Here is a 57,671-nt window from a genome sequence, read left to right on the forward strand (position 1 = left end):
GGAGACAAGGGAGACAAGGGGGACAAGGGGGAAGGTATTAAATCTTTTAGGGAAGCTTCAGAACTGAGTTGCCATTGTTTGGGTTGAGAACGTAACTCTTCCAACTGCGTTACTATGTCCCGGCGGAGTCGGTTTAATTCACTCACGGGAACCATAACTTTACCACTTAAGTAATTTGTCAAGCTTCCCAAACAAAAGGGCGTATTGCCAAGACGACCAAATTGTTCTTGTAACCTTTCTGTCGTTAAAGGTTTGGTGTGTGCTTCTTCTAGAACCATTGCAGATTCTACTTGAACAATATGTCCTTTTTGGTCGCGTGCTATCGCAATCAGTGGCTGACCGACTTCTCCATAAACTTCTAGGTTGATTGGGCGCTGGAATTGTGGGTTTTCACCAGCAAAACTTTGCCGCAGTTGTTTGTCAAGTTCGGGATCGCTGGTTTTCCAAACTTTATCTCCTACGTGTATCCGTCGCCAATTTAAATCTCGCCGTCCAAATGTCAGTAAGGTGTCTTGTCCTTTATGTTCTACTGCGTAAACTCGACCACCTTCTTCTTGTGCTTCGGGATGACCGCAATCAAAAACAACTCCATCCCCTGGTTTGACTGGGGCTTGCAATCGTATTATTACCTTCTCGTTGCTAATACGGGTGACTTCCCCTAAGTAAACTCCACGCTTTTTGCCAAAGTTCGCATGAACCAGTTCCTGATTGTTAATTCCGCGAAACCAACCTGTGTAAAGCCCGCGAGAAAATGCCATTTCTAGGTTGTAATGTTCTCGATTTATTGCATCTAAAGACGAGGAGTGGCGTGTCTCTACTTCTGCCATCACTTTATCCAGTGCTTGGCGATAAACACTGGTAACATTAGCAACATACTCAGGGGTTTTCAAGCGACCTTCTATTTTTAAACAAGATACCCCTGCTTTGACTAAATCTGGTAACACCTCCAAGCCTGCCAAATCTTGAGGGCTGAGCAAATATTTCCGATTTCCTAAATTGACAGCTTTACCATCAGAAATTAAATCGTAAGGCATTCGGCAAGCTTGAGCACATTCACCACGGTTAGCAGAACGCCCTCCCAATGATTCGCTTGTCAAACACTGACCTGAATATGCTACGCATAGGGCACCATGAACAAAGACTTCTAATGGTAGGTGTGTTTGTGACGGTTCTGCCTGCAGTTGCTGCTGAATTTTCTCAATTTCTTTGAGAGAGCATTCACGAGCAAGAACCACTAACTGACAGCCAAGGGATTTTGCAAATTCTACTCCAGCCGCACTGGTAATGGTCATTTGCGTGGATGCATGGATGGGGAAGTCAGGTGAAAGGTGACGGATGAGACGGCAAATACCTACATCTTGGACAATAACTGCGTCTACACCCGCAGTGATAATTGAGCGGAGGTATTGTTCTGCTTCCTTAAGTTCTTGTGGAAAAATGAGTGTATTTAGGGTGACATAGCCCTTAACACCTCGAAGGTGCAGAAATGCCATTAATTTGGGCAAGTCAGCTTCTGTAAAGTTTTGCGCCCTCATTCGCGCATTAAACCGATCCAACCCAAAATATATAGCATCCGCCCCATTTTCAACAGCAGCTTTGGCGCACTCCCAGTTACCTGCAGGAGCGAGTAGTTCGGGAAGTTGAAATTTGGGTGAGGTGTGTTCGGGAGTTGGTTTGCGATCGGCTTTCATTGAGGTTGAGATGGATAAGAGAGCACCATTGCGATTCTATCGTTTGTACTTCAATCTTGTGATTGAATCAACACTTTTTGTTGTAGGCTTGAGAACAAGACTCGCCATAGCTGCGCCAATGGCACAGAGCGCTGTTCTTGAACAAAAACTAAGGGGAACAGCGCAAAAAGTCGCAGGATGCCTGAAAGCACAAACAGCAATAATAAACCACCAACACTCCATCTCGTGGCTATCAAGCTACCTGTCGTGATTCCCATTGCTCCAGTCACACCTGCAATTGCTCCCGCGATCGCAAAATATTTAGACTGAGAAGCAAGTGGTGCTACTCCCATCATCAGATTGTTAGTACATAAGTCAATTGCCGCCCAAGTCGCACCAGCTAACACGTGTAACAAAGGCAACCAGATCCAAAGAGAAATTTCATTGGCTCGAACTCCCAGCCACAACAAAGGTGTTATTCCTACCAAGAATCCCACTAATATGAGGATTGGGCGATTCCCTATCCGGTCAGCTAGTTTGCCCCATAAAAGCAGCATTAGCATATTCGCACCAGTTCCTAAACCGTGATAAATTGTTATCGCACTAATATCTATATGTAAGTTATCCAGCATATACAGGTTAAAGAAAGGAGCGCTAACATTAACGGCAAAGCACCAAATAGCAAGGTAAAACAGAAACTTTAAAAAATTAGCGTCCTTGAGAAAGCCAAAATCTATTCCCTTGGGTTGCACTTGGGATGTCTCTGAACCTGTAACTTTTAAAAGTTGCGGGTTCACGTCAGTTATAAACAACTGACACACCTGACTGATAAGACCAAGTACAATTCCCAGAGCCAACACTGCACCATAGCCTTGAACTGTGCCTCCAGGCCAAGCCGAAACTGTAAAACCCAAGAGCGGCACACCAATAAGATTTATCAAACTGAGAATACTGTTACGAAAACCAAAATACCGTCCCCGCAACCGTTGTGGTACTAACACAGCCGTCCAACCAAGCCAAGGGGCGCGACCGAGCGATTCAATGATATTTGCTACTGCAATAATTGCCAATGTCAAGTACACTACTTGATGCCCAGCGATCCGAGATGAAGTGACCAACCAAATCGCTGGCAGCAGAATCACCCACAAAAGCCGCGACGGAGTAAAAACGCATATGGCGTACCAACGGAAGCTAGTCGTTCGGTCAATTAAATATGCTCCTAATGGTTGAAGCAAATTCACTACTTGAGGAATAGAAGCAAGCAAACCTATTTTGACTGCACCTGCACCTAGCTTTAGTAAGAAATTACTGAGCAATGCGCCACTAATAATACTGTAGAAAATCGTAGCGAAAACACTTTCCAGAGTTAATGCTTTGAGGCTTTTCCGAATTTCCGGTTTAGAAATTTTAAAAAGCGGCCTTAGAGTTAAAGGAAGTACTGGAAGTACTGTTTCTGTTATTGCCCTATCTTCTGGGATTTCTTGAATGGGAATAGGACTGCTTTCCATTAAAAAATTTTCTTCTTGTTGCCCGGACATCTTGTGTAATTTATATTTAAATTTCTACTTCTAGTATTGGGATTAACTAGTCACTGGTTATTAGTCCCTGTTAACAAATAACTATTCCTATTTCCTTGGACTTCTTCCAAAGGGATGAATTTGCTATACACTTGATGTGCTATCAAATAAAGATTTTGAGCAAGACTAATTTAGATATTTTTGCTCTATCTTGTGGCTAAAAAACCACATTTCTTAGCTAAATTGATAAAAGACTAGATAGCTGGCTAAATCGTCAAAAATCATTGTTACTCGTTCGTAGTTGCGCTTTAGCGCGAGCGAGCACAACTACGAATAGAATTTAATAATTTACATTTCTTTACATAGTTAAGTTTTTCTTGCATATTACCCAATCAAATAATTTTTTTGCTGTTTGATTTATTACAAATTTTATCTTTTCTGTTTGTTATTGTATTCAGTGATACCAATAAAGTTAATAAAAAAAAGACATTGAGATAGATATAAATATATCGCTTGATAGAATATTGTATAAACAGTTAAGAGGTAGATTTTAAAGCATTGGGAGAAATTAATATTAAGGCAAACAACCTTAAAAATTTCTAAGCCTTCAAAAAAAAGCACTCAAAGCTTTTTTATTAAAAGAATAATTGCTTTGATACTCGAACAAATTGTTTTAAGAGTGTTTGAGCAATTTCTGATAATATTTAATAAAAAAGCATTTGTCAACTCCATTTTCTATTAACCAAAATTGAGAAAAGCTATGTCTGGCGAAAAAGGTTACACAAAACATAACGTGCTTAATAATGGTAACTCCAGAAAGACAGTTGAAGCTAAGCGCTCAGTACTAAATGAATCACAACCATCAGGTGCATTATTAGATAAGATATCTATACCAAATAAAAGTTTTCCAGAAATCTCTACAGATACGCCCGATTTAGTTTGTTTGTCTCATTTGCGTTGGAAATTTGTCTATCAAAGACCGCAACATCTTATGACACGTTGCGCTATTGGACGACGAGTGTTCTTTATTGAGGAACCGATTTTTGACGATGAACCGTTGGGGCGGTTGGAGATCGATCGAGACAAGCACGGGATAGTGGTTGTTGTTCCGCACTTACCACAAGGTTTAAGTGAGGAGGCGGTAAGCGCAAATCTTAAAGTGTTGATAGATGCTTTGTTTGCAGAGCATAACATCCGCAAGTATATATTTTGGTACTATACACCAATGGCGATCGCATTTACCCGCCACTTGCAACCAGAAGCAGTTATCTACGATTGCATGGATGAGTTATCTGCCTTTAAAGGAGCCTCACCTGCTTTAAAGAATTACGAAGCCGAACTTTTTCGTCGTGCAGATGTAGTATTTACAGGTGGACAAAGCCTTTACGAAAGTAAAGTGAACCAGCACTCCAACGTATATGCATTTCCCAGTAGTGTAGATGTGCAGCACTTTGCACAAGCAAGAACTCTTACAAAAGAACCAGCAGATCAAGCAAATATTCCCCATCCGCGTCTTGGGTTCTGTGGAGTGATTGACGAACGGATGGATATTGAATTGCTAGCTGGTATTGCCGATGCACGTCCTGAGTGGCATTTGGTAATAGTTGGTCCCGTGGTGAAAATAGATCCAGCAATTCTGCCGCAACGGGAAAATATTCATTATCTTGGTGGTAAAGATTATCAAGATTTACCTGCATATATGGCTGGATGGGACTTAGCAATGCTACCGTTTGCGCGTAACGAATCGACTCGCTTTATCAGCCCAACGAAAACTCCAGAGTATCTTGCTGTAGGTAAACCTGTAGTGTCTACCTCAATTCGAGATGTTGTACGTCCTTACGGAGATTTGAAACTGGTGCGGATTGCTGACAGTGTTGCAGAATTTGTTGCATCTGTCGAAAAAGCCATGCAAGAGGATACAAAAACATCGGGATGGTTGAGTCGAGTAGATGCCTTTTTAGAACAAATTTCTTGGGATAGGACTTGGGTATCAATGATGAAATTGATTGATTCTGCTATTTCTGCTCAAAAAGATGACAACAAAGTCAACTCAGATGGCGCTATTGTTGGTAAACAAACACCTAGCATTATTAACACAGATAAAGAGCCTGTATTTGATTACTTAATTGTTGGCGCGGGGTTCTCAGGAAGTGTCATTGCCGAACGCTTGGCAAGCCAGTCTGGTAAGAAAGTGCTGATTGTGGATAAGCGATCGCACATTGGTGGTAATGCTTACGACCATTACGACGACAGCGGTATCCTCGTACACAAATACGGACCTCACATCTTTCACACCAACTCTCGCGAAGTCTTTGAATACCTCTCTCAGTTCACCCAGTGGCGGGCTTACGAACATCGCGTCCTTGCTAGCGTCGATGGACAACTTGTTCCAATTCCCATCAATCTTGATACCATCAACAAAATCTATGGAATGAATCTGACTTCATTCCAGGTAGAAGAATTCTTCAAGTCCGTTGCGGAACCCAAAGAATACATCCGCACTTCAGAGGATGTGGTGGTGAGCAAAGTCGGTCGGGAATTGTATGAAAAGTTCTTCCGCAACTACACTCGCAAACAATGGGGACTCGATCCATCGGAACTCGATAAATCAGTCATCGCCCGTATTCCCACCCGTACCAACCGCGACAATCGATATTTCACCGATACTTACCAGGCGATGCCTCTAAACGGCTTTACTCGGATGTTTGAGACAATGTTAGCGCATCCTAATATTAAAGTGATGCTCAACACGGATTACCGGGAAATTGAGAAGGCAATACCTTGCCGTGAGATTGTTTACACCGGACCTGTGGATGAGTTCTTTGATTATCGTTACGGCAAACTACCTTACCGTTCGCTTGATTTCAAGCATGAGACGCATAACACATCAGTGTTTCAGCAAGCGCCAGTGATTAATTATCCAAACGAACACCTTTATACCCGTGTTACAGAGTTTAAGTACTTAACGGGACAGGAACATCACAAAACGAGTATTGTTTACGAGTATCCTAAGGCTGAGGGAGATCCCTATTACCCCGTACCACGTCCTGAAAATCAGGAAATTTACAAGCAATATAAGGAATTAGCGGATGCTACACCAGGAGTCTATTTTGTAGGACGGTTGGCAACTTATAAGTATTACAACATGGATCAATGTGTTGCTCAGGCTCTTTCTGTTTACAAACAAATTGCAGTTAAAGCTTGAGGTGCTCCTGGCTTTAAGTTGGCAAGTTGTTAAATCCTTTGCTTTGTTTTAGTAAGGTGGGCACAAAAGCGCCTTGTCAAGGTGGCTCACAAAATTTTGATTCAGGTGGCAATTCCTCATCTTCACTCTCTGCGTACTCTGCGTACTTTGCGGTTCAAAAATCATTTATTTAACTGCCGAGACGCAGAGTACGCAGAGGAAGGAAAGAGGTGAGAGAATTTTTAATTTCCTGAAGTTTTTACCCGCCTTGATAGGGCTAGTAGGGCTAATGAACCGCAAAGACGCAAAGAGCGCGAAGAGAAGAAAAAAGAATAATAGGATTGAGTTTTAAATTATGTCTTCGTTCAACTCAACACTCAACACTCATAATTTAGAACTTCCTCCTCTGGAAGTCTGGGCTGGTGTGGAGTGTACGGTTAATCGTGTGGGTGATGAGTATTTTGACCAGTTGGAATGCAACGGTCATGCAACGCGGTTGGATGATTTGGATTTGTTTGCTGGGTTGGGGATACGCGCTATCCGCTATCCGGTAATCTGGGAGCGAACTGCACCCAACGGTTTGGAGAATGCCAATTGGTCGTGGGCGGATGAGCGACTCTTGCGGTTGCGCGAACTGGGTGTCTGTCCGATTGTGGGATTGGTGCATCATGGTAGCGGACCCCATCATACCAGCTTAGTAGATCCGGAATTTCCAGAAAAACTAGCTTTGTATGCCCGTGCGGTTGCGGAACGTTACCCTTGGGTGACACATTACACACCTGTTAACGAGCCACTGACCACGGCTCGCTTCAGTGGAATGTACGGTCACTGGTATCCTCATGGAAGAAATGATTTCACTTTCGCCCGTGCTTTGTTAGGGGAGTGCCGTGGGGTTGTCCTTTCAATGAAGGCGATTCGGGAAGTGAATCCCAATGCCCAACTTGTGCAAACGGATGATTTGGGTAAGATTTACAGTACGCCACAACTGGCTTATCAAGCAGAATTTGAGAATGAGCGTCGGTGGTTGACCTTTGATTTATTGTGCGGTCGAATAACACAGTCTCATCCAATATGGAGCTATTTGATTGGCTTTGGTGTCACTAAAGATGAACTGGAGTGGTTTCTGGAAAATCCTTGTCCGCCAGATATCATTGGGATTAATCACTACCTGACGAGCGATCGCTTTTTGGATGAGCGCTTGGAACGTTATCCAGTGTCTTCTCATGGGGGTAACGGGCGGGATAAGTACGCAGATGTAGAGGCTGTGCGGGTTTGTGCTGAGAGTACGGGGGGTCTCAGCACTTTACTTAAAGAAGCCTGGGAACGCTACGGGCTGCCCCTTGCTGTGACTGAAGCTCATCTGAGTTGTACCCGTGAGGAGCAGCTGCGCTGGTTTTATGAGATTTGGCAAGGGGCGCTACAATTGCGGCATGAGGGTGTAGATGTCCGTGCGGTCACTGCTTGGGCGCTCCTGGGTAGCTACGATTGGAATAGCTTGGTGACGAGATCTGCGGGTTATTACGAGTCAGGCGTGTTTGATTTGCGATCGCCAAGTCCGCGCCCCACAGCAATTGCCAAGCTGGTGCAGGATCTAGCTGCAGGACGCAAACCAGCTCACCCACTACTAGAATCGCCCGGATGGTGGCATCGCGAAAAGCGTTTGTTGTACCCCCCTGTCAGTTGCCTTCCTCACTCCCTCACTCCCTCACTCCCTCACTCCTCCTCTCCCCTAGCCATTGTAGGTGGAACAGGAACCTTGGGAAAAGCTTTTGCTCGTTTGTGTGAATTGCGGGGTATCCCGTATCGCTTACTGACACGCAAAGAAATAGACATTACCGATGTTGTCTCTGTTAATGCAGTTCTAGCCCAGTTGAAGCCTTGGGCAGTTGTAAATGCTGCGGGATACGTGCGGGTGGACGATGCAGAACGAGAACCTCATGTTTGCCTACAGGTGAACGCCAATGGACCAGCGATTTTAGCGACTGCTTGTGCCGAGCATAATGTCGCGCTACTGACTTTCTCCTCAGATTTGGTATTTGACGGTTCTGTGTTTAACCCTTATGTAGAAAGCGATACCGTTGCCCCCCTGAATGTCTATGGGTGCAGCAAAGCTTTATCAGAAAAGTTGGTATTGAAGGTGAATCCTGCATCGTTGGTTATTCGTACCAGTGCATTTTTTGGTCCATGGGATGATTATAATTTTGTCACGATTGCACTGCAGCAGCTGAGTGCTGGCAATACCTTTGTCGCTGCGGAGGATGCGACTGTTTCACCTACCTACGTACCAGATCTTGTCCATACCAGTCTCGATTTGTTAATTGACGGTGAGAACGGCTTGTGGCATTTGGCTAACAAAGGTGCGATCGCATGGGCGGACTTAGCACGGCTAGCAGCGAAAAAAGCTGGCATAAGTGTCAGCAATTTGATACCCCGTCCTACAAAAGAACTGGGTTTAATCGCTAAGCGTCCAAACTACAGCGTTCTTGGTAGCAGCCGAGGTGAATTGATGCCATGCCTTGACAGTGCAATTGAGCGCTATTTTCACGAGCGCCAATAATTTTGGATTTTAGATTTTGGATTTTGGATTGAGGAAGCTCTACCTAGGCTTACTCTCACCTCACTATTTGTGGCATTATTTTTTCAACTTGGGATTAGTTGTTCGTTATTCTACTATCCACTAACTACTGTACAGGCGCAAGGTCTTGCGCCCTAACTAACAACTAACCACTAACAACCAACAACTAACCACTAACTAGTTATGTCAACCATTTTAGTTACAGGCGGAGCTGGATATATTGGCTCCCATGCTGTATTAGCCCTAAAAAATGCAGGTTATGAGGTTATTGTTCTTGATAATTTGTCAAATGGACATCGAGAACTTGTAGAAGAGCTTTTACAGGTAAAGCTGATTGTGGGTGATACGAGCGATCGCGCACTTTTAGATAACATATTTACAACCCACAATATAGCTGCTATCATGCATTTTGCTGCCTATATTGCTGTTGGTGAATCTGTCACTGACCCAGCCAAATATTACCAGAATAATGTTGCAGGTACTCTCACACTTTTAGAAGCAATGGTTGCTGCTTCGATCGACAAATTCATCTTTTCTTCTACTTGCGCTCTTTACGGCGTACCCAAGTTTGTTCCATTGACTGAAGACCATCCACATGACCCAATTAGCCCCTATGCAACTAGCAAATGGATGGTAGAGCGAATTTTGTCTGATTTCGATACAGCTTACAATCTCAAATCTGTCCGTTTCCGCTACTTTAACGCTGCGGGAGCCGATCCAGGAGGGCTATTGGGTGAAGATCATGAACCCGAAACCCACCTCATACCACTGGTACTTATGTCTGCTTTGGGTAAGCGGGAATCTATTACGATATTCGGTACTGATTACCCTACGAGTGATGGTACTTGTATTCGCGATTACATCCATGTAACTGACTTAGCACAAGCACATATTCTGGGTTTGGAGTACCTTGTTAAAGGAGGAGACAGTGAAGTTTTTAATCTAGGCAATGGCAGTGGATTTTCAGTGAGAGAAGTCATCGAAACTGCAAAGGAAGTCACAGGAAAAAACATCAAAATAGAGGAGCGCGACAGGAGAGCCGGCGATCCACCTATTTTAGTTGGAAGTAGCGACAAAGCAATTAAAGTTTTGGGTTGGCATCCCCAATACCCAAATATTAAAGAAATTATCGCCCATGCATGGCAGTGGCATCAAAAACGCCATGCTATGGCAACTCATATGGAAGCAAGGCCTTGCGCCCCGACTAACAACCAACAACTAACAACTAACAACTAACCACTTATGTCAACCTATGTTTCCTCCATGAGTACGCCTAATTCTTTTCATTGCCATTTCTAAACTTAATTTCATTCGTTTGAAAGCTTTGACAAGATTCCCAATTTCATCATTAGAAACCTGCTCGAAGTCAACTTCTAAATGTCCTGTACTCACTTCTTCGGCAATACGAGTTATGCGTTTGAGAGGAAGAATAACTTGTCGATTCAAAAAGATATTGACCAAAAGGATAACCACTATAAAAACAGCAGAGACAAGTCCTACTATTAATAAAGAGGATTGATAAGCTTTTTCGATGACTTTACTTGCTGGTAGAGACACAAATTGAGCCGCTACAATTTCATTTAAGTGCCAACCAAATCCATTCACCGAGCCAAAACGGTCAATCATAGTTTTCGGAGCAGCCTCTGGAGTACTATGACACTGAAGACAAGCTTGTTGGCTAATTGATAGCGGACGGGAAATATAAAATATGTCGCCACCAGGAAGTGAGCGAAATCCACTCACCTGTTTTAAATCTTTTTCTTTTCTAAAACGCTCTAAAATCTTGGCTTCAAAACTATCAGCTTTATCCCGAAGATTTGTAGGATTTGTTGCTGCTTCTTTATAAAAGAAGTCCCGATATTCTGGTTTTATTCGTAGAATTTCAAAAACTTCTCGTGCTGAGTATGCGGATACAACTTGGGGCAGAAACTTCTCTTCCAGTTTCAAAGAGAGTTCTGGATAGATTTGGATAAGTGTGTACTCACGTATAGAAGTCATTGTATCAATGAGTGTTAAAGCTCTTGAAGCTATTTCATTTGTCGCATTCTGCCTCAGCAATGCAGAAAGAGCTAACCCACTTAAACTTAAACCTACTACAAGAATTACAAGTAGCAAAATTGTCAATTTTTGTCTCAATTTTAAGTTTTTTAACACGAGCATAGAGTAGGTGCAAATAAAAGTACAAAGTTATGTCTTATCTATAAGGACAGGTTGAGGTTGATTTTCATTGAGGAATGTAAATAACTACAAAATAACTTTGTAGGTTTCCAGATACAGGTTCACATTTTTTTTCAAGTAGATGCCTTGCTGGGAGACAAAATACAGTGAAATTACAGGATAGAGATTGTAGCAATTTTGTTATTTTCTATTTTCGTTAAATAAACAACGAATAGGGTGCCTGCCGAGATATCTACAAAAACAGATACTTTGTAAAGTATTGTTGCATTATGTGCTTTTTGGATTTACTAATTAGTCAAAAAATGATATGCGATGAATCAAAATTTTGCACCTTCAAATCGAGCTTTCACCTTGTATTAAGCAGGAACTAAAATTCGTCCGTTGTTACCTGTTTGATTGTATTGTGCGAGCACCTGAATAGCAATACCTCTTGCCTTTCCTGTAACAACCAAAGCAACACAAGCTCCTCCAAAACCAGCACCTGTCAACCTTGCGCCAAAGACTCCTTCTGTTTTCTGCAATATCCCTACTAACGTATCCAAGGCTGGTACAGACACTTCGTAATCGTCCCGCAAACTAGCATGGGACGCGTTCATCAATTCACCAAAGCGATGGGATGAGACTCCTTGCAAAGCCTCTAATACCCGATTATTTTCCGTAATTACATGACGGGCACGGCGTTGCAACAGTTCGGGTAAGTCTTTGGTTAGATCGGGATCGGTAATATCTCGCAGTGCCTTCACTCCTAGCAACCGCGCCGCTTCCTCGCATTCAGCACGTCGCTGGTTATATCCACTACTTGCTAGAGATCGAGGTACACCGCTATCAATCGCGACTATCTTTGCTCCACTGGGAAAAGGAATCACGCGGCGTTCCAGGGTACGGGTATCTAAAAACAGCATATGCTCGGTGTCAGCGAGACTGGAAGCCATTTGATCCATAATCCCACATTGAACACCAGCATAGTGAATTTCTGCTTGTTGTGCTATTTTAGCAATTTCAACATCGTTAATGGGAAGATTAAGGAGTTGGCGTATTGCTCTAAGACTGCTGACTTCTAAAGCGGCGCTGCTAGATAAACCCGAACCCATAGGAACTGTCGATTTGACATAGACATTTAGCTTTGGAATTGCGTATCCTTCTTTTTCCAAAAGTTGAATACAGCCATAGATATAACTTGCAAATCCAGACGGCGTATGATTGATGTTTAAAATGTTGACTTGCTCGTCTAAATCTTCTGAATAAAAGTGGTGCTGTGTATCAATACTAAAACCTAGTTGTACCTTTGTACATTGAGAAATTGCTGTTGGGAGAACAAAGCCATCATTATAATCAGTGTGTTCGCCAAGTAAGTTAACTCTTCCCGGTGCAGTGGCTTCTGTTTCAGGTGGTTGACCAAATATTTTTTGAAAGTTCATAATGCTTTTGCGATGGTTTTACCTGAAGACGCAAAAGTGCTAAGAAAAATATAAGACTTTTGCGTCCGTTTTGTTCATAGTGTAAATTTTTTATCATATCTCCAAGGGTACAGGGCGCAATCTTCCCTGTATCTCAACGTTAGGAAAATTTGCATCAAAAGTGAGATTTTCTAACTTACCATCTTGGAGGAGCGCAAAAGTATCTTCAACTTTTGCCCCTGGTAAACTTGGATTCCACGCAACAGCTATACCTTCTGCTAAAGTGTCAGTAGTAGTGGGATTTGCTACAATTTCTCGCGCTAAATATCCCGTAGTTCCACCCTGATGATGTTCCTGGATTGCGCGATCGCATCCGTGCTGTTGATAGGCTTTAGCTAAAGCGTTATAAATCGAATTTAGAGGTGTTCCTGGTAGACACAGATTCAATGCTTGGGCTTCTATTTCGCGGACTTGATGGTGTAGTTTATTATACTCGTCTGTAAGCGCATCAAAGCAGACAAATCGCGTTAGATTCGCATACAACCCATATCCCCTAGCACAGAATATCAGCATTGCTTGCCGTCCAATTTGTTCCCCAGTGGGTGTAGCATGACGGTACAGGGGTAAACGCCTTTCACCGGCTACCAGTGTCAGCGCCGGATGCAGCCCCCTTGCCCACAATGCCTCTGCACCTGCACCTGCTAACTGATATTCTGTCCATGTAGGCTTGGCAGCTTTTAGAACTTCTGTCATTGCTTCAGTTGCTTTACGCCCTACTTGACGGTATCGCTCTAGTTCGCTTGACATCATGATTCTTTTCCGACGTTGCAAAGAGGCGGGTAATCCCTTCTCTACATCGATGGTAGGGCGATCGCTTAAAACTTTCCCAGCACCTGTGACATCCCGGACAAAAGATTCACGTGCAGCAGCATCAGCCCAAGGATTGGCGTAAACTTTAAAATTCGCAGGTAATTCTTCATCTTGCAAGCGCTGCGCTTCAATTTCATCTGTCAAAACCCAAGTATCTTGTGCTGTTATCAGCACCTCTGCGACTCCGGTTTCAGCTGTAAGCAGCACCGTGTTAGAAGCGCCAGCCGTCGCCCAAGCAAACCAGTCTGTTCCCCGCAAACGTAAGCCTTGGAACTCAGTCTCTGTTAGGATTTGACGTATAAACTCCACTTTGGAGGACACTTCTTGATTTAAATCACTCATATGCACCTGTGTTGAAATGTTTTAGCTCCATTGCCCGATTTAGATGGGTAAGTTAAGACAGTACCCCGAAGCTCTCGTCTCTCGTTCCCAGGCGGAGCCTGGGAACGAGGTGGCAGCCCCTCATAATTAATGCGGCGGACTACTAGCTTCTTTGTCTAAAATCCTTTTGTAAAGTGTTTACGCTAACAAGCAAAACTTCAAATTTCATCTATCTATTGGTGGTGAAAACCTATAGAAATTTTTACTAAAACTGGAAAGTTAGAACAATACGCCAATTGCCCTGCTCTCTAATTACCTTGTTAGTGAGAGGCTTTTTTCTTTAGGTAGAATGCACATGACAAACACTCAAAAAAAAGGTGAGAGCGGCAACCAAGAAGAAATTCTGACAAACCGCCAGGGTCATCTAATAACAGATAACCAGAATACAAAAACTGTGGGTGACAGGGGTCCTACAGTACTAGAAAACTACAACTTTCTGGAAAAAATCACCCACTTCGATCGCGAACGCATTCCAGAAAGAGTCGTTCATGCACGAGGAGCAGGTGGTCATGGCTTTTTTGAAGCCTATGGTAAAGTGGGTGATGAACCTATAAGCAAATATACGCGTGCCAAGCTTTTTCAAGAACAAGGCAAAATTACGCCAATGTTTGTTCGTTTTTCTACCGTTACTCACGGTGGGCATTCACCTGAAACACTCCGAGATCCGCGTGGATTTGCAACAAAGTTTTATACAGAAGATGGTAATTGGGATTTAGTAGGAAATAACTTAAAAATCTTCTTTATCAGAGATCCGATCAAATTCCCCGATCTTATTCATGCTTTCAAGCCAGATCCAGTCACTAACCGTCAAGACCCCAACCGGATATTTGATTTTATCAGCCATACACCGGAAGCAATGCACATGATTACATGGCTGTTCAGTCCTTGGGGAATTCCTGCAAGCTACCGATTCATGGAAGGTTCAGGTGTAAATACTTACAAATGGGTGAATTCAGACGGTGTAGGGCATTTAGTGAAGTACTTTTGGAGACCCAAGCAGGGAGTAAAATGCCTGACTCAAGCTCAAGCTGAAGAAATTCAAGCTAAGAATTTTAACCATGCGACAGAGGATTTGTACGACGCAATTGAAAGAGGTGATTATCCGGAATGGGAGTTTTGCGTCCAAATCATGTCTGATGGCGAACATCCCGAACTCGATTTCGATCCATTAGATCCCACAAAAATTTGGCCGCCAGACCAATTCCCATTGCTACCAGTCGGACGAATGGTGCTTGATAAAAATCCGGTCAACTATTTTGCAGAAGTTGAGCAAGCCGCCTTTGGTACAGGTGTGTTAGTGGATGGGTTAGACTTCTCAGACGACAAATTGCTTCAGGGTAGAACTTTTTCTTACTCAGATACCCAGCGTTACCGCGTGGGACCAAATTACCTACAGTTACCTATCAATCAACCAAAAACACCTGTTGCTACAAATCAGCGTGATGCTCAGATGACTTACCGTGTTGATGGAGTTGAAGCTGGAGAGAACCCCCACGTGAATTACGAGCCAAGCAGTCTTGGCGGACTCAAAGAAGCGCCGAAATATGGCAAACCTCACACTCCTTACGTTCAAGGTCCCGTTATAGGTCAAAAAATCAGCCGAACTAACGATTACAAGCAGGCAGGCGAGCGGTATCGTACTTTTGAAGATTGGGAGCGTGATGACCTGATTTTAAACCTTGTGACACAACTCAAACAATGCAGTCCCCATATTCAACAGCGCATGGTGGAGCACTTGATGCAATGCGATCCAGAATATGGTAAACGCGTAAAAGAAGGACTTGAGCAAAAATAGCTTGTCTTTCTCGTCTTTCTCGTCTTTCTCGTCTTTCTCGTTCCTAGGCTCCGCCTGGGAATGAATACTTGAGGCTCTGCCTCAAATTTTACAACCTCCTCTTTGCCCTAGCGATTAGAAATCGCGGCTATACAAACAAAGTCCGCCTTCGCGGACTGAATAATCAGGTCAGGGTAAACGCACTTTATTTTGTATAAATTGTACTTGATAAAAAGACATAAAAAAGCGGAAAAAGTGTTTCTGCCAACACAAGAGCGGTATTGACCTGGAAAGAGATCTTCTAAATACTAGTCAAGGTTGCAGATATTCCCCGGAGCTAGTATGGCTAAAGGATTTGGCGAGCTTCTTGTTGGATAGAGTCGGACATGGTAGCAGGAGGTCGAATTTGCCCGATTTTACCTTAAGCGATCGCTCCGTTGTGTATCAATTCCATTGTGCATCAATAATTATTAATTTAATTACCTCCAAATCCAACCCTCCACAACCACCAAACTTACGGTAAAATCAAAAATTAAGCATCCAACCAAGCATCAACCAGCGTGAAAGCAGAAACGATATTCTACCGCCTATTCCAAACTTTCCCCAGCATTGTCTACGGATATTGTCCTTGATTCATCAAAACTTGCCGTTGAAGTATGCGATTAGGAACATTAAACTGAAGCAACCTTGCAGTCCCTTGACCAATCTGAGTTTTCCCTTCTATTCTCGCACCTTCAAGATAGAAATGTTCATCCCAAACCTGATGACGGGGATTAAACAATGGGACAATTTCTTTAGTAACTTGGTCTATCGTAGCGAAATCTGAACCTTTATGACGATTGCAGGATAAACATGAAAGTGCTAGATTATCAGCAGTCGTTTCACCCCCATGCTTTACGGCAATAATATGGTCTACTTCATGGGTATAGATTGAAAAATCTTGATGGATTAAGCAATATTCACAGCGTCCAGATGCTCTCTCTATGACTAACTTACGTAGTTCGGCAGAAATTGAATTAGAAGTCATTTGTTAAATTCTAGTGGAGGCTCGTGCTTTTAGTAAAATCATAATATGTTCTAATTGCTCGTAAACATCTAATTCTGCTAATTCCATTGGACTGAGTATTGCAGAGCGATTTTTTTCTAATAATGCTTGCAGGCGTGTTTGAGCTTGGGATGAAACTTTAAAATTCATAATTTCTTCTGGTGTTGGGCGCTTAATTAAAAAGTCAAGAACTTCTTGATAAACTTCGGGAATATCTGTAGTCTCAGCTAGAACTGTCTGCTGAACCTGTGGCGAATTAGCAACGTCTAACAATCGCCAAAGCAATTCGGGTAAGCGATTTTGCAAAGGTTTTAAACGTTGAGCTAGTTCATCTGAAATTTGAATCGTTAATTCTGCCATGCGATCGCTCCAGTGTTACCCGGCTTGTCTTTTATGCCAATTATAGCTCTTACAGCAAATCTAAAGCTCCCGATTTTTCAGACGTTGAGCAAGTAGACAGTCCTCAAAGCTCAACGCTTCTTCATATAGTAACCCTGGTTTTTGCCACTGGTTTATCGTGACGAAGGCAATCCTTTTATCGCAGTCGCAATCCCTGCAATAAGGGGTTGATACTGATGACTTGAGAAGGGGCGAAAATCATTTCTGCAATCCACACTCATTTTACACAGCAGGCGAAACTGGAGCGGTGTTGGAGATTTATTGACACGCTCTACCCGCACATATTCGTTGGAATTTTGTTGAAGCAACTCAAAAACTTCTGCTTGCAAATATTGCGGACAGTAACCGACAATGTAGTGGTCTTCGGTGTTGAAAATGAAAGCTTGAGAATCGTAGGGATTTTGAAATTCGCGAGCTAACCATAACTTTTCCCCTGGCTCAAGTCGATCGATTCGCTCAATCGCATTGCTTGACAAATGTCGCAACCTATGCACGAAAAAATAAAGATGGTACTGTCCTTGTTCATCAACTTCCGGATAAGGAAAAACGGCGAGTGTATCTGTTTCTCGTTCACCACCACTGCGGGCTAAAATTGCGATTGGGTCATTTTCATCGTTGAGAATATTCAGCCATTCAATAAAACTTGAATAATCAGGACGCTTACGCGACATCACCCGATTAGCAAACACTGGAAATAACTGAGTTGATGTATAAATTTCATCTAAGCGCGGAAATGAAGACAAAGGTTTAAAAGCACATTTCTCTTCAGCTTCTTTTACACCTTGCGTGTAGACAAATTGATACATACCCCCATCAAATGTTAACCGACCAATGGGGAACCAAAAGTGACTAATGGGGTCAAGACACGCTAAAAATAGTGTTGTTGGTGTTTTCAAGGTAATGTTTCCCTCAAGGTAAGTAACCTGTGACAGTTTATTTTCTGTACTCTCTGTTTAGTCGCCGTACCCCCGACTCAGAAGCAATTATATATCCGTCGATGTTTACTGAAGATGGTCAACCTATAGAAGAGAATCATCGGATAATTGTTGATGCGATACGGCTTAAGCCGTTACCGTAGGTATCGCCCAAAGAGTCGAACAAGAGAAGAATAATCAGAGTTAATAGTGCAGTCATCTCTGTAGCCGATCGTGCTGCGACTTCTGTTTATGGCTGAATTAAACGAAACTCTACAAAAGGTGTAGATACCCTGTGGACTTTCTAAAAATAACCTGCGTAGGCAGGTTTCGTTTGTATAGTTGCGATTTCCAATCGCGGGCGTGTTTTTTCCAAATTGCGATGCTCCCTACAAACACTTCTTCCTTGTCTCCCTTGTCTCCCTTGTCTCCCTTGTTTGGATCTCAAATAGAATTGCTATATTACGCTCAAAGGATGAGGACTCTCTTGAAGTCTAGAGGAAATACTGGCGATTGGATAATTAACTGGCTACAATTGTTACACTGTTTGGGCAACGGTTAGCATCTCAATACTACTCGGTTAAGGGAAATAGTGCGAAACCCAACAAATGCTGGTAAATGTTGGGTTTCGTTCCTCAACCCAACCTACATAATTTCGTATTTTTATGGTTAACCGAGTAGTATTGGGTTAGCATCCAGTCAGTTAACTCTCATCAGCCGCGATCGCTATTGTCCTATGCAACTTTCTATTATTCCCATAACTCTGCTTCTGGCTTTAGGTTCTCCATCACAACAACTTCTCGCACAAGCACCAACCCCAACCCCTGAAGAACAGATTGCGGAAGGGGTGAGACTGAATAATAATGCTGCATCTGTGGTTTACAAGGACTTGATTGGAATAGATGAATTACAAACAGCGTTCGCACAGTCTCAGCAGGCGTTAACCATTTTCAAAAAATACGGTGCTAAAGCTGGGGAAGCCAACAGCCTTGTTAATATTGGATATGTGTATTTTCGTAAAGGTGAGTATGCCAAAGCACTGGAACATTTTCAGTCATCTTTAGATATATATAGAAAAATCCGCGATCGCGAAAATGAATGGATACCCCTTTCCTATATGGGTGAGGTGTATGTTAATCTGGGTCAATATTCTAAAGCTTTGGAAGCGTATCAACCAGCTTTAGCGATTCTTCGAGAACTGAAAGCGGCTAACCCCAAAGCCTCTAGCTATTCTACTAGCGAAAAAATTATGCTGGCTGACGTGGGGGCGATTTATTTTCGTATGGGACAGTATCCAAAATCGTTAGATTTCTATCAACAAAGTTTGGCGATTTACAAAGCAGGCGATGATAAAATTGGTGCCATTCAAACTCTAAATAATATTGGTGTCGTTTACGTTAATCTAGGTGATTATACCCAAGCATTAGACTCCTACGAACAAGCTTTAAAAAATCTCCAAGATTGCTGCTCAAATTATCTAGGTACAAAAGCAGCAATTATCAATAATCTTTCCGGTACTTACTTTAGCTTGGGTCAATATCAAAAATCTTTAAAATTTGCCGAAGAATCGTCTACAATTTATAGTAAACTCAGCAGCACTAATTCTGAAGAAATCAATCAAAAAGATATTAAACTAATTTACGATTATCTCGGTCAAAACTCCCAACACTTGCAGCAAGTAACCAGCCGTGCTACCGTTGGCGAATCCTTTGGTAAAGACTCTTTTCAGTTTCAAGGTAGAGCCATTAACTTCAATAACATTGGGCAAATCTACTTAAATCTAAGTCAATATGACCAAGCTTTAAAACTCTACGAACAAGCTTTAAAACTCTACAAAGAAAATAATTTTAAACCAGGGATTGCTGCTAGTCTTAATAATATTGGGCGTGTTAACACTCATCTAGGCAAGTATCCCCAAGCTATCGAGTTCAATAACCAAGCGTTAACTCTTTATAAAGAAATTGGCGATCGCACTGGGGAAGGTGTAACCTTAAGCAACTTAGGACAAATCCACCAAAAGCAAAATCAATACCTTAAAGCTGCGGAATTTTATCAGCAAGCTTTAGCCCTGCATCGCGAAGTGACTGATAAAGTCAGTGAAGCCACAACCCTGAAATTTTTAGGAGATAGTTTATCCGCACAAAAGCAACCACAGCTAGCTATTGCTTTTTACAAACAATCAGTCAACTTAACTGAGTCAATCCGGCAAAATTTGCGTGTCATGCCTACTGCCATTCAACAATCTTACACAGAAACAGTAGCAGAAAGATATCGCCGTCTTGCGGATTTATTACTCCAGCAAAACCGCCCAGCAGAAGCACAACAAGTTCTGGATTTACTCAAAATCCAAGAAATGAATGATTTTATAGGACATCGAGGAGGAATACCTCAGAAAACAGCAGTGGCGAATACCAGACAAAGAGGCTCAACTCCTACAGCCGAAGGAACATCACAATCCCCCCAAAACTTACCCTTAAAACCTCAAGAACAAGATATTACTCAAAAATACAACGCCATTCAAGACAAAGCGATCGCGCTGGGACAAGAACTGACAAATCTACGCAAAATCCCCAAATCCTCACGGACATCTGCTCAAGAAAAACGCATTGCGGAACTGGTAACACTCGAACAAACAATGACTGATGAGTTTAATAAATTTACCAAAAATCCTGCTGTGGTGGCGTTGGTGCAGCAATTATCAGCTACCTCCGGACAAGAAAATCTGAGTTTGCGTCAACTCAACTCTATTCGAGATAACTTACGCCAGTTAAATAAAAAAGCAGTCTTGCTCTATCCCTTAGTTTTAGAAGACAGATTAGAGTTAGTTGTGGTGACGGCAGATGCACCTCCCATTCATCGTCCAGTTCCAGTCAAACAAGCGGAATTAGAGCGGGCGATCGCTGAATTTCGGGAAACGCTTGTTGTTCCTTACAAAGATAGTAAAGTTCCAGGAAATCAATTATATAAATGGCTCATTCAACCAATAGAAAATGACCTAAAACAGGCTAATGCTCAAGCTATTATTTATGCTCCAGATGGCAAACTAAGGTATATACCTTTAGCAGCATTATACGATGGTAAAAATTGGTTGGTCGAGCGTTTTATTGTCAATAATATTACTGCTGCCAGTTTAACAAAATTAAACAACCAACCCCTAACATCTCTGCCAACATTAGCCGCAGCTTTTACCAAAGGTGAGTATCAAGTTGCAGTGGGTGAGAGGCAAGAAATCTTCAGCGGTTTGAAGTTTGCGAAAGTTGAGGTGGAAAACTTAGCTAAAACGATCGCCAGCACAAAAATACTATTAGATAAAGATTTCACTTCCCAAACTACCATTCCGCAAATGAATGATTACAAAATTGTACATTTGGCAACACATGGTATGCTAGTGAGTGGCAATCCAGAAGATTCATTTATTCTGTTTGGGGATGGAGAACGTGTCACCCTCAAAGATATAGAAAATTGGTCTTTGCCCAATGTGGATTTAGTCGTGTTGAGTGCTTGCCAAACTGGTTTAGGGAAAAAATTGGGTAACGGGCAAGAAATTCTCGGTTTGGGATACCAAATTCAACTCACAGGTGCTAAAGCGTCTATTGCTTCTCTGTGGACTGTTTCTGATGGCGGTACCCAAGCCCTCATGAATGAATTTTATACAACACTAAAATCAGGAAAATTAACGAAGGCTGAAGCTTTGCGGACAGCACAACTTAATTTAATAACGGCAGGTAATAATCAATTTAACCATCCCTACTATTGGGCAGCTTTTATTTTAATTGGTAATGGATTGTAATAGTGAGACAGCAAGCATGACACCAACTTTAGCAGAAATAACCCAAATAGTAGCTGAGGCAAGTTATTTAAGCGAACGCCTCACTAAGAGCTTGTTTGCGGTAGATACAACCCAAATTGATGACAAACAAGTCAGTGAGAGATTAGAACGGTGGTGTCAGGCGATCGCTCAAGGAAATTGGGAAAAATTTCAGCAGCGATTGCAGTGGGATGGATGGGATATTGAGTCAGTACGTCCTTTCCTGGGAAAAGTACAACTTGTCAATCATTCTGTCTTACCTAGTTGGGGAGAAACTCTCAAAGAAATTATTCAAACTACTGCAAAATTCCCTTTTCAGAATGCAACTCAATATCGCACTCAAATCCAAAGTATCAAAAAATTTCCCATCCCTATAAATCCTGAAAATCCGTTGCCGTTTGAGGATGTATTATTACCAGTTCTTTTAGTAGCTTCGCAAAAATTACTCATTCATCTCAGATGTTTCCCCTTAGAACTGCTTTCTGAAGAAACCTACCTCGAACTAGAATGCAGCCTACTACATAGACTCATAAATTGCTGTGAAAAAACCCTGGAATTAGAATTTTCCCGTTATCGCCCTTCTGGCTACAGCTTGCTAAGTTCTCTAGTAGGAGAGATTTCAGGAACGCATGGCAAAGTTCATTACCATGCCTTTGTGCAAAAACTTCTGTCCGATGGTTTACTGAGGTTTTTCCAAAAATATCCTGTATTGGGTAGGTTTATAGCAACAGTTGTTGATTTTTGGGTGGAAGCAACAGCAGACTTTTTGCAACGTCTCAAAACTGATTTATCTACAATTGAGCAAGTTTTTCCTCATCCAGAAATTCCCCAGACTTCGATAGGAAAAGTTACAGAAATTAAACCATCTCTATCTGACTTTCATAATCGAGGTCGTTCTGTTATTGCCCTCACTTTTGAATCGGGTTTAAAACTGATTTACAAACCCAAAAATCTCGGTTTAGAAGTCGCCTACGGTCAGATTTTAGAATGGTGCAATCAGCATGGCATTCCTTTAGCCTTCAAAGTTGTGCGGGTTCTGAATCGTGAAACCTACGGCTGGGTTGAGTTTATAGAACAGCAGCCGTGTGTTGATGAAGCCGCAGCGCAGCGATTCTATCAACGAGCAGGTATGCTGCTATGCTTGTTGTACGTGTTAGGAGCAACTGATTGTCACCTAGAAAATTTAATTGCTAGTGGCGAACATCTGGTATTAATTGATATGGAAACCCTGATGCAGCCTCAGGTGAACCCCATGTATGACTCTGGGGAAGTCTCAGAAGCAGCAACCTTGGCAAATCAACTCCTTTGGGATTCAGTTTTACGTACAGGATTGTTACCCCGTTGGGAATTTAGTCACGACAGACGCACTGCCTATGATATCAGCGGTTTGGGCAGTGTCGATCCGCTGCGAATAGCCAAGAGAGTGCGACAATGGAAGTGTGTGAATACGGATGATATGCACCTGGGTTATGAGATGGTAGCAAGACCACTCCAGGGAAATGTAGCCTTTTTGAATGGAGTGGCGCTATCGCCTAATGACTACCTAGAGGACTTAATTTCAGGTTTTGAGCAAATGTATCGCTTCCTGATAGCTCGTCAGGATGTACTCTTAAGTAGTGATAGCCCTTTGAAAGCCCTGCAAGCACAGTGGGTTAGGTTTGTTTTCCGCATTACTCATGTTTATGCTGTGATTTTGCAAAAAACGCTGTCACCTGAATTTCTTCGCAGTGGGGTTGACTGTAGTTTAGAACTCGATGCGATCGCTCAAGCATTTCTAGTCACTCAAGTTAAGCCCAAAGCTTGGCCGATTTTCTCAGCAGAATTAGCAGCATTGCAGCAGTTAGACGTTCCCTACTTTGGGGTTTTCTCTGATAGCTGTACCATCGATGTTGGTTTAGAACAACCTATCGAACAATACTTTCAGCAATCTTGTTACAGTCAGGTAATTTCTCGATTCCAGCAGCTCGATGAGATGGATTTATCTCGACAAATAGCAATCATCCAAGGAAGTTTTTATGCGAGAGTAGCGCGAACTCCCAGCACTGAAAAAAAAGCAGAATTAGACTCAGAATCTGATTTACAATCGATCTCACCCTTAAGTGTCGAACAGTTACTGGAGGAAGCCGTTGCGATCGCAAGCGAAATTCAGGAACAATCCCTTCAGGGAGTATCGGGTAGCCTGAATTGGATGGGCATAGGCTACGTACCAAATGCCGAACGCTTCCAACTCCAGCTTTTAGATGATAGTCTTTATCACGGTAATTGTGGCATTGCCCTGTTTTTATCAGCATTGTATCAAATCACAGGTAACACTCAATTCAAAGACTTAGCTTTCAGTGCTTTACACTCCATACGTCACTGTTTGCAAACATCCTCTCCTGACTTCATGCAAACATTTGCCAAGCAAATAGGAATAGGAGGAGCGACAGGAATCGGTTCCATCATCTATTCTCTAGTCAGAACCAGCCAATTCCTGGAAACAGCAGCACTGTTAGAAGATGCTCAACGAGTTGCCCATTTGATGACTCCCGCACTCATCGCTTGCGATCGACAATTAGATATAGTTGGGGGAGCATCTGGGGCAATTCTGGGGTTATTGGCACTTTATCACCAAACCAAGGAGCCCGCAGTTTTACAGCAAGCATTGGCTTGCGGTCAGCATTTGCTCCAACATCGAACCAGGGTTGATAATTCCCCCAGAGCTTGGAAAACCGTCGCCAAAATACCACTTACAGGTTTTTCTCATGGAGCCGCTAGCATTGCCTATGCATTACTGCGACTGTATGCCCTAACCAATGATAAAGCCTACCTTGAAGCAGCCTGTGAAGGTATTGCCTACGAACGCAGTGTTTTCTCCCCCAGCGAAACTAACTGGCCCGATCTCCGTTTTGCCGAACAACAACAAAAGTTTATGGTGAGTTGGTGCCATGGGGCTTCTGGGATTGGTTTAGCTAGATTGGGCAGTTTATCGATTTTAGAGACAGATGAGATTTATCAAGAAATAGAAATGGCTTTGCAAGCTACCCAAAAGTACAGTTGGCAAGATGTAGACCATCTGTGCTGCGGTAACTTTGGCAGAATTGAGGTGCTGCTGGTAGCATCACAGAAACTATCACGTCCTTGCTTGCAAAGCCAAGCTCACAAACAAGCATCTTGGGTTGTCAACAGAGCAAAACAAGCGGGAGGCTATAAATTGTTTGCTAACTTGCCTAACCACGTATTTAATCCTAGCTTTTTTCAAGGAATAGCGGGCATTGGCTACGAGCTGCTGCGGTTAGCCTACCCTGAAATATTGCCTTCAGTTCTTTTGTGGGATTGATTACAAATATCTCACTAATGCTTCTACACATACAGCCGTCGTCAAATCTTGCGACCCCCACCAAACTGAATGGGGAATTGGTGGTTCCGGACCAGCCCAAATGGCTATCCTTGACCAAGAGCCATTATCTTGTTGACGACGCAGAAGATAATGAACAGCTTTACTGAGAACTGTTTTGTTGCCATACCCAAAATTTAATAATGTACAAATTGCATAAGCCGTGTACAAATCATCTCCCCAAGAGCCATTTTCTTTTTGTGTAGAGACTACTCGATTGATAATAGTGTCCCCAGCTATTTGCAAGCTATGAACACCATTAAAATAAGCTCTAGAAAGAGCATAGTACAGCGATAAATCATTAATATAATACCAATAAGATTGTTTTTCTTGAGCCTCTAAAATTAGATGATTTAAATAATGACATACATTTTTGATTTCTTCACATTCACCTAAGTAAAGCAATACATTAGCATTGACAACGCTATCTATGTCATTCTTTGCTCGCTCATTTCTTATCCAAGTGTAGAATAAACCTAGGTCATTTCTATTTTTTAATATGAGTTTTAAATTATGTTCAACTAAATTAGAATAACCGTATTTTTGGCAAATATAAGAAACACAAGATGTATCATCTAAATCTGGCTCGATTAAATTTTGATGAACTAAAGTCGTACTTTTAGAAGTCCAATATTTCCATAAACCCGGTTCTTGTCTTTCTTTTATCAAAAAATCTATGCCTCGCTGAATAATTGTATTCACCTTAGAATTGTCTGCAAAACCTAAAGAATACAACACGGCTGCTGTGACAAAGGGTGAGCTATCAAAACGGCATTCAGATTTCATATTTGGTGTTTCAGCAAAATAAGTTCTAAATTCTCCATCAGGCAGTTGATTTTCATAGAGAAAATGAATTCCTTTTGCTATAGCTAGGTCAGGTTCTAGCAATAACCACCTATCTAAAATTGTTTTCATGACTGGAATTTAAAAAATTCACACTTGCGAATTAATATAAGTATCTGCATTCACCCAAGAATGAACAAAACCTAGATAAGCTTTAGCCTCTAAAGGATAACCCGGTTGATAAACGATTTTTATATGGTTGACGACTCTGCCAAAAATGCTGGTGGCTCGCGAACTGAGGAAAATATCGCTCCAGCTGAGGTTTTGAGGCCAAAGTTCTGGCTGAGAAGCTTTTTGACTCCATCCCGGCCAAATGAGCAGAGCATTTTTTTTCTCTGGAGTACAGAGTCCCATATCAACCAAATGATTGAGAAATAATTGCCAACGAGGTTCTTGTTGAGGTTGCTTTTCTAAATAACATTCCCAGCCTACTTTTGGATAGATAATCTCACCTACATCCAGGTTTAGAATTCTAATAGAATCTACAAATTCAGATACAGTAGAAACTAGAGATTGAAAGATATTCCTTTGCTCGCTTTGAGCACTCCAACCAATTTTCTCCAAATAATCTGAAAAATGTTGGGGTGACAGCCCGCCTACTACGACTCTCATCCCATCCACTGAACGAGATAACATGAACCCAAGTTGTCTGATGGATGCCCCAGTAGGTAAAGAATCTATACAAAGTTGTAGATTTGAATTCAATTGTGCATTGAAGGACGGTAGGTTAAATATCTTTAAAACTGTTTCAATGAGTCGAGGAATATCACTGTTATTTTCTTCATTTAGAGCTAAAAAAATAGATGGAATTGGCACTTCGGGAATTTGTCCAACTACATCAAATTCTAACCAAATATTATTCACTTGTTGATGTAAAAAAGATGTTGGCTCAATCCACTCTTGACAAAATGCTTGAATAGCTTGCCACACAGGATGCTGGAGAAATTTATCGGGCAGGTTGGCTGGTAAACAGGGAAGTTTGACGCAGAAATCTACTTGCGATCGCTCACAGCCCAAACGACATTCAAACCCAGCTGTCATAGACAAGGGTGGTAAGATTTGAGCTAAGGCTTGTAACTGGGACAAAGCCTCAGGAGAAACTAAATCAGAGTGAAGGTGAGGCGCAACCACTTTCAGGCAATTTGCCATAGAAAAGTTCATCTAAACCTCCAGGAATTGATATTGAGCCAACACTACGCAATTTTATTTGCATGGATTAACGGTAAAATTTTTTCCTAGCACCAAGTTCCGCTACAAGTTTGAGGAACAGTTGTTTCTGGTTTGGCACCACCTGCAACACTAGCTAACTGCTCCGTACTCAGTTCATCTTCCTCATCTCCAATTTCAGCTAAAGCCTCTGCTGCCTCTTCAGGGGTAAAACTATAGCCGTTTTCTTCGCCCAACTGAACGACTTGCTCAATAAAGGTATCTGGATTGGCGATCGCTCTGAGCTTTTCTTGCAATGCTACATCATTTGAAATGACTTGTTTGAACTGTTCAAGACTCTCTTTAGCCATTGGAAACGTCCTGTAATGGATTTAATAAATACCAAGCCCCTAAATTTTTGCAGCACTAACACATCACTCAAATCCTTTCATTATAGGAGTTGAATTTATATGAATATTGTACATACGCTTAGGAAGGTTGTTTTGATTATTACCATAGTCATCGAATAAATATGCGTCAAGAGAAAAGTCAATTTGCGAAATAAAGCTTAAAATTAGCTTAATCCAAAATTCATCCCACGCTGCACTTCGTGTCAGGCGTGGGGCTTCTTTTGAATTAAGCTAAACCCCTACGAGGTATGGAGACTTAAACGATCGCCAAATTCGCCAAATTACCAGTATACCCGGTAATCTCAATGACAGCATCGCGGTCAGATTGGAAACCTCCTGTGCCATTATTCAGTGCCAGGAATGTACGAGTGCCAAAGCTAAATGTGGCTGCACGGTTGGCAGCAAAACTACTGCCAGTCAGCACAGCACCGATTTCATTTTGTGTTAAGCCATTGACCACTCCCAGTTGAGCGAGTTTTGAGGTACTAACTGCATTCGGCCCATCAATGATATCCTTTCCAATTCGTAGATCGGTGATGCGATCGAAGCTGCTTAGCAGTGACTCAGCCAAGCTGGAGATAACAAACCTGTCATCTCCATTGCCACCAGTGAGAATATCACTCCCATTGCCACCGATAAGTTGGTCGTCATCGTTACCGCCAATCAAGGTATCATTGCCGTTACCACCATTGAGTTTGTCCTTGCCTTTACCGCCATCAAGGTAGTCAGGGCCATTATTGCCATTGACTACATCGTTGCCTTTACCAGTAAGTTGGCGGGTGCCAATTAACAAGTTGACAGTACCGGGAGTAGTGCCACCCTTGCCATCAGTAAGGGTGTAGTTGAAGCTGCCTGCACCGCTGCTAGTGGGATTCAAGGTGATGAAATCATCAGCAGGATTGGCAGGAGTACCATTGGTATTGAAGGCTACCGTGCCGCCTACCGCATTGCTTACCCCGGTAATCGACAACACATCACCGTTATCGACATCGCTGTCGTTGGCTAGTAGGGCGGTGGTAGAAATCGTCAGTGGGGTGCCTTGGGTAGCGAGGAAGGAGTCGGTGCCTGCAACTGGGGTATCATTCACCCCGGTAATCGTCGCGCCGATATTCTGGCTGGCAGTGCCATCAAAAGATTGCACGGTGAATGTGTCAGTCTTGGTAGCCCCTACACCTAAAGATTGCACTGCACTGTTGTTAGCAACGGTGTAGGTGAAAGCCCCTGCTTCAGTAATGGTGAGGCTGCCCAAGTTGTCGTTGGCGGAGGTGACGGTGGTGTTAAATTTGCTTTCTCCAGCATCGGGATCGGTGACAGTGAGATTGCCCGTAGCACTGAGGTTGCCGTTCACAACACCCAAGTCTTCAGTAACTGATGCTGTAGCTGTGCCGCTAATGGTGGCAGCTTCGTTGACGTTGGTGATGGAGAGAGTGAAGAGTTGGGAGGCATCGGGAGTGCCACCAACCGCAGTATCATCTACCGCTACCGTGGCTGCATAGCTGTTCTTAGCTTCAAAGTTGAGAGTGGTTCCGGCTTTGAGGTACAGAACTGACGCATCAATTTCAAAGAAGTTTGCATCGGTGCCACTGAGGCTGAGGACGTTTGTCCCTAAACCGTCATCAGTGATACTGATATCAGCAACTTTAATGCGGGTAGAAGTATCGAGATTCTCTGCCAGAGTATTGGTGATGTTGCTTAGGGTAACGGCTGTAGGTGCTTGGTTAAGAACTGGTATATTGAATCGTGCCAGCACTGGGTCGTGGTCACTTATCTGATCGGCAAACTCGGAGTTGATGTGAACGACATCAAAGCCATCCAGCTTGTTCAGCAGATTGCCGCTCACTAGGATGTGGTCGAGCACTTGCGCGTTACCTTCAAAGTTGTAGGTATAGCGTTCATTGGCTGGCAGGGTTTCTACCAAAGTAGTGAGTCCAGCGCTTTCCAAAATCGTGAGTGGGTTAGAGAACTCAAAGTCGTTCAGGTCGCCTGCTACAATTACGTTGGCGTTGGGTTGATATCCTGGATGCTTTGAACAAAGTTCTTGACAATGGTGGCTTGTTGGTTGCGCTGCACCTCGTGGTTAGGGTGGGGCTGGTTTGGGCCAAACAGGGGTTGGTCGCCGCCTTTGGATTTGAAGTGGTTGCAAGACATAAACGGTTTGTCCGTTAAAACAAACTCGCCAACAGAGGCTTACGGCTAGCGTTGAAAGCAGCATTGGTTGGGTCGATTAAACCGGGGCTGGCAGACAAATCTGGGATGCCATCACTTCCAGCATCGGTGACTGTTGTGCTGGAGGTCGAGGTTCCACCGGGGCGATCGACAAACGTAACCTTCTGGGGATTGAACAGGAACCCTACCCTGATGTTGCCCCCTGGTTCTCCACCATTAGTATCGTCTACAGGATTAATTTGACGGTACTGGTAGGTGGGGCCACCTGCGGCGGCAATCGCGTTAATCAGAGTCTGAAACGTCACGCTGGCATCCACAACACTGTCATTGGTGGGGCCATTGTTATCCTGAATTTCTTCTAGATTGATAATGTCGGGAGATCGCAGATTGCTGACAATGGCGTTTGCCAGAGCAGTAAATTTCGCTGCACCATCACCCGGATCGAGGTTTTCTACGTTAAAAGTGGCAACCGTCAATTGAGTGTTACTGCCCGTCAGGTTTGTAACTTCTCTTTGCAGCGTAGATGGCTGCACGACTGCGGGAGCACTGGAAACCAGAACTTCGTAGTTGTTGAAGTCGTAGTTAACAACTCCAGTAATCGTGTTGAGCCGAGCGCCCACATCGACTGTTGGCAGTACCAGGGCATTGTTCAAATCATCGATCTGAATCCGCTCTGGGTTAAAATCGCTTGATGTAATCAAGCTACCGCCACGGGCAGTGCGGCTAGTGGCGTTAACTCCATTATCTGCCAGTACCCAGATTTCTTGAGAAGTCCCAAAGACATTGGTGGGAGACGTTGTTACTGGGTTGTTAACTTGAACCAGCATCCCTTCCAGGCTTTCATAGAAGTCGATGCCATCCTGAGCCGGATCGAATAAAGTACCAGCATTTTCAACATTGCCATTTGCAGCATCGTTAGTGATGACCTGAGTCGGAATTGCCCTTCCGCCATTTCCCAAAATTGTCGGGGTGATGGTGGTGGGTGCAGTTGTCCAGGCAGTTACGCTCAGTGTTTGCACGCTGCTGGAGCTACCAATTTGCGTAATAGTTAGGTTGTTGGAGTTGTTGCCGGGACGAAACTCAGATACTGTACCTGTGACTAACACTGCTTCTCCTACAGTGCGGGCACTCAGAATAGGAGAGCTGCTACCTGTGAAAACGAAAATCCCCTCAGAGGTGGCGTCATTGTTGTCGGGGGAAGGGTCTTGTATGTAGAAGCCGTTGGAGGCGATCGCTGTCACAATCCCGGCTACATTTTGCACACCCTGACCATTCAGAGGTGAAATATGTGCCGTCCCTTGAATGTCGCGAATTCGGATATTTCCAGGACCAACATCGTTATCGGCGATCGTTACGGTGGCGGTGGAGGTTGCGCCTAAATCGTAATCGGCGGTGTCAACCAGCGTCAGGGTGACGGTTTCATTCCCTTCCACGAGAGCGTCATCAACGGGTGTAATCGTGATATCGACAGAGGATGCTCCAGCAAGGATTGTGGCTGTACCCGTCAGGGTTTGCGTGTAGTCTGTCCCAGTTGCTGTACCTGCAACTGCATAATTGACGTTTAGGGCATTGGTTGTATCGCCACTGCGGGTAATGCGGAAGGTACCGGGATCTGTTCCTGCTTCAGTAGCGTTGGCATCAGTAGCAGCGATGGTTACTGTGGGAACTGTAGGAGGTGGGGCAACAGTAGGGGAAAGGGAAAAGTCGTCGATCGCCAGACCATCATCTGCGCCAGTGGGATCAAAATCAAGCCAACGGAACCAAAAGGTTGCTCCATTTGGGATGTTTAGCTCCGTAATAGTTGCTGTGACGACTGTGCTGTTGCTATTGCCATTGAGTGCTCCTACAGTTCCAGTGGTTACAGGAGAACTGAAATCCAGAGAATCGACACTTAACCAAGTTCCCGTTGATAAGGATGTTGCATCCGTGCTGTATTGAAAATCTAGGCGATCGGCTCCTCTACCGGATGTACCTAAACGCCATTGCTCGCCCTTATAGGACACATTGAATGCTGTGATTGTGCTACCTGTTGTATTTGTAAAGCTTGCACCAATTGTGGGAACTAGATTACCTGACCGTAAAGTTCCTAATGCTCTGTCAGTAGAACCTGCTTCTCCAAAACTGTATGTATCACCTGTGTTACTAGAGCCAGTGCCCACTGTGTATGTTGAGTTTGCATTGGTTCCAGTCTCTGAAAACACCCAGTCTGGGGGAAGTACGTTGCTGGGGGTACCTGAAGATGCCAGAGTATCAAAGTTCTGGGAATATGGGCCATTCAATTGAATCGGCATTGCTGTTTGTCCTTAAAGAGGTAATCGTTTGTAGAAATATGAGATGCAGAGCAACACGACATCTGCGATGCGCTCGTCAACCTGGATTACTTATGAAGAAACGACATGGTTACCAATACACCCGTAATACTTTATACAAAAAAAATATGTAAAATTTGGGTAGCTTCTTGAGATATTTGACCTAAAGAACCCTACTACTCAAGCTCCCACAACAAGTTTAAGAAACGATTAATATTAGACTAACTTCTAATAAAGTTAGACCGATTTATAAGTAAATATACTAAAAGTTTACAAAAACCTATCTTTTGACTGGTTAAATACATAGATTTTTCAAAATTTGACTGTTACGGATTTAAAGACCTTAAGACTGAATTTGCCGCGCCATCAAATTAGCAAATAACCCCTCTTGATGCACCAATTCCTCAAACTTCCCTTGCTGAACAACTTGACCGGCTTCAATAACATAAATCCGGTCAGCGTTGCGGATGGTGCTGAGGCGATGGGCAATGACTATACGCGTGACTCCCAAACTGTCTAAGCTAGCGCTGACTATTGCTTGGGTGCGATTATCTAAGGCACTCGTGGCTTCATCAAAAATCAGGATTCTCGGCTTTAAAACTAAAGCACGGGCAATTAATAACCTTTGACGTTGTCCGCCAGAGAGATTAGTACCCCCCTCGGAAATGACTGTGTGCATCTCCATTGGCATTGACTTAATATCATCAGCAAACCCAGCCATTTGTGCAGCTTCCCAAGCTTCTGCCATTGTTACCAATGCACCGCTAGAAATATTTTCAAAAATTGAGGCGCTGTTAATGCGCCCATTTTGTAGCACAACACCAATCTGTCGGCGCACTGCTGATATATCTAGCCCTGATAAATCCTGACCATCGTAGTAAATAGTGCCGTCTTTTGGCGTCTCAAACCCCAACAACAGTCTGATAATCGTTGATTTGCCACTGCCAGACGGCCCTACCAAGGCAATAAACTCTCCTGGTTCTGCCTGAATTGTCACCTCATTTAAATTGAGGGGTCCGTCTTCCCGATAGCGGAATGTCACGCGATCGACTTTGATTTTACCCGTTAACCGCCCTGGATCGCTTTTGCTGAGGTCAATTTCTGGTTGAGCCTGAAAAATTGGCTTTGCCCGTTCCCAGAAAATACTGATATCCAAGATGCTGACTGTGGTGTTGCTTAATTGCGTGACTGCGGCGATAAATATAGCAAAGGCTGAGTTAAATGCTAAAAATATACCGGTAGATAAACCTGTACTGCCTTGAGATGGGGTTTGGGAAATTAACATGACTGCCAACCAAAAGATAATCATCGAACTGGCAGTTGGCATAACGGTATTAAATATAGCTAAGGTATCTTCTATCTGCTCTGTACTCAGCTTGAGTTTTAGCTGCTGACTGTACTTTTTTGCCCAATAAGCAAAGGCACGGTCTTCTGCACTGGTGACTCGGAGTTTAGACACGCCAGCAACCATCTGTACAGTAAAGCCAAAAATATCTCCCTCTATTTCTTCTAAAGGGCGCAACTTTTGACGGGTAAGTACGCTGGAAACCGTGGTGAATATAATTGTTACCAGTGCTACTGCCACTACCACTAAAGCCAAGCTAGAACTGTAGACGAACAACAATCCCAGATTGAGTAGGGAGAAGAAGCTGGTAAAAATTGTCCGTAATACGGCGTCGCTCAGTTTCTGGCGGATTTGAGTGATAGCAGAGACACGAGATTGTAAGTCCCCAATAGAGTACTCGCGGAAGAAAGAAACCCGCAGATTGAATAATCTATCCCAGAGGGCGGCTTGGGAATCGACACTGGCTTTGGTTTCTAACCTCAGGGTGGCAAAACCTTGAGCAATTTGAAAAATAATTGTGCCAAAGCTGGCTGCTAAAAGACTCAAGCCAATTTGTGCTAATAAACTTTTGTCTGCGTCGGGAATGGCGGAATCAATAACGATCGCAGTCGCTAAGGGGGTTAACATCCCTAGAAATGCAGCGACTGTACCTGTGAGGAGGACGATCGCCAGTTCTCTCATCTGCCCCTTGAAGGCAAACTGCAACAGATCGATAGCAGTTAAATCCCGATCGGGGAGGGGACGATAAAATACATAGGCAAAGGGAGCCAGTTGTTGGGCAGTATCGTTGTTGACAATTATGCGAGTAAGGCTTTCTGGGTCAAAGATTTCGTAATGCCTTGGTTTGACTGGTAGCACTGCCACAGGACGGTTATCTTGATGTGTGTATGCCAAGAGGGGGCTAGTATCTTTTTGCCACCACTTATCCTTAAGTAATACCCGACGGATGCGAATGCGGGATGCACGAGCGATCGCCTCTAGTGGTTCTTTAATCCGCGTCATGTCTTCCGAAGGTGCAGGGGGCAAAATCTGAATTCCCAAGGCTCTACCTACAGCACCTGCAGCAATCAAAAGGGGGGTACCTTCCTGCATCAATTCTGCTTGTTTTGGCTTAAGGACTGATGCCAAATGCCCTAGCGCAGAAACTTTTCGTTGATGGTTCAGTTGTTCCCGTGCTTGAAATTGCTGCCATTTTGCGACTGACTCCTCCTGTTCTATTTGAGTCAGAATCTGGCAGAAATGTCCGTGCAGTTCATTTAGGATAACTTGAATAGATTCCCAACGACTCAGCTGTTCGGGATGGGGGAACGCAGGTGGGTTGAACCCCTGATGGGCTACACAACTACAGATGTTTTTCGTCCAAGCCAGCACTAACTCCAGAAAATGTTCTGTCTCATCTTTCCCCTGACTGAGCCATTGCTCGCAGTCTTCGGGCGTGAGTTGCCACAGCACAGTCTCTTCCATAGATACAGCTACAATTTTATGCGTACTAGCTGATATCCCAAACAATGCTTCCCCTGTATTAACACTGAATAGATAACGACGAGTCCCCTCAATACCTTGGTGGATGGGAATAGCAAATAAGGCGATCGCACCCGATTCAATCTGCCAAACTGATTGGGGGTTTTCAAAGACTAGGGATTGATGACTTGTGAGATGTAACTTGGAATCATTCATCTGCAGTTATATTTTACCTTCGCGGTTGTGTAATGCCATTAAATGGGCTTCCACTTCTGGCGGAATGTTAGTAAACCGAATATAAAAACTATCTGCCTCTGCGGTTTTGTCTAAGACTTTAGCATAGGTGTCTTCACTGATTGTGGAATTGGGATTCATAAAAAAGTTTAACTTGAGATTCGTAAATGGCTGTAAAACTATAGGGTTGTTATTACATATTTGTGCCCCCTTGACTGACAACTTAACTAACTTTCCCTGAAAAACCTGGCGTTCCACATCTTTACCATCCAACACTGCATAATGGAGGGGAATAGCTTCTGGCAGTTCCAAGAAGACTTCTTCCTGTTCTTGAGGAAGATACAGATTGTACTTTCCTGTAATGCCCCCAATTTCATAAATTTTTATAGGTTGCTTTACACCTTTTGCTTGGACTTCTCTATGCCCAATAATTTTGACTATCGAACCAGCTTCATGAATAGTGGATTCTGAAGCAAAAATTTGTCCCCCAACTGTATAAGATTCAATACGATAAGTTAAATTGACTTGATTGCCGATAACTCCATACTTAGTCCGTTTTTCCGAACCAATATTACCTACTACGACTTCTGCTGTATTAATGCCAATACCCATTTCCAGCTTGGGTAAGCCCATTTGCCGTATTTTCTGATTCACAGATTCCATTGCCAACTGCATCCCTACAGCACAAGCTATAGCTCTAATAGCATCATCTTCTCTAGCGATGGGAGCGCCAAATAAAACTAAAATCCCATCACCCATAAACTCATCAATAGTTCCTTTGTACTGAGTAATCACATCTGCCATATACCCCAGATAAAGGTTAATAATTTTAATGACTTCTTCAGCAGATAATCTCTCAGATGTGGCGGTAAAACCTCTGAGATCGGAAGTGAGAATTGTAATTTTTTTCCGTTCCCCCCCCAGTTTTAATCCTTCAGGGTTTTCTAATAAATTAGCAACAACTTCATCGGTGAGGTAACGACCAAAAGTTTTGCGAATAGCACCGGCAGTTCGTGCAACGTAAGCTGTCACAGCGATCCCCGAACCTATTAATGCCATGAATGCTGGTACTATAGGAATCCACCAACCTGCAAGAAAAGCTACATAACTACTACCTATAAGACAGCATCCAGCCAAGAAAAAACTTATCAGAGGAAATAGCGATCGCCTTTTAGAATGGCCACTATACCTTTGTTGCCACAGCAATGTTGCACCAATCCACGCCCAAAGAAAAATCCACAACCATTCTTGTGGTTCCTTCCAAGTTTTAATTAACAGGCGATCGTCTAAAGTAGCACTTAAAATTTGACTGATAGCATGAGCGTGAATGACTACCCCAGGCATACGTTTGGGTGCTGTTAATACAGTGCTACTATAAGGTGTGTAGAATAGGTCTTTGAGACTTTCGGCTGTAGGTCCAATTAATACAATGCGTCCAGTGAATAAGTTCTTGGGAAGAGGGTTTTCTAACACATCCGTAATTGATATGCGCTGAAAACCTTGTCTGGCATGACGGTAATTTATGAGTACTTGATAACCTTGGTCTTCTGCTCGGATATAGCCGCCATCATTGCCTTGAAATAATGGGTAAATGACTTGACCTGTTTTGACTAAGAAATCTTCTGTTTGTCCTACATCAATCTGGCGATCGCTTAAATAAAGAGAAGATAATTTAAAGGCAAAACTAAAGACATTTTTACCATTTTTATCCGCTAAGTATAGCAAGCTGCGGCGAATTTTCCCATCTCCATCTAAAGGAAAATCATTTGCACCCACCTGCCCAATTTTTTTCAGTGCTGGTGGTGGCGCAACCGCCGAACTATCTTCGCTTTCAGCTACTTTTTGTACGCCGACTAAATTTGGGGTAGACTCAAATACTTTCACGAGCGAATCATGCCCAAAGCCTACTGGTAAATCTCGATATAAATCCAAACCGATAGCGCTTGGTTTTTGTTGTTTTAAATTTTTTAAAAGCTTTGCCAGCAAGCCATCAGGTAAAGGCCAATGCCCGCGCTTACCTAATTGTTGGACATCAGATTCATTAATTTCTATAATGACAATTCGCTCATCAACAGGTTCAGAAGGACGTAATAGGAACATTCGATCCAACGCTGCCAATTCCAACATTTGCAATAGCCCACTCAAGCGCAGGAGCAACACAAATATTCCTACACTGGGAGTAGCAATTAAAATACCACGCCATTGCCAAAGGTGTTTTTTAATGTTCACCGTTTCCTATTCCCTTCTTAAGTAATGAATTACTGACTTTGAGTCGTGGTGCTAGTTAAAAGTTGGGGAACTAAATTTTTTAAGCCGACTGACTCTAAAAATACTTGCCAGTTAGCCATGACTGTGCGATCGCTGGGATTAATCAGGCGTTGCTGCACTAAGGTATGTAACGCTTCATGCCAAATACCAGCCTTGGCGTAAACTTGGGAAAGTTGCTTGGGATTTGTGCTGGCTAGCTGCTTTGATAAAGCGCGGGTAGGTTGGATGCGTTCCACCCATCCATCGACAGACGCCTCTTTCTCTGTTTCCTCGGAACTGCAAGCGATCGCCATATACCAGCGGTACTGTTTACCAACTTTCAAACTCGGTGCTTTAGCCGGGAGAGTAAAACCAACAATTCCTGGTTGATTTGGCAGTCTAAAAGTCGTGCTGTAGACTATACCTTTTTCATCTAGTAGCGAAAAGTGAGCATTTTGCACGGGTATTTGCGGTACAAACCAATAAAATGTGGGACGTTCTGCAAAAGTTAAACCTAATTTATTAGGAGGTATTAAGGGCGTTAACGTTTCTTTGCTTCCTAAATTGCAGAAATCACCACGGCTTCCTCCCCCAGCTGTCGTTGAGGGTGCTTTGCGATTTGGAGGAACGAAGTTCTGACTTATTTGCCAATTTTGAAATTTGCCAGCGATTGGTGATTCAGCTATTCCCACTTTGGGCAAACTACCAATGATGGATAATCCTAAGGAGGTGGGAATGACTGTCAGTTTTATTAATTTTTTTATCGAATTCATAATCAGTCGTGTTAACTCACAATTCAATTATTTGTGCCCTCACCCCTTCTCCCAAACCTGAAGGCGGGGTTAGGGGATGAGGGATCTCAGGGAAATGGCAGATTTAGAATTGCTATGGAACCCAAACACTTTGTTAAAATTATTACCCATTATATAGCAACCCAGAATTCTTTATGAGAGTATACTGAAATAGATAAAAGTATTTTTAGCAACAAAAATATAGGATGTAACAGATGAGAAACAATTCTTAAAATATTTTACTAAGCATAGTTAACATAGCCGTAAAATTACGTAAACAGCAGACGATGATTAAATTCATATGATTAAAACATTACTGACAAAGTTTCCTTATTTTGATACTTTTAAAGATAGCGATATTGATTGGATAGTTAGTATAAGCCGATTCCTAGAATACCGTACTGGTGAAATTCTCATCCAAGAAGGTCAAAAGATTAATACAATAGACATTTTGCTAGAAGGAGCATTGAGCATTCGTGTTTCTCCCACAGAGAATGTAGCAGATACACAAGAAATCGATTGCGTATCGCCTGGGGAAATTGTGGAACCTCTCTCTTTTGTGGATAATCGTCCCCCTTCCAGCACTTTTATGGCGTTGGCAACATCAAAGGTATTATCGCTACCACGGCATTTATTGTTCAAAAAGCTAGAACAAGATACAGAGTTTGCTGCCCATTTTTATCAAATATTGTCTATTTTACTGTCAAAACAGTTGCGGAGACTGAGTGATTTTTTAGCAAAGAACAAAGTTATTCCAGGAGAGGCGTTACGCAAGGTTTTGTTTGTCTTTGCCATTTTAGATGATAGTGACATTGACTGGATGATATCCCAAGGAGTGAAAACGGTTAATCCAGGAACAGTGTTGATTGAAGAAGGCAAACCTGTCGATGCATTATATATTTTGTTAGATGGAAAATTAGGAATTTTCGTGGCAACCCAACACGATGAAGTTGGACAAAAGGAAATTGCTAAATCAGTCAAAGGCGAAATTATAGGCGAAATGTCTTTTGTAGAAACAACAACAGCCTCAGCTACAGTCAAAGCAGCAGAACCTTCTGTATTATTGGCACTACCACAACATAATTTATCTGAAAAATTAAAACAAGATACAGGATTTACAGCGCGGTTTTATCGAGCGATCGCTGTAGTTCTAGTAGATCGGATACGCGATAGATTGTTCCGCCGAGGGTTTGGCAAATTAGCCTACCAATTAGACCAAATCTTAGCAGAAGATATTGAAGTTGAGGATGAACTTAACTTAGATACCCTAGACAATACGGCACTTGCCAGTGCTAGATTTGACTGGATGATCAAACGCCTCAATCGGCAATCTTAAAAATGAATTCGTCCCCAATCCCCCTTACATGAATGGCTAAAAAAGATAGTATATTCCGCAAGGAATCCCTGGAGCGTTTATCTTCTCCAGAAAGATTGGATCAATTACTGCAAGTCGTCAATCCACTTGATTGGCTACCTTTGGCTACTTTGGGTAGTTTTATAGTGTTTGGGTTGGTTTGGAGCGTTGTTGGACGTATTCCCATCGTGGTGACAGGAAAGGGAATACTCATTCAACCCAATCAAGTCATAACTTTTGAGTCGCCCATTGCAGGACAACTGAAAAGTCTTCATGTTACAACAGGACAGTGTATCGAAAAAGGACACATCCTAGCCACAATCGACCCCACCGATCTCAAACAGCAATTGCAATTGCAACGCTCAAAACTAGAGGAGTTACAACAACAAGAGGAATCTACAAAGTTACTCCAGCAACAACGCATTGCTAGGGAAAAGGCGGCGATCGCTTCTGCCAGAGCCAGTTATATGCAACGTTTGCGGGATACTCAAACTTTCACGCCCGCCTTTTACGAAAAAGGCTTAAATGCTATTCGCCAACAGCGTATAAGTTTACAACAACGGCTTAAGGATGCTACTGCTCTTGTACCTGTCCTTAAAGATAGATTAGAAAAGCGTCAGCAACTTTTAAATGCAGGAGCCATTACTAACGATGCATTTTTACAAGCAGGGCAAGAATACAGACAGGGATTGCAAACTGTGTCTGATATCCAAGCCCAACTCAAGCAGTTAGATGTGCAAGAAACAGAAGCACAGCAGAGATACTTAGGCAATCTGAGTTCGATAGGGGAGCTGCAAGCGCAATTAAAAGACTTGGATACTAAGAGCAAACGTATCGAGCAAGAAAACTTAGAAACTCTTAATAATAAAGTTAATCAAATTCAGGATGTCAAGCGAGCGATCGCTCAACTGGCAAAACAAATAATAGATAACAGTCAAATTGTCAGCCTCAGGAGTGGTTGTGTATTAGAAATCTCCGCCTTTGTCGGACAAGTTGCCAATCCCGGAACGCCCCTTGTATCCTTGAATATCGCTGACAAAAACACCCCAATGACTGCCGTCTCCTACTTTAACGTTAAAGATGGCAAGCAAATCCAACCAGGAATGACAGTACAAATCACCCCCGACTCCGTGAAAAGAGAACGCTTTGGCGGGATTGTCGGCAAAGTCACTTCCGTTTCCCCCTTACCTGTCACCAAAGAAGGAGCAGCGTCCATCATTGGCAATCCCGATTTAGTGGCAAAAATCTTGCCGACAGGCGGTGGAGACATGGAAGTGCGGGCAGAAATGGTTTTAGATCCGTCCACCTTTAGCGGTTATCGTTGGTCTTCTTCTCAAGGTCCAAAATTAAACATTTCTGCGGGAACAACTACCAGTATCCGGGTAAAAGTAGCAGAGCAAGCACCAATCACTTATGTCTTGCCAATTCTACGTGAATTTACGGGCATTAATTAAAAGGGGAATGCTCTTGTGCAAGTGATTAAACAGCTAACATCTTCAATTCAAAATCTCAATCCCTTCCGCAAACAAGCACAAAGTCCCATTCCTGGGCGGGTGAAAACTCCCACTATCCTGCAAATGGAAGCTGTGGAATGTGGGGCTGCAGCCTTAGGCATTATTTTGGCGTACTACCGCAAAATTGTACCGCTAGCAGAACTACGCCAGAGTTGCGGTGTTTCCCGTGATGGTAGCAAAGCCTCTAACATGATTAAAGCTGCTAGAGACTACGGAATGCAGGCTAAAGGCTTTAAAAAGCAGTTGGCACAATTACAAAAACTCCATCCTCCCTATATTGTTTTTTGGAATTTTAATCATTTCTTAGTTGTAGAGGGATTTAAGAAAGATTGGGTGTATCTCAACGACCCGGCTACAGGACCGAGACGAGTTTCCTTCAACGAATTTGATGAAGCTTATACAGGGGTTGTCTTGGTGATGGAACCGGGACCAGAATTCCAACGAGGAGGGCGCAAACCGAGTTTAGTGGGCGCACTCATTGACCGCTTGCAAAATTCTTGGGGAGCCATCCTTTATTGTTTACTGGCAGGATTTTTTTTAGTGATTCCAGGGTTAGTTTTACCCGTTTTCAATCAGATTTTTGTAGATAACGTTCTGGTGGAAAATCGTACAGAATGGCTGCGTCCGTTGATTTTCGGGATGGCGCTCGCCGCGATCGTCCAAGCATGGCTGACTTTACTGCAAAGGCAGTTTCTCAGAAAGCTAAATATCAAGTTATCAGTGGAGATGTCCGGGCAATTCTTGCACCATATTCTACGTTTACCAGTAGGATTTTACGCCCAAAGATTTGCCGGGGAAATCAGCAGTCGGATTAATATTAATACTAAAGTTGCGGAAGTTTTATCAGGGCAATTGGCTAGGACTGTAATTGATACAGTAATGGTCGTATTTTATGCCATAGTCATGTTTGCTTATGATGGCGTATTGACTGCGCTCAGTATTACTTTTGCCGCCATTAATATCTTGACATTACAGTGGGTTTCGCGGCACCGTACAGATATTTATATGCGAACCATACAAGACCGGGGTCAAGTTGCAGGTACAGAAATTGCTGCCCTCCAGAGTATGGAAACCTTGAAAGCATCAGCGTTGGAATCTGATTTCTTTTCTCGGTGGTCTGGTTGCTATACAAAATTTGCGAATGGTTCTCAGGAACTAGGCATCACCAATCAACTCCTAGGCGTTTTACCTCCATTCTTAACTGGTTTAAGCTCCCTATCCATTTTAGTTATTGGGGGGTTACGGGTTATGGACGGACATCTCAGTATAGGGATGTTGGTTGCTTTCCAAAGTTTAATGACTAACTTTCTGACTCCAGTCAACTCTCTAGTCAATTTTGGCAGTACCCTCCAAGAACTAGAAGGGGACTTAAATCGTCTGGATGACGTATTGCGGAACCCAACCGATCCAGAATTGGAGAATCAGAATTTCCATATTTCTACAGCTAAGCCGCTACAGTATGCTTCATCCTGCCAACTCAAGGGATATGTAGAGTTAAAAAATGTCACATTTGGCTACTCACGTACAGAAAATCCCCTCATTCAAGACCTAAGCTTTCAACTAAAACCAGGACAAAGAGTCGCCCTTGTTGGGGGTAGTGGTTCTGGTAAATCAACCGTTGCCAAATTAGTAGCAGGACTGTATCAACCTTGGGCAGGGAAAATTTTGTTTGATGGTATTCCTAGAGAACAAATCCCTAGGGCAATCCTTGCAAATTCCTTAGCAATGGTAGAACAGGAAATCTTCTTGTACGCCGGAACTGTGGGAGATAATTTGACTTTATGGGATAACACTATACCACATTCTCAATTAGTTAGGGCTTGCAAAGATGCTGCCATTCATGAAGCGATTTTGGCTTTACCTGGGGGGTATGAAGGTAACTTACTTGAAGGTGCGGTGAATTTGAGTGGAGGACAACGCCAGCGTTTAGAAATTGCCCGTGCATTAGTTAATAACCCGACAATTTTAGTCATGGATGAAGCAACCAGTGCCTTAGATGCAGAGACGGAAAAAATTATCGACCGGAATCTGCGCTATCGCGGGTGTTCTTGCATTATTGTGGCTCACCGCTTAAGCACCATCCGCGACTGTGATGAAATTATTGTTCTGGAACAGGGTAAAGTCGTGCAGCGAGGTACCCACCAAGAGATGTCACAGCTTGATGGTTACTATACACAGTTGATTCAGTCAGAGCAGACGAGTTGTTAGAGAGAAAATGTGTTTTTTGCTCCCGTTTTGACTACTGTAGCGACGCTCTAGTAGTCTCTCACCTCTTACCTCTGCGTACTCTGCGTCTCGGCAGTTAAATAAATGACTTTGGAACCGCAGAGACACAGAGGGCGCAGAGGAAAAAGATGAGGAATTGCTGCTTGAATTAAAATTTTATGAGTCACCTTGACATCGTTAGATGGGATAAACAACCTTGTTAGGAAAAAGTACTCACTTACACTGCGTTTGTATTTGCGATGCATGCGCTAAAGCGCAACTACAAACTATTAAAAGAATGATATGAGGGGTGGACGAGGACGCCCACCCCAAAGAAATTTTGGGATATTTTTTAATTTGGAAATCCCTAAAAGGGACTATTACAACGGTACTGGTGTTTCAATATTTACCACCACAGCCTGTAATTCGCGAGCCTTTTCTTCTGGCAAAGCATCATTGGCGAACATCCCTGCAGCAAGTTCTGTTCCGGCTAGATACTTTAGCCTTTCACTTGTCCGATAGGGTGGGTAAAACTGTGCGTGTAAATGGGCTTCGGGATGAGCTTCACCGTCGGTTGGAGCGCCAAACCAAGCCATCAAGTAGGGAAACGGGCGATTCCACAAACCGTCGTATTTAAGAGTGACGGTTTTTAATGCCTTGGCAAGTCCCTGGCGTTGTTTTGCACTTAGGTCGTAAAAGTGACTCACTTGCTTAATAGGAGCAATCCAAACTTCATAGGGGTAACGGGCGCATACTGGAACGAATGCGATCGCTTCCTCATCCCGATAAATAATTCGTTTGTTGTCAGCAATTTCTTTTTGGATCAAATCTTCGAGCAAAGAACGTCCCTGTTGCTGGTAAAACTGCCTTTGTTGTTCCAACATTTTTGCAGGAACAGGCGGTACAAAAGGATATGCGTAAATTTGACCGTGGGGATGGTGCAAGGTGACTCCAACCTCCACACCCTTGTTTTCAAAGGGAAGCACATACTGGATTTCTGGATTGTTTCCAAGTACGCGGGTGCGATCGCCCCACACTTGTAATAGCAACTCCAGGTGATCTAGTTTCAAAGAACTGAGGGAGGCGTGGGGGTCTTGAGTAAAAACCACAACCTCACACGCGCCATTGGCGGGCATGGTTTCCACGATACTGACAGGTGGGTTTTGTGCAGTCACCGCCATTGATGGAAAGCGGTTATCAAACACTGCCACATCATACTCTCCTTGAGGGAGTTCCGTAGGAAACTGCGGGTCTTTGGTAGGGGCAAGCGGATTATACTCTGGTGGTGGCATAAAAGTCCGCCCTTGACGGTGACTCGCATAAGCCACCCACTCACCCCGTAACGGGTGCCAGCGCAAATGAGGATTGGCGGCTACGGGCTCGTTGCTAGGACTCGTGGCTTCTAGCCCGCTTGCAATGGGATATCGACTATATAAGGTCAGTTGGCGACCATCCGGCTTTAACAGTGTGAGGGAGTACATAATCCTTGTCCTGAAAGGGTCGCAGCACGGATCGCCTCCAGAGGAATTTTAGGCGTGCGATCGATGTATAACAACCCATTAGCTTCTTGGAAGGTATCCGTTAACTGCGTATAACAAAATCCACTGAATATCTCAATATTATTGACAGTTTCTAGTAGCGCAGCATATTTCATTTGTAGTTCGGAGACATTCCAGCAGCGCTCGTAGCCCCAAACTTTGTGAGCTTCAGGTTTGTCATCAGGAGCATAGGCGATACCGCCAAACTCAGTCAGCATGATAGGCTGTCCTTGGTGAGGATAGTTGTCAAGCGTGAGGATACGTCCTCCAGGACGCTTGCGTTCAAATAAATCTGATAGTTTGACTTCAGGTCCATAACGATGAGCTATATGCTGCGGATTGGTGTCGTAGTCATGGATTGCAAGAATATCAGTATCTGTACTTTCCCAGCCATCGTTGCCAATCACTGGGCGACTTGGGTCGAGAGTCTTGGTCAAGTGATACATTGCTAATACGTAGTTCCGATGAGCCTGTGTTTCAACCAGATTCGGAACTCCCCAAGATTCATTAAACGGTACCCACGCCACGATACAAGGGTGATTGATATCACGCCTGATGACTTCAGTCCACTCGTGCGCCATGCGCTCTACCGCTTTAGTTGTGAATCGGTAAGCGCTGGGCATCTCCTCCCATACTAACAAACCTAACACGTCTGCCCAATATAAAAAGCGAGGGTCTTCAATTTTTTGGTGCTTGCGGACTCCGTTGAAACCCATTGCTTTAGTGAGTTCTACATCCCGCCGCAACGCTTCATCATCAGGTGCAGTCATGAGGCTATCTTGCCAGTAGCCTTGGTCTAGAACTAATCGTAAATAGTAAGGACGACCATTGAGCATAAAGCGATCGCGCTGTATGCTGACAGTCCGCATTGCGGTATAAGTTTTGATTTTATCTAAAAGTTTGTCTTCATACCACAGTTCAATATCAGCATTAATAAGCGTTGGCTTTTCTGGACTCCACAACAATTCGTTGCGGTAGTCGTCGATACCAGGATCGGAAAGGGCGAGGCGGCGGCTAATCTCCCCGTTGAACACTTCATAGGTGTCGTTGACGAGAATGCGATCGCCAACATTGAGTTTCACCTTTATTTGTACGCCTGAAGCAGGTACATTACCCGCAAGTGCAGCAAAACAACCAATTTCCCACCGCTCAAAATCAGGAGTCCACTGGATACGATCTATATAAGTTATACCCACACGCTCAACCCAAACAGTTTGCCAAATACCGGTTGTGCGAGGATACCAAATACTGTGCGGTTCAAGCTGCCAATCTTGCTTACCGCGAGGTTTGGCAAGATCGTGAGGATCGTCCTGCGCCCAGACAGTGACTTTTGTCATTCCACTGTCATTTAAAACATGGGTAATATCCAGAGTGAAAGGAGTATGACCGCCTTCATGCTCAGCGATATAGCGATCGTTCACCCAGACACGAGCGCGATAATCTACAGCCCCAAAGTGCAGCAGCAACCTACCTGAACCAGGAGGTGTTTCAAATTCCTTCTCATACCAGCAGTTTGGATGAAATCCCGTGTCACCAATACCACTTTTGATAGATTCGGGAGCAAAGGGAACTTCTATATCATGAGTCCACTGGGTCAAATCGCTGGGTTGAACGCATTTGCCTTCGTCATCAAATGCAAATTTCCACAAACCGTTGAGACTTTGCCAATGGGATGGAGTAGCTTCTCCATAAGCAAATCGTTGGAACTGCGGGCGTGGGTACGCTGAAATGCCAAAACTCGTTTTAATCTCTTCCATAGAAGTTAGCTTGGCTTGACGATTTTCTAACTCTAGTAAGTTCATAACAATTTCTTCCAACTCTTTTACAAAATGATTTTTTTAACTACAACTTGTTCCAAACACTTTTAGAAAATAGCCTGTAAGATTACCTAAATTGTGCCGCTCATTTCAAACACCAAGACTCGTAGGCAGGAAGCGCCTAGAAATAGAGTTTTGTGCTGGAGAAAGGCTTTTAGCCGCCTCAGCTATGAGGGTGTTAACTAGGTATTAACTTCCGACTCGTGACATTATGACACACTTGAAACGAATGTAAACGCAAATAAACAAAAATCCCAAAAAATTTTTTTTATACCTAATATCAAAAACCGCTCCTATATTTACTATTTTAGAAGCGGTTTTCCCAAATTATCAGACTAAAATTTGTCACAAAAGCACATAGTAGCTGCTTCGTTGGAGCAATGACAACGACAAGAGCCGAAAACCATTTTTTATGCGTTAAAATGCCAGAATTTGAGAATTATCTTGGCAAGATTTTCGCTGCTCCAATTTCAGCCACGTATTGAAAGAGAACGGAAATGCGGAAGTTGGCTTTTTATCCAATAGGCACCCATACCTATGCACTCAGGACAAATATCACCAAAGCCATCACCTTGATCGCTACAGACAATTAATCTCGCTTCTGCTGTGTGAATGGGGCGATCGCATATTAAGCAAAATTCCTGCTTGGCTAAGCTACTACATTCTATTTGAAATTTCATAGTCAATATATTGGTGAAAATATCTCTAGATAATACCCAAAATAAAATTGTTGTTAGCACCTGACTTCTATCTAGTGGACAAAACAGAGTAAACTAAAATTGTGTTGGAAAATACCATTAAAATTTGTTAATAAATAAACATAAGTAGAGAAAAGACCAAAATATGTAAAATTAATCGAACGGCAGCTATTCGAGCTTTGAAATATCTAAAATTCTGCGTTTGCTCTGGAATTTTCTCTCATTAAGGGCTTCACACTAAACAAATAAAAGTTTGTAGTTGCGCTTGAGCGCATGCATCTCAAATACAAGCAGAAAAGCATCTTATATTTAATTTCTTTAAGCTACCTATGACCAGAGAAAGATTAAGAAAAAAAAGAAACCCGCTAGATATAAAAGGAAGAATTAATTAATAAGGTTTCAAGCATCATTTTATGGAAACTATTCATGGAAATATTCAGTCATTAAAATCAAGCCAAATCAAGAAACTGCAACAACTTTACGAACAAAGACAACCTTCACATAGCCTAACTACACCCGAATTTGCTCAAGCTGTGGCAGCGATCGCTACAGAAATTCATCAACCCATATGCAGCTATATAAACAGACGAGGGCAAGTCATCCGAGTGGCAGTAGGAACGCCAAGCCAAACTCAAATTCCCCCCGAACAGATTCCTCGGCATAGTGCAGAACGCCTCAGTGGTGTTCGTTGCATTGCGACTCAATTCAAATCGGAGCCACCCGATGAAGCATCACTGATTGCAATGGTACGCCAGCGTTTAGATGCTTTAGTGCTGTTAACCTTAGCGGACGGCAAAGACGGAAAGCGAAGCAAAGACAATACTAATTTAGTCAAAGAAGCTTTCTTAGCTCACATTGTCCCTGATGAGGAAAAACCTTGGGAAGTTATTTCTTCTTTGAGTTTAGATAACTTAATAGAACAAGACTTTGACGATTTAGTTGATGAATGGGAGAGAGATATTTCTGAATCTGACTTGGGAATGCCATTCCAGGACATTGTATCTGACACCGATAAAGTCCTGCTTGTGGGATTGAAGACAGATGATATTTCGCAACAAAGGTTTGAAGATGGGCTGCAAGAACTCGTAAGGTTAGTAGAAACTGCAGGCGGAACAGTAGGAGACATAGTGCAACAAAAGCGAAGCCGTCCCCATCCCCAAACTGTCGTCGGTCAGGGAAAAGTCGAGGAAATTGCCCTTTCCGCCCAGAAAATAGGAGCTAATCTGATTGTCTTTGACCGAGATATTTCTCCATCCCAAGCCCGTAACCTAGAAAACGAGATTGGTATCCGAGTTGTAGATCGAACTGAAGTCATATTAGACATTTTTGCTCAACGCGCTCAATCCCAAGCAGGTAAGTTGCAAGTAGAACTAGCGCAACTAGAATATATGCTGCCTCGATTGCGCGGTCAAGGGCGAGAAATGTCCAGGCTAGGAGGTGGAATTGGGACGAGAGGACCTGGTGAAACCAAACTAGAAACAGAACGGCGAGCAATCCAGCGACGAATTGCCCAACTTCAGCAAGAAGTGAATCAATTACAAGCGCATCGTGCTCGAATCAGACAACAGCGGCAACAGCAAGAAATTCCTGCTGTCGCCTTAGTTGGTTACACCAATGCAGGAAAGTCTACTCTGTTGAACGTATTAACCCAGGCTGAAGTTTATGTAGCAGATCAACTTTTTGCGACCCTCGACCCCACAACAAGAAAGCTAGTCATTGTAGATCCAGAAACACAAGAACGCAGGACAGTTCTGCTGACAGATACGGTAGGATTTATTCACGAACTTCCACCACCGCTAGTCGATGCATTCCGCGCCACCTTAGAAGAAGTCACTGAAGCAGATATTTTGCTTCATGTTGTTGATTTATCTCATCCAGCTTGGGAAAACCACATTGCCAGTGTAGAAGCAGTGTTAGCAGAAATGCCAGCTATTTCCGGTCCTACTTTGATTGCGTTTAACAAAGTTGACAAAGTCGATAGCGAAACTCTGGCTTTGGCTAAGGAAAAATACCCTGAAGCCCTGTTTATCTCAGCCACTCATCAACTCGGTTTAGATACTTTACGACAGCGATTGTTGCAAGCGATCGATCAACAAGTCTTGCAAATTCAGCCTAGCTAATTTTACTCAAAGACTTCCAATTTAAATAGGACTTACGCATAGCCCTCGTAAAAAGGGGGGCTAGGGGAGATTTGCAACGCGTGAAATCCTCAAAATCCCGTAAAAGTTGCGTCAGCCCTGTAAAAAAAATATCCAAATTTTTCTAGTAAATTGACAATATTGTAGGGGCGCAAGGCACTCCGTCCCTACAGCCATACTCGGGTTAAATAAACAAAAAACGCTGTAATAATAGAGATTAAATCTTTAGTTGCTAGAAGAAATGAAATTGCTCACAGACCAAAAATGATAATCAAAAATTTGCAGGAATATAAAAAATATGAAGATGCAGCTTTGGAAGTCATGCACGAGTTAGCAATATCAATCGTTGACAGCTTAGATAAAAAACTTTACCTACAAAGCCCACCATAATGATTGGAAATTTTCCATTAATGTACAGGCTTGTAATGATGTCGAAGCAGCAGCCAACAGATTTGCATTCCTAGGCACAGCCTAGGAACGAGTAGGTACATGAGTTTGGTTAACAAGCGTGCCATTATCCTAAAGTTCTGGCTCTGCTCTTTATTTACAATCCTAAATCTTCTGGAAAGCCTAGCATAATATTCAGATTTTGTACGGCAGCCCCCGATGCACCTTTCCCCAGGTTATCAAGACGAGCAACCAAGAGTGCTTCTTTCGTAGAATCGTTGGCAAAGACAAATATTTGAACAATGTTGGTACCATTCATTGCCATTGCATCTAAGAACTTTCCGTCTCGCAGAAGGGTGGGTTCTTGGTGTGGAGCAACTTGTACAAACTTTTCACCGTGATAGTAGTCAGCGATCGCCTCATGTATAACTTTACCTGATGGTGGATTATCTAAAATCCATAGTGGCAAAGGTATCTGTACTAGCATTCCTTGCTCAAAATCCCCTACAGCTGGTACAAACAATGGTGGCGATGACAAGCCCGAATGCTGGCACATTTCCTTAACGTGTTTGTGTCCAAACTGCAAACCATAAATGCCAAAAGGATAAAGCGATTTTCCTTCAGCTTGCTTCTCATGGAAAGTTTCGTACTGTTGAATGAGATTCTTTCCGCCGCCAGAGTAACCCGATACGGCATTTACAGTGACTGGGAAGTTGCGAGTCAGGAGACCCTTAGCTATCAACGGACGGATACAAGCTAAAAATCCCGTGGGATAACAGCCCGGATTGCTGACGAACTGGGCGCTAGCAATTTTCTCTCGCTGTCCTGGATTGAGTTCGGGAAAACCGTATGCCCAACCCTCAGCCGTTCGATAAGCAGTACTGGCGTCGAGAATTTTCACTCGATCGTTATTGACATAACTGACAGCTTCACGGGCTGCGTCATCAGGTAAGCAGAGAATGGCAACGTCAACAGCATTAATTAATTTTGATCGCTCAGTGGAATCCTTGCGCTTGAATGCTTCAATACTAACTAACTCAAGGTCATCCCGTTGATTGAGACGCGAGTAAATCTGTAAGCCTGTGGTTCCCGATTCCCCATCAATAAAAATCTTAGGTTTAGAGGTCATATAAATTCTTAAACCAGTTAACAAAGGTTTGCGCGTTTGGGTGCTGTGGATTCAGAATACGTTCCATGATAGCGTTATGCAACTGTCTTCGGTGGAGGATTTTGCCATGCCAGCCAAGTATGGATATTTGCTTTGTCAACGTGAGGATATATAAAGCTTGCTCCTCTGTTTCTTGCCTCTGTCACTACTTCTTGCGCGTATTGCCAAAGTGGTTCGTTTAGCTGTGGAATCATATATGCTAAGAAAGTTTCCAACATACCTCGCATTTGATTATCTGGCATAAGCCAAACACCAAACTTAATTCCATTTGCCATGCTATGGACTAATCCTGAATTTGGCAGTTGATCGGGAATGTCAGGGATAGTTTTTAAACAAGCATTTCTGATACTCTCCCACCTTCCTGATGGATTATCATCCGCATCTACCATCAATCCAAGTGCATTCAACCGTAGGCTTCAATATAAACGGCTGCTTTTTCCTTCGTATTTCCCCAAGGAATTCCGTTAGCTTCAATTAAATACGGTATAACTCGCTTATCTTGTTCACCTTCTACTATCAGCTTTTTGGATATATACTTGCTTGTCATTGCTACCGCACCTCAATTCCCCGTTGGGCAGCAATGACAATTTCACGTTCAGTAAAAGCTATACCAGTTTGCTTCTCGCGTTCAATACGTTGAATTGTAATTCCATCTTCTGTTGCTTTTTCCTGAGTAGCTATGTCAGCTAAACTTGTCCAACAATCATTACTATGTGTCGTAGCAAAAACCTGCACATTTAGTCTCGTTGCTGTTTTCCAAACAAGCTTCCACATATCAGACATAGCAGTGAAGTGCAATCCTGTATCAATTTCATCAACAAATAGAAAACCATTTTTAGCACAGACCGTAGAAAGTGCAAGCCCTAAGATACGCCATATACCATCCCCCATACTACCTATAGGTACTCGTTGGTCACCTTGAGTCCGGCATTGCAATTGATGCAACAACACTGTCGTTGATATTATCATTTATTCCCCCTATTAAAAATGTACTCCCAAGTTGAATTTGGTGTCCGTAAAAAAGGTGACGTATATCAAGCTGACGTCTTCCCCTCTCATCATTTCCAAAGAAATATTCACCTCGGTTTATCATAACCTCGGTTAACAGCGTAAGATTATTTCGGGAGCATAGAAGCTGAATAGCTTCGAGTATAGATGTTTTGCCACTGTTATTCTGACCAACCAGTAGGTTTACCCGACCCAGTTGTTGAAGCTCAAATGACTGAAAACCACGGAAATTTTCTATTTTTACTGTTTTCAACATAATTTACCAGGTAGGAAGCCAAACGCAAGCAATATCTGATAGCCTAGATATTTGTTCTGATATCTCTCAATCTAGCAAAAGAGGAGTCCCCACAACTCCATATGAGCGATCGCTCTAAAACTTGCACCCAGATTAATGGAGTTGGTCAACTCAAAACTATAAATCCTTAACCATTACTTAGAGCTTAAAGTGTGAAAAAAGTAGTAATGTAGTAAGGTTCACTTGTATAACATGATATGTAATTTGCAACCCCAACCAAGATAAAGATTTCCTGCGGGTGTTCTCTCCAAAGATAGAACCATTCAACCTCATACCTGTTAACCAAAGAGCGAACTTACATTTTTCCATGGCTAAAAAAGCACGATCTACATTTCCAGCCACTACGACAACAACACTGGCTCTTTCTTCTATTCATATCCGTTTAGAAGCCATAGAGAAAGAACACCAATGGTTGCTGAAGCAAATCAAAAGAAAACAAACTGAACTGAACAACTTTGTTGAGCAAATGCGTTCCTTAGCTACGGATATATTTCATAGAGGTAGTCCTCGCTTCAAAAAACTGGCAGAACTTGATAAAGAAATTCACGCTATATTTGATGAAATCTTTGCCAGTCAAAAATTTGGCAAGAAAACAAAGAAAGATATTGAAGAAATTTACCGTAACCTGCAAATGGCAGGGATTATTAGTCCCAAACGAAGTAACAACGAAGACGATGCAGAGCTAGACCAACTATTTGAAGTTGATGAAAACGATAATTCTTATTCTCAATCACCTCAAGAAGAAAACTACCAACATCAAGAAACACAACAAGAAAGTGGATTTTCCTCTGGAGGAAAAACTGAGGGTTCGAGAAATGTTCGTCAGGCATTTTTACGGTTAGCTGAAATTTTTCACCCCGATAAGGCGACAGATGGCGAGACTCAGATGCGCCATACAGAAATTATGAAGGAAATCAACAAAGCTTACCAAGAAGGGGACTTAGCGCGATTGTTAGAGATAGAAAGGCAACATCTAGCAGGTGAATCTGTTGAAAGCAACAGTGAGGATGATTTGACCAGAAAATATACTCGTTTGGAGCAGGAAAATGAATTCCTCAAAACTCAATATGAAAACCTGAAACGAGAACTGCGCCTGGTAAAACATAGCCCGGAAGGAGCCATGGTTTCCGATTGTCGAAAAGCTCATCGAGAAGGAATCGATCCTGTAGGTCAAATGATAGAACGAGTGGAATCTGAACTTGAGATTATTAGTGATATTCGCAATTTTGTCAAAAATTTTCAAGAAGAAAAAATCAGCGTTAGAGAATTTCTCTGCGGTCCACCCTTTCTACGTCAGAAGAACCAAGAAATTATGGAAGACCTCCTAGACCAAATGTTTGAAGATTTAGATTTGGAACGAATCGTCGTGTTTTAACCGCTCACTGGTCACGGGTCACTGCTTACTGTTTTCAGCGTAAACTAATGCCACTCAATTGTTGAAATAAACTGGTGGCATAAGAATCTGTCATGCCAGAAATATAATCTGTAACTCGCAGAATTTTTTGATAAGTATCTTCTTCAGAAGTAGGGCGCTCCTCTTTGGGAAGCATATGATAAACAAATTTTCCCTTTTGAGTTCTTTCCAATACTGCATCAACAAATTCAGCAAATAATTTACCTAAAACTTCATATCCAGCGACTCTAATACCAATAACATTAGGGTGGTGGAAAACACGAGCGCTGGTTGTCTCTCCAATAACGTTAAGATGCTTGGCATAAGTACTTAAAGATAACAGATGTTGGTCAAAGTTACCGGAGAGTATATCTTCTTCTTTAGAAAGGAAAATAACTGCCGCCTCTTGGACTAATTTATTGATGGCAGTAGCACGCATATGCTTAACTTTTTCTGCATCGCTTTCGGCATTGTCTTTAAAATCAATTTGTGCAATTTCATTCAGCAATTCCTTAGCAAGAGCAAAAGGGATATAACCCATCCGATGGCTATCTTCTACATCAACGATTGAGTAGCAAATGTCATCTGCTGCTTCCATTAAAAAAGTCAGAGGATGTCGAGACCACCAAGCTGCATTATCGTGACGGCGAATAAGTCCAACTGTTTCTGCAACCTCAGCAAATAAATCTTTTTCCGCTTGGAAAAAACCATACTTTTTAATACTGCTACCGGAGTAATTGTTGAGAATATGCTGTGGGATGTGAGACTCTCTAGGATATTTTGTGAAAGTCGCTAAAGTAGGACAAGTTAGTTGCATTCCTCCTACTCTGTGTGACATTTCTAGTTTTGTCAAAATACGAAAGCCTTGAGCGTTTCCTTCAAATAAATCAAAGTCCGCTTTTTGTTGTGTATTGAGAAGTTCATTTCTACTAGCGATAAGCTGGGTACAGCTTGCGCTAAGAGCGAACGCATTTGTGCTATACCAAGAATCAAACCCCGCTCGGATTGCGTCTTCCCCAGCATGACCAAAAGGGGGATTGCCAATATCGTGCGCTAAACAAGCAGCCGCAATAATATCACCAAAATCTGAAGCACTCAGCCCTGATTCATCTAAGTTATGTCTTTTGATAATTGTAGAGCCAGCAATTCTACCAAGAGAACGTCCAACACAGGAAACTTCCAGACTGTGAATGAGGCGAGTCCGAATGTAATCGTTTCTGGGTAAAGTGAAGACTTGGGTTTTATCTTTGAGGCGACGAAAAGGAGAGGAAAATACCAAGCGATCGTAGTCTCTCTGAAAATAAGTACGATCTAGCTCAAGATTTTCTGGTTCTCTTTTGCCGAGTCGCTTTGGTGTTAGGAGTTTTTTCCAGTCCATCATGAGAATGTTGTTATACAGTAGTTCTATTTGAGTTATATAAATTATTAACCGCATTTTTGGAGCCAGTGCGTTGGACGGGTTCCTCGGCTTGAAGCTCCGGGCGTCGCAAAGAGCGCAAAGAGAAGAGAGAATTTTACAAATGATTTAGAATTGCTATAGCCAGCCCTATCAAAGTGGATAAAAACTTCAGGAAATCAATTACTCTCTCACCTCTTACTTCTGCAGACTCTGCGTAGGAATTGGTTAAATCAATTACTTTTGAACCGCAGAGGCACAGAGAGCGCAGAGGAGAAAGATAAGGGATTGCCATCTGAATCAAAATTTTATGAGCCACCTTGACAGGGCTAGCAATGCCTTCCCTACCTGCTACTTAAAATTTTTCATCAATCATTTAAGATTCCTGTAGTAGCATTTGTCAAACTATTATTTGTCTTGGAGACAGCGGTGATTTGAGTTAAACACTTATTTCAGAACTACTAGCAACATTTATCAAACTATTATCTACTTTAGGAGCAACACTAACAGTAAGTTTTAAACCTAGTGCATTTAACCAATTACCTAAGTTATAAATTGCCTCAGCACCGGGTTGTGAAAGCAACTCATCTAATTTTTCTAAATGATGTTTTGCTTGTTCTGGTGTCATGTGTTGTTCCCTAAGAGCTTCAGCTACATGACTAAGTGCTAATCGTAGTAATCTTGGATCTAATTCTTCTCCTTCTTCCAATTCCATGTGTGTTTCAAGATATAATGCGGCGTAATTTGGGTCTTTGAGATTTGAAATTAGGAAATCGTGGTATGGCAAGCTTCTAGACATAAATTTAACTCCTAAAGTCTTTCCAGTATTCTATGGCTGTGACAATATCTCGTTCTTGAGTGCTTTTATCTCCATCCCTTTAAGAATTGCCTTATTCACAGTACCACTAATACTAGAATTCAATTTATCGCAGATCCCTTTACATCAACGCAGTTCCGATCGCTCTTCTACAATTTCAAACAAATCTTCCAGCAAAACATCGAACGTCCGAGCTAACTTTTTTAAAGCAACCAAATCAACAGTTGCTCTCTGTGGAAGGCGCACGTAAGTTTTAATCGTGCTATAGGGTACTCCGGAGCGCTCGGACACTTCTTTTATCGTCCAACCCTCGCTGTCAGCAAACTCTTTGATTCTTAACCTTACCATTCCCATGCTTGACACTAGTCGAAATTTAGTCTTAAATATCTAAAGCAAAATTATAAAGCGATCGCCCCTGTCTTGCAAACGTAAGCGATCGCATATCTAAAAACCATCCCATAAAGAGATACCACCGTGGGGGAATCACTAAAAGGAATCACTTGAAGGGGATCGCCTTACAGGAATATACATAATTATGATAACACCACAATCTGAATCCAAGTCTATTCATCCACTAGCGAGATTTGTCACGCCGGAAGCAATATCGCTCCTCTTGAAGATACAAACCGAGCAAATTAAAGAGATTCGTTTGTGGCCCAACGTCATTCTTGTAGTAGCACGAGGATTAACAAGGTTTGTGAGCTACGCCGATTTACCACCGATAGTAGAAGCCGAACCACCCAAAAAACAAGATTTTATTCTGTGGCGCAAGCGGTGGCGAAAAAATGAAACAAAGCAAGCTCCTGAGTTTTGGCAAGAATTTTATAAAAGGAAGTTTCAGCAAGCGAGTTCTGTTAGTGAACTTTACAAATGGGGAGTCGTGGTAAGAGCTATTAAAAGCGCCATTTGTCAAACAGCTCTCTCCTTCTTACGGAACCAGTATCTACAAGCAAAGCGCTTCATTCAGTCTTTGCTAACAGGCGGTTATTCTACAGCTACAGAAACTGGGAATGCTTAAAATAACTCTTTAAGGATACATTTGTCAAGTACCTCGCCCTTCGGCTTCCTTGTCCTGAAAGCCGGAAATGCTTGGTTGAGCGGATTTTAACTGAGCACCAAGTTTTCGGTGAAATTTTCTGGTTGTTATCGAAAAACAAACGAAGTATAACAGTTAAGATAGAATTATTAAGGCTTGTTTACAGAATTTCTATATTTACCCAAATTCTGTTACACAAACTTTCCACCTAGATATGAATTCTAAAATCCTCTCTAAAATTGACTAAACACTTATGACGCTCCCAATCCGTAACGTCGCAATTATTGCCCACGTAGACCACGGCAAAACAACCCTTGTTGATGCTCTCCTCAAACAATCCGGTATCTTTCGAGACGGAGAAGACGTTCCGGATTGCGTCATGGACTCTAATGACCTGGAACGAGAGAGAGGAATTACAATTCTTGCCAAAAATACGGCTGTTAAATACAAAGAAACTCTCATTAATATTGTTGACACCCCCGGACACGCTGACTTTGGCGGTGAAGTAGAACGCGTTCTCGGTATGGTGGACGGTTGTATCTTAATTGTGGATGCAAATGAAGGTCCAATGCCTCAAACTCGGTTTGTGTTGAAAAAAGCATTGGAAAAAGGTCTGCGCCCCATTGTTGTTGTCAATAAAATTGACCGCCCTCAAGCAGATCCCCATGGTGCCATCGATAAAGTGTTAGATCTGTTCTTGGAATTAGGAGCAGATGACGACCAGTGTGATTTCCCCTACCTGTTCGCCTCTGGTTTGAGTGGCTATGCTAAAGACAAACTCGAAGACGAAGCCAAGGATATGCAACCCCTGTTTGAAGCTATCCTGCGCCACGTACCACCACCAGTCGGGGATGTGAACAAACCCGT

At 42.8% G+C, this 57,671-nt stretch carries 42 protein-coding genes and 1 pseudogene (1 of these 43 running past the window's edge); 15 read left to right on the forward strand and 28 right to left on the reverse strand.

The window, feature by feature from the left end; genetic code table 11:
• Together F7734_RS27030 and F7734_RS27035 are read right to left on the reverse strand one after the other, a co-directional pair.
• Positions 1-1,691 (reverse strand): U32 family peptidase (locus F7734_RS27030; RefSeq protein ID WP_155747710.1); only part of this gene is annotated, 1,691 nt, incomplete at its 3' end.
• Positions 1,692-1,741: 50 nt separating this feature from the next.
• Positions 1,742-3,208 (reverse strand): MFS transporter, encoded by a 1,467-nt coding sequence (locus F7734_RS27035; protein ID WP_155747711.1) that lies wholly within the window; start codon positions 3,206-3,208, stop codon positions 1,742-1,744.
• Between the two features lie 739 nt (positions 3,209-3,947).
• Between F7734_RS27035 and glf the strand changes: the two genes are divergently transcribed.
• The 3 genes from glf (at position 3,948) to galE (ending at position 10,182) form a co-directional block, all read left to right on the forward strand.
• Positions 3,948-6,392: a UDP-galactopyranose mutase gene (gene glf / locus F7734_RS27040; RefSeq protein WP_155747712.1), complete on the forward strand. Its 2,445-nt coding sequence runs from the start codon at positions 3,948-3,950 to the stop codon at positions 6,390-6,392.
• Positions 6,393-6,726: 334 nt separating this feature from the next.
• On the forward strand, positions 6,727-8,928 hold the full coding sequence (locus F7734_RS27045) for a family 1 glycosylhydrolase (RefSeq protein ID WP_155747713.1): 2,202 nt from the start codon (positions 6,727-6,729) through the stop codon (positions 8,926-8,928).
• A 201-nt stretch (positions 8,929-9,129) separates the two neighbouring features.
• Positions 9,130-10,182 (forward strand): UDP-glucose 4-epimerase GalE, encoded by a 1,053-nt coding sequence (gene galE / locus F7734_RS27050; RefSeq protein WP_155747714.1) that lies wholly within the window; start codon positions 9,130-9,132, stop codon positions 10,180-10,182.
• Positions 10,183-10,191: 9 nt separating this feature from the next.
• Here the strand turns inward: galE and F7734_RS27055 are convergent, their stop codons facing one another.
• From F7734_RS27055 to F7734_RS27065, 3 genes are all read right to left on the reverse strand, one after another.
• Positions 10,192-11,100 carry a DUF3365 domain-containing protein gene (locus tag F7734_RS27055; RefSeq protein ID WP_166482179.1) on the reverse strand — a complete coding sequence of 303 codons (909 nt, stop codon included), beginning with the start codon at positions 11,098-11,100 and terminating at the stop codon, positions 10,192-10,194.
• A 380-nt stretch (positions 11,101-11,480) separates the two neighbouring features.
• The gene (gene galK, locus F7734_RS27060) at positions 11,481-12,542 is read right to left on the reverse strand and encodes a galactokinase (protein ID WP_155747716.1); all 1,062 of its coding nucleotides are present in this window, start codon (positions 12,540-12,542) and stop codon (positions 11,481-11,483) included.
• A gap of 93 nt (positions 12,543-12,635) precedes the next feature.
• Complete coding sequence (locus F7734_RS27065; RefSeq protein ID WP_155747717.1) at positions 12,636-13,733, reverse strand: M24 family metallopeptidase; 1,098 nt, start codon at positions 13,731-13,733, stop codon at positions 12,636-12,638.
• A gap of 334 nt (positions 13,734-14,067) precedes the next feature.
• Between F7734_RS27065 and F7734_RS27070 the strand changes: the two are divergent.
• Positions 14,068-15,558 (forward strand): annotated as a pseudogene (locus F7734_RS27070) (catalase); the annotation flags it as partial.
• Between the two features lie 601 nt (positions 15,559-16,159).
• On the opposite strand, the gene F7734_RS27075 reads toward F7734_RS27070, so the two are convergent.
• The 3 genes from F7734_RS27075 to F7734_RS27085 all read right to left on the reverse strand — a co-directional run bounded on the left by F7734_RS27075 (position 16,160) and on the right by F7734_RS27085 (position 17,886).
• On the reverse strand, positions 16,160-16,573 hold the full coding sequence (locus tag F7734_RS27075) for an HNH endonuclease signature motif containing protein (protein WP_155747719.1): 414 nt from the start codon (positions 16,571-16,573) through the stop codon (positions 16,160-16,162).
• A 3-nt stretch (positions 16,574-16,576) separates the two neighbouring features.
• Positions 16,577-16,951 (reverse strand): hypothetical protein, encoded by a 375-nt coding sequence (locus tag F7734_RS27080; protein ID WP_155747720.1) that lies wholly within the window; start codon positions 16,949-16,951, stop codon positions 16,577-16,579.
• Positions 16,952-17,103: 152 nt separating this feature from the next.
• A complete protein-coding gene (locus F7734_RS27085; protein ID WP_155747721.1) occupies positions 17,104-17,886 on the reverse strand; it encodes an HIRAN domain-containing protein in 783 nt (260 codons plus the stop codon).
• Positions 17,887-17,915: 29 nt separating this feature from the next.
• Here F7734_RS27085 and F7734_RS27090 point away from each other — a divergent pair, with 29 nt between their 5' ends.
• The 3 genes from F7734_RS27090 (at position 17,916) to F7734_RS27100 (ending at position 25,031) form a co-directional block, all read left to right on the forward strand.
• Positions 17,916-18,068, forward strand: a complete 153-nt coding sequence (locus F7734_RS27090) for a hypothetical protein (protein WP_155747722.1) — start codon at positions 17,916-17,918, stop codon at positions 18,066-18,068.
• Positions 18,069-18,640: 572 nt separating this feature from the next.
• Positions 18,641-21,694: a tetratricopeptide repeat protein gene (locus tag F7734_RS27095; RefSeq protein WP_155747723.1), complete on the forward strand. Its 3,054-nt coding sequence runs from the start codon at positions 18,641-18,643 to the stop codon at positions 21,692-21,694.
• Between the two features lie 16 nt (positions 21,695-21,710).
• The gene (locus F7734_RS27100) at positions 21,711-25,031 is read left to right on the forward strand and encodes a type 2 lanthipeptide synthetase LanM family protein (RefSeq protein WP_155747724.1); all 3,321 of its coding nucleotides are present in this window, start codon (positions 21,711-21,713) and stop codon (positions 25,029-25,031) included.
• Here F7734_RS27100 and F7734_RS27105 read toward each other — a convergent pair whose 3' ends face one another.
• The 8 genes from F7734_RS27105 to F7734_RS27140 form a co-directional block, all read right to left on the reverse strand.
• Positions 25,032-26,003, reverse strand: coding sequence for a prenyltransferase/squalene oxidase repeat-containing protein (locus F7734_RS27105; protein ID WP_155747725.1), 972 nt, complete (start codon positions 26,001-26,003; stop codon positions 25,032-25,034). It abuts the gene before it with no gap.
• 18 nt (positions 26,004-26,021) lie between these two features.
• Positions 26,022-27,092: a hypothetical protein gene (locus F7734_RS27110; RefSeq protein ID WP_207714221.1), complete on the reverse strand. Its 1,071-nt coding sequence runs from the start codon at positions 27,090-27,092 to the stop codon at positions 26,022-26,024.
• A gap of 74 nt (positions 27,093-27,166) precedes the next feature.
• Complete coding sequence (locus F7734_RS27115; RefSeq protein ID WP_155747726.1) at positions 27,167-27,448, reverse strand: Nif11-like leader peptide family natural product precursor; 282 nt, start codon at positions 27,446-27,448, stop codon at positions 27,167-27,169.
• Between the two features lie 295 nt (positions 27,449-27,743).
• On the reverse strand, positions 27,744-29,429 hold the full coding sequence (locus F7734_RS27120; protein ID WP_155747727.1) for a VCBS domain-containing protein: 1,686 nt from the start codon (positions 29,427-29,429) through the stop codon (positions 27,744-27,746).
• Positions 29,430-29,649: 220 nt separating this feature from the next.
• Positions 29,650-31,944, reverse strand: coding sequence for a hypothetical protein (locus F7734_RS63910; RefSeq protein WP_155747728.1), 2,295 nt, complete (start codon positions 31,942-31,944; stop codon positions 29,650-29,652).
• A gap of 361 nt (positions 31,945-32,305) precedes the next feature.
• The gene (locus F7734_RS27130) at positions 32,306-34,984 is read right to left on the reverse strand and encodes an NHLP bacteriocin export ABC transporter permease/ATPase subunit (RefSeq protein WP_155747729.1); all 2,679 of its coding nucleotides are present in this window, start codon (positions 34,982-34,984) and stop codon (positions 32,306-32,308) included.
• A gap of 6 nt (positions 34,985-34,990) precedes the next feature.
• Positions 34,991-37,231, reverse strand: a complete 2,241-nt coding sequence (locus tag F7734_RS27135; protein WP_166482177.1) for an adenylate/guanylate cyclase domain-containing protein — start codon at positions 37,229-37,231, stop codon at positions 34,991-34,993.
• 29 nt (positions 37,232-37,260) lie between these two features.
• Positions 37,261-38,022: a DUF928 domain-containing protein gene (locus F7734_RS27140; RefSeq protein WP_155747730.1), complete on the reverse strand. Its 762-nt coding sequence runs from the start codon at positions 38,020-38,022 to the stop codon at positions 37,261-37,263.
• 319 nt (positions 38,023-38,341) lie between these two features.
• On the opposite strand from F7734_RS27140, the gene F7734_RS27145 reads away from it, so the two are divergent.
• From F7734_RS27145 to F7734_RS27155, 3 genes are read left to right on the forward strand one after another with little or no spacing between them, the layout of a single operon-like run.
• The gene (locus F7734_RS27145; RefSeq protein ID WP_155747731.1) at positions 38,342-39,376 is read left to right on the forward strand and encodes a cyclic nucleotide-binding domain-containing protein; all 1,035 of its coding nucleotides are present in this window, start codon (positions 38,342-38,344) and stop codon (positions 39,374-39,376) included.
• A 32-nt stretch (positions 39,377-39,408) separates the two neighbouring features.
• Positions 39,409-40,848, forward strand: coding sequence for an NHLP bacteriocin system secretion protein (locus F7734_RS27150; protein ID WP_155747732.1), 1,440 nt, complete (start codon positions 39,409-39,411; stop codon positions 40,846-40,848).
• A gap of 45 nt (positions 40,849-40,893) precedes the next feature.
• Entirely contained in the window at positions 40,894-43,116 is a 2,223-nt protein-coding gene (locus F7734_RS27155) for an NHLP family bacteriocin export ABC transporter peptidase/permease/ATPase subunit (protein WP_347566291.1), read from the forward strand.
• Positions 43,117-43,493: 377 nt separating this feature from the next.
• Here the strand turns inward: F7734_RS27155 and galT are convergent, their stop codons facing one another.
• From galT to F7734_RS27170, 3 genes are all read right to left on the reverse strand, one after another.
• Positions 43,494-44,594 carry a galactose-1-phosphate uridylyltransferase gene (galT, locus tag F7734_RS27160; RefSeq protein ID WP_155747733.1) on the reverse strand — a complete coding sequence of 367 codons (1,101 nt, stop codon included), beginning with the start codon at positions 44,592-44,594 and terminating at the stop codon, positions 43,494-43,496.
• Positions 44,573-46,453: a glycoside hydrolase family 2 TIM barrel-domain containing protein gene (locus tag F7734_RS27165; RefSeq protein WP_155747734.1), complete on the reverse strand. Its 1,881-nt coding sequence runs from the start codon at positions 46,451-46,453 to the stop codon at positions 44,573-44,575. Before F7734_RS27165 ends, galT begins: the two co-directional genes overlap by 22 nt.
• A gap of 485 nt (positions 46,454-46,938) precedes the next feature.
• Positions 46,939-47,148 (reverse strand): hypothetical protein, encoded by a 210-nt coding sequence (locus tag F7734_RS27170; protein WP_155747735.1) that lies wholly within the window; start codon positions 47,146-47,148, stop codon positions 46,939-46,941.
• Between the two features lie 431 nt (positions 47,149-47,579).
• Here F7734_RS27170 and hflX point away from each other — a divergent pair, with 431 nt between their 5' ends.
• Together hflX and F7734_RS27180 are read left to right on the forward strand one after the other, a co-directional pair.
• Positions 47,580-49,286 carry a GTPase HflX gene (gene hflX, locus F7734_RS27175; protein WP_155747736.1) on the forward strand — a complete coding sequence of 569 codons (1,707 nt, stop codon included), beginning with the start codon at positions 47,580-47,582 and terminating at the stop codon, positions 49,284-49,286.
• A 234-nt stretch (positions 49,287-49,520) separates the two neighbouring features.
• On the forward strand, positions 49,521-49,694 hold the full coding sequence (locus F7734_RS27180; protein WP_347566292.1) for an MAE_28990/MAE_18760 family HEPN-like nuclease: 174 nt from the start codon (positions 49,521-49,523) through the stop codon (positions 49,692-49,694).
• 154 nt (positions 49,695-49,848) lie between these two features.
• On the opposite strand, the gene argC is transcribed toward F7734_RS27180, so the two are convergent.
• Genes argC through F7734_RS63930 form a run of 6 tightly spaced genes read right to left on the reverse strand, consistent with a single transcriptional unit; the run spans position 49,849 to position 52,123 of the window.
• A complete protein-coding gene (argC, locus tag F7734_RS27185) occupies positions 49,849-50,820 on the reverse strand; it encodes an N-acetyl-gamma-glutamyl-phosphate reductase (RefSeq protein WP_155747737.1) in 972 nt (323 codons plus the stop codon).
• Positions 50,810-50,887, reverse strand: coding sequence for a hypothetical protein (locus tag F7734_RS66285; RefSeq protein WP_336604406.1), 78 nt, complete (start codon positions 50,885-50,887; stop codon positions 50,810-50,812). The genes argC and F7734_RS66285 overlap by 11 nt, the downstream gene beginning before the upstream one ends.
• Before the next feature lie 7 nt (positions 50,888-50,894).
• Complete coding sequence (locus F7734_RS63915) at positions 50,895-51,266, reverse strand: DUF3226 domain-containing protein (RefSeq protein ID WP_243147108.1); 372 nt, start codon at positions 51,264-51,266, stop codon at positions 50,895-50,897.
• Positions 51,263-51,406 carry a DUF3226 domain-containing protein gene (locus F7734_RS63920; protein ID WP_243147109.1) on the reverse strand — a complete coding sequence of 48 codons (144 nt, stop codon included), beginning with the start codon at positions 51,404-51,406 and terminating at the stop codon, positions 51,263-51,265. The genes F7734_RS63915 and F7734_RS63920 overlap by 4 nt, the downstream gene beginning before the upstream one ends.
• Positions 51,407-51,408: 2 nt before the next feature.
• Positions 51,409-51,828, reverse strand: coding sequence for an AAA family ATPase (locus F7734_RS63925; protein ID WP_243147110.1), 420 nt, complete (start codon positions 51,826-51,828; stop codon positions 51,409-51,411).
• Positions 51,773-52,123 (reverse strand): AAA family ATPase, encoded by a 351-nt coding sequence (locus F7734_RS63930; RefSeq protein ID WP_243147111.1) that lies wholly within the window; start codon positions 52,121-52,123, stop codon positions 51,773-51,775. The genes F7734_RS63925 and F7734_RS63930 overlap by 56 nt, the downstream gene beginning before the upstream one ends.
• A 346-nt stretch (positions 52,124-52,469) precedes the next feature.
• Between F7734_RS63930 and F7734_RS27200 the strand changes: the two genes are divergently transcribed.
• Positions 52,470-53,537, forward strand: coding sequence for a J domain-containing protein (locus F7734_RS27200; protein WP_155747738.1), 1,068 nt, complete (start codon positions 52,470-52,472; stop codon positions 53,535-53,537).
• A 34-nt stretch (positions 53,538-53,571) separates the two neighbouring features.
• Here F7734_RS27200 and F7734_RS27205 read toward each other — a convergent pair whose 3' ends face one another.
• The 3 genes from F7734_RS27205 to F7734_RS27215 all read right to left on the reverse strand — a co-directional run bounded on the left by F7734_RS27205 (position 53,572) and on the right by F7734_RS27215 (position 56,122).
• Positions 53,572-54,990: a deoxyguanosinetriphosphate triphosphohydrolase gene (locus tag F7734_RS27205; RefSeq protein WP_243147112.1), complete on the reverse strand. Its 1,419-nt coding sequence runs from the start codon at positions 54,988-54,990 to the stop codon at positions 53,572-53,574.
• A 400-nt stretch (positions 54,991-55,390) separates the two neighbouring features.
• Positions 55,391-55,750 carry a transcriptional regulator gene (locus F7734_RS27210; protein WP_155747739.1) on the reverse strand — a complete coding sequence of 120 codons (360 nt, stop codon included), beginning with the start codon at positions 55,748-55,750 and terminating at the stop codon, positions 55,391-55,393.
• Positions 55,751-55,894: 144 nt separating this feature from the next.
• The gene (locus tag F7734_RS27215) at positions 55,895-56,122 is read right to left on the reverse strand and encodes a helix-turn-helix transcriptional regulator (protein WP_155747740.1); all 228 of its coding nucleotides are present in this window, start codon (positions 56,120-56,122) and stop codon (positions 55,895-55,897) included.
• Between the two features lie 181 nt (positions 56,123-56,303).
• Between F7734_RS27215 and F7734_RS27220 the strand changes: the two genes are divergently transcribed.
• Both F7734_RS27220 and typA read left to right on the forward strand, forming a co-directional pair.
• Positions 56,304-56,786, forward strand: a complete 483-nt coding sequence (locus F7734_RS27220; protein WP_155747741.1) for a hypothetical protein — start codon at positions 56,304-56,306, stop codon at positions 56,784-56,786.
• 271 nt (positions 56,787-57,057) lie between these two features.
• Positions 57,058-57,671 carry the beginning of a translational GTPase TypA gene (gene typA, locus F7734_RS27225; protein WP_155747742.1) on the forward strand. Its footprint extends 1,177 nt past the window's final position, so the window shows 614 of its 1,791 coding nt (coding positions 1-614); its start codon is at positions 57,058-57,060; its stop codon lies beyond the right edge, outside the window.

The sequence above is a fragment of the Scytonema sp. UIC 10036 genome (assembly GCF_009725235.1).

What these genes read in the sequence shown, in the direction of transcription:
- F7734_RS63925 (WP_243147110.1), bottom strand. Translation starts at nt 51,828, where the DNA reads ATGATAATATCAACGACAGTGTTGTTGCATCAATTGCAATGCCGGACT.
- F7734_RS27165 (WP_155747734.1), bottom strand. Translation starts at nt 46,453, where the DNA reads ATGAACTTACTAGAGTTAGAAAATCGTCAAGCCAAGCTAACTTCTATG.
- galE (WP_155747714.1), top strand. Translation starts at nt 9,130, where the DNA reads ATGTCAACCATTTTAGTTACAGGCGGAGCTGGATATATTGGCTCCCAT.
- hflX (WP_155747736.1), top strand. Translation starts at nt 47,580, where the DNA reads ATGGAAACTATTCATGGAAATATTCAGTCATTAAAATCAAGCCAAATC.
- F7734_RS66285 (WP_336604406.1), bottom strand. Translation starts at nt 50,887, where the DNA reads ATGGAACGTATTCTGAATCCACAGCACCCAAACGCGCAAACCTTTGTT.
- F7734_RS27140 (WP_155747730.1), bottom strand. Translation starts at nt 38,022, where the DNA reads ATGAATTCGATAAAAAAATTAATAAAACTGACAGTCATTCCCACCTCC.
- F7734_RS27170 (WP_155747735.1), bottom strand. Translation starts at nt 47,148, where the DNA reads ATGAAATTTCAAATAGAATGTAGTAGCTTAGCCAAGCAGGAATTTTGC.
- argC (WP_155747737.1), bottom strand. Translation starts at nt 50,820, where the DNA reads ATGACCTCTAAACCTAAGATTTTTATTGATGGGGAATCGGGAACCACA.
- F7734_RS27200 (WP_155747738.1), top strand. Translation starts at nt 52,470, where the DNA reads ATGGCTAAAAAAGCACGATCTACATTTCCAGCCACTACGACAACAACA.
- galK (WP_155747716.1), bottom strand. Translation starts at nt 12,542, where the DNA reads ATGAACTTTCAAAAAATATTTGGTCAACCACCTGAAACAGAAGCCACT.
- F7734_RS27210 (WP_155747739.1), bottom strand. Translation starts at nt 55,750, where the DNA reads ATGTCTAGAAGCTTGCCATACCACGATTTCCTAATTTCAAATCTCAAA.
- F7734_RS27110 (WP_207714221.1), bottom strand. Translation starts at nt 27,092, where the DNA reads ATGAACTTTTCTATGGCAAATTGCCTGAAAGTGGTTGCGCCTCACCTT.
- F7734_RS63920 (WP_243147109.1), bottom strand. Translation starts at nt 51,406, where the DNA reads ATGACAAGCAAGTATATATCCAAAAAGCTGATAGTAGAAGGTGAACAA.
- F7734_RS63910 (WP_155747728.1), bottom strand. Translation starts at nt 31,944, where the DNA reads ATGCCGATTCAATTGAATGGCCCATATTCCCAGAACTTTGATACTCTG.
- F7734_RS27080 (WP_155747720.1), bottom strand. Translation starts at nt 16,951, where the DNA reads ATGGCAGAATTAACGATTCAAATTTCAGATGAACTAGCTCAACGTTTA.
- F7734_RS27095 (WP_155747723.1), top strand. Translation starts at nt 18,641, where the DNA reads ATGCAACTTTCTATTATTCCCATAACTCTGCTTCTGGCTTTAGGTTCT.
- F7734_RS27045 (WP_155747713.1), top strand. Translation starts at nt 6,727, where the DNA reads ATGTCTTCGTTCAACTCAACACTCAACACTCATAATTTAGAACTTCCT.
- F7734_RS27130 (WP_155747729.1), bottom strand. Translation starts at nt 34,984, where the DNA reads ATGAATGATTCCAAGTTACATCTCACAAGTCATCAATCCCTAGTCTTT.
- F7734_RS27220 (WP_155747741.1), top strand. Translation starts at nt 56,304, where the DNA reads ATGATAACACCACAATCTGAATCCAAGTCTATTCATCCACTAGCGAGA.
- F7734_RS27035 (WP_155747711.1), bottom strand. Translation starts at nt 3,208, where the DNA reads ATGTCCGGGCAACAAGAAGAAAATTTTTTAATGGAAAGCAGTCCTATT.
- F7734_RS27100 (WP_155747724.1), top strand. Translation starts at nt 21,711, where the DNA reads ATGACACCAACTTTAGCAGAAATAACCCAAATAGTAGCTGAGGCAAGT.
- F7734_RS63930 (WP_243147111.1), bottom strand. Translation starts at nt 52,123, where the DNA reads ATGTTGAAAACAGTAAAAATAGAAAATTTCCGTGGTTTTCAGTCATTT.
- F7734_RS27065 (WP_155747717.1), bottom strand. Translation starts at nt 13,733, where the DNA reads ATGAGTGATTTAAATCAAGAAGTGTCCTCCAAAGTGGAGTTTATACGT.
- F7734_RS27150 (WP_155747732.1), top strand. Translation starts at nt 39,409, where the DNA reads ATGGCTAAAAAAGATAGTATATTCCGCAAGGAATCCCTGGAGCGTTTA.
- F7734_RS27075 (WP_155747719.1), bottom strand. Translation starts at nt 16,573, where the DNA reads ATGACTTCTAATTCAATTTCTGCCGAACTACGTAAGTTAGTCATAGAG.
- F7734_RS27115 (WP_155747726.1), bottom strand. Translation starts at nt 27,448, where the DNA reads ATGGCTAAAGAGAGTCTTGAACAGTTCAAACAAGTCATTTCAAATGAT.
- galT (WP_155747733.1), bottom strand. Translation starts at nt 44,594, where the DNA reads ATGTACTCCCTCACACTGTTAAAGCCGGATGGTCGCCAACTGACCTTA.
- glf (WP_155747712.1), top strand. Translation starts at nt 3,948, where the DNA reads ATGTCTGGCGAAAAAGGTTACACAAAACATAACGTGCTTAATAATGGT.
- F7734_RS27145 (WP_155747731.1), top strand. Translation starts at nt 38,342, where the DNA reads ATGATTAAAACATTACTGACAAAGTTTCCTTATTTTGATACTTTTAAA.
- F7734_RS27205 (WP_243147112.1), bottom strand. Translation starts at nt 54,990, where the DNA reads ATGCGGTTAATAATTTATATAACTCAAATAGAACTACTGTATAACAAC.
- F7734_RS27105 (WP_155747725.1), bottom strand. Translation starts at nt 26,003, where the DNA reads ATGAAAACAATTTTAGATAGGTGGTTATTGCTAGAACCTGACCTAGCT.
- F7734_RS27215 (WP_155747740.1), bottom strand. Translation starts at nt 56,122, where the DNA reads ATGGGAATGGTAAGGTTAAGAATCAAAGAGTTTGCTGACAGCGAGGGT.